The 57671-nt window shown below is 57.9% G+C and carries 39 protein-coding genes (2 of these 39 only partly in view); 37 read left to right on the forward strand and 2 right to left on the reverse strand.

Translation table 11 applies throughout. The annotated features are described in order from the left end of the window. The 9 genes from WMO45_RS06245 to WMO45_RS06285 all read left to right on the forward strand — a co-directional run. A protein-coding gene (locus tag WMO45_RS06245) for a pseudouridine synthase (RefSeq protein ID WP_349139700.1) crosses the window boundary here: on the forward strand, positions 1-110 show its end. Its footprint begins 595 nt before the window's first position; the window shows 110 of its 705 coding nt (coding positions 596-705); its start codon lies off the left edge, out of view; its stop codon occupies positions 108-110. A 271-nt stretch (positions 111-381) separates the two neighbouring features. Further along, positions 382-6534 carry a glycerophosphodiester phosphodiesterase family protein gene (locus tag WMO45_RS06250; protein WP_349139701.1) on the forward strand — a complete coding sequence of 2051 codons (6153 nt, stop codon included), beginning with the start codon at positions 382-384 and terminating at the stop codon, positions 6532-6534. Between the two features lie 266 nt (positions 6535-6800). Continuing rightward, positions 6801-10088 carry an S-layer homology domain-containing protein gene (locus WMO45_RS06255; protein ID WP_349139702.1) on the forward strand — a complete coding sequence of 1096 codons (3288 nt, stop codon included), beginning with the start codon at positions 6801-6803 and terminating at the stop codon, positions 10086-10088. Positions 10089-10284: 196 nt separating this feature from the next. Next, on the forward strand, positions 10285-11376 hold the full coding sequence (locus WMO45_RS06260; RefSeq protein WP_349139703.1) for a PucR family transcriptional regulator: 1092 nt from the start codon (positions 10285-10287) through the stop codon (positions 11374-11376). Between the two features lie 85 nt (positions 11377-11461). Continuing rightward, positions 11462-12154 (forward strand): cell division ATP-binding protein FtsE, encoded by a 693-nt coding sequence (ftsE, locus tag WMO45_RS06265; RefSeq protein WP_349139704.1) that lies wholly within the window; start codon positions 11462-11464, stop codon positions 12152-12154. After that, positions 12138-13028, forward strand: coding sequence for a permease-like cell division protein FtsX (ftsX, locus tag WMO45_RS06270; protein WP_349139705.1), 891 nt, complete (start codon positions 12138-12140; stop codon positions 13026-13028). Before ftsE ends, ftsX begins: the two co-directional genes overlap by 17 nt. 195 nt (positions 13029-13223) lie before the next feature. Next, positions 13224-14477 carry a murein hydrolase activator EnvC family protein gene (locus WMO45_RS06275; protein WP_349139706.1) on the forward strand — a complete coding sequence of 418 codons (1254 nt, stop codon included), beginning with the start codon at positions 13224-13226 and terminating at the stop codon, positions 14475-14477. A 71-nt stretch (positions 14478-14548) separates the two neighbouring features. Beyond that, entirely contained in the window at positions 14549-15676 is a 1128-nt protein-coding gene (locus WMO45_RS06280; RefSeq protein WP_349139707.1) for a S41 family peptidase, read from the forward strand. 66 nt (positions 15677-15742) lie between these two features. Then, positions 15743-17179 (forward strand): MerR family transcriptional regulator, encoded by a 1437-nt coding sequence (locus WMO45_RS06285; protein WP_349139708.1) that lies wholly within the window; start codon positions 15743-15745, stop codon positions 17177-17179. A gap of 19 nt (positions 17180-17198) precedes the next feature. On the opposite strand, the gene WMO45_RS06290 is transcribed toward WMO45_RS06285, so the two are convergent. Next, positions 17199-18368, reverse strand: coding sequence for a YibE/F family protein (locus WMO45_RS06290; protein WP_349139709.1), 1170 nt, complete (start codon positions 18366-18368; stop codon positions 17199-17201). 101 nt (positions 18369-18469) lie between these two features. Then, a complete protein-coding gene (locus WMO45_RS06295) occupies positions 18470-20032 on the reverse strand; it encodes an alkaline phosphatase (protein ID WP_349139710.1) in 1563 nt (520 codons plus the stop codon). Positions 20033-20238: 206 nt separating this feature from the next. On the opposite strand from WMO45_RS06295, the gene WMO45_RS06300 reads away from it, so the two are divergent. The 28 genes from WMO45_RS06300 to leuS all read left to right on the forward strand — a co-directional run. Beyond that, the gene (locus WMO45_RS06300) at positions 20239-20952 is read left to right on the forward strand and encodes a hypothetical protein (protein ID WP_349139711.1); all 714 of its coding nucleotides are present in this window, start codon (positions 20239-20241) and stop codon (positions 20950-20952) included. A gap of 138 nt (positions 20953-21090) precedes the next feature. Continuing rightward, a complete protein-coding gene (gene greA, locus WMO45_RS06305) occupies positions 21091-21564 on the forward strand; it encodes a transcription elongation factor GreA (RefSeq protein WP_349139712.1) in 474 nt (157 codons plus the stop codon). A gap of 12 nt (positions 21565-21576) precedes the next feature. After that, positions 21577-23082 (forward strand): lysine--tRNA ligase, encoded by a 1506-nt coding sequence (gene lysS / locus WMO45_RS06310; RefSeq protein ID WP_349139713.1) that lies wholly within the window; start codon positions 21577-21579, stop codon positions 23080-23082. Positions 23083-23266: 184 nt separating this feature from the next. Beyond that, a complete protein-coding gene (locus WMO45_RS06315; protein ID WP_349139714.1) occupies positions 23267-24649 on the forward strand; it encodes a TrkH family potassium uptake protein in 1383 nt (460 codons plus the stop codon). Positions 24650-24685: 36 nt separating this feature from the next. Further along, positions 24686-25345, forward strand: coding sequence for a potassium channel family protein (locus WMO45_RS06320; protein WP_349139715.1), 660 nt, complete (start codon positions 24686-24688; stop codon positions 25343-25345). Positions 25346-25356: 11 nt separating this feature from the next. Further along, a complete protein-coding gene (locus WMO45_RS06325; protein ID WP_349139716.1) occupies positions 25357-26121 on the forward strand; it encodes a TrmH family RNA methyltransferase in 765 nt (254 codons plus the stop codon). Beyond that, positions 26109-27332: a DNA-processing protein DprA gene (gene dprA, locus WMO45_RS06330; RefSeq protein WP_349139717.1), complete on the forward strand. Its 1224-nt coding sequence runs from the start codon at positions 26109-26111 to the stop codon at positions 27330-27332. Before WMO45_RS06325 ends, dprA begins: the two co-directional genes overlap by 13 nt. A gap of 14 nt (positions 27333-27346) precedes the next feature. Next, entirely contained in the window at positions 27347-29677 is a 2331-nt protein-coding gene (topA, locus tag WMO45_RS06335; protein WP_349139718.1) for a type I DNA topoisomerase, read from the forward strand. Positions 29678-29708: 31 nt separating this feature from the next. Further along, on the forward strand, positions 29709-30326 hold the full coding sequence (locus tag WMO45_RS06340; RefSeq protein ID WP_349139719.1) for a flavodoxin family protein: 618 nt from the start codon (positions 29709-29711) through the stop codon (positions 30324-30326). 21 nt (positions 30327-30347) lie between these two features. Next, complete coding sequence (trmFO, locus tag WMO45_RS06345; RefSeq protein WP_349139720.1) at positions 30348-31652, forward strand: methylenetetrahydrofolate--tRNA-(uracil(54)-C(5))-methyltransferase (FADH(2)-oxidizing) TrmFO; 1305 nt, start codon at positions 30348-30350, stop codon at positions 31650-31652. A gap of 45 nt (positions 31653-31697) precedes the next feature. Further along, a complete protein-coding gene (locus WMO45_RS06350; protein ID WP_349139721.1) occupies positions 31698-33635 on the forward strand; it encodes a WG repeat-containing protein in 1938 nt (645 codons plus the stop codon). Positions 33636-33658: 23 nt separating this feature from the next. Continuing rightward, complete coding sequence (plsX, locus tag WMO45_RS06355; protein ID WP_349139722.1) at positions 33659-34696, forward strand: phosphate acyltransferase PlsX; 1038 nt, start codon at positions 33659-33661, stop codon at positions 34694-34696. Positions 34697-34789: 93 nt separating this feature from the next. Next, positions 34790-35023 (forward strand): acyl carrier protein, encoded by a 234-nt coding sequence (gene acpP / locus WMO45_RS06360; protein ID WP_349139723.1) that lies wholly within the window; start codon positions 34790-34792, stop codon positions 35021-35023. A 68-nt stretch (positions 35024-35091) separates the two neighbouring features. Continuing rightward, positions 35092-35763 (forward strand): ribonuclease III, encoded by a 672-nt coding sequence (gene rnc, locus WMO45_RS06365; protein WP_349139724.1) that lies wholly within the window; start codon positions 35092-35094, stop codon positions 35761-35763. A 131-nt stretch (positions 35764-35894) separates the two neighbouring features. After that, entirely contained in the window at positions 35895-39473 is a 3579-nt protein-coding gene (gene smc, locus WMO45_RS06370; protein WP_349139725.1) for a chromosome segregation protein SMC, read from the forward strand. A 12-nt stretch (positions 39474-39485) separates the two neighbouring features. Continuing rightward, positions 39486-39719 carry a hypothetical protein gene (locus WMO45_RS06375; protein ID WP_349139726.1) on the forward strand — a complete coding sequence of 78 codons (234 nt, stop codon included), beginning with the start codon at positions 39486-39488 and terminating at the stop codon, positions 39717-39719. 18 nt (positions 39720-39737) lie between these two features. After that, entirely contained in the window at positions 39738-40637 is a 900-nt protein-coding gene (gene ftsY, locus WMO45_RS06380) for a signal recognition particle-docking protein FtsY (RefSeq protein WP_349139727.1), read from the forward strand. Positions 40638-40652: 15 nt separating this feature from the next. Continuing rightward, the gene (gene rph, locus WMO45_RS06385; RefSeq protein ID WP_349139728.1) at positions 40653-41354 is read left to right on the forward strand and encodes a ribonuclease PH; all 702 of its coding nucleotides are present in this window, start codon (positions 40653-40655) and stop codon (positions 41352-41354) included. Between the two features lie 4 nt (positions 41355-41358). Further along, a complete protein-coding gene (locus WMO45_RS06390) occupies positions 41359-41958 on the forward strand; it encodes an XTP/dITP diphosphatase (RefSeq protein WP_349139729.1) in 600 nt (199 codons plus the stop codon). Next, the gene (gene yhbY / locus WMO45_RS06395) at positions 41942-42262 is read left to right on the forward strand and encodes a ribosome assembly RNA-binding protein YhbY (protein ID WP_349139730.1); all 321 of its coding nucleotides are present in this window, start codon (positions 41942-41944) and stop codon (positions 42260-42262) included. The genes WMO45_RS06390 and yhbY overlap by 17 nt, the downstream gene beginning before the upstream one ends. A 21-nt stretch (positions 42263-42283) precedes the next feature. Further along, a complete protein-coding gene (gene yqeK, locus WMO45_RS06400; protein ID WP_349139731.1) occupies positions 42284-43489 on the forward strand; it encodes a bis(5'-nucleosyl)-tetraphosphatase (symmetrical) YqeK in 1206 nt (401 codons plus the stop codon). Positions 43490-43532: 43 nt separating this feature from the next. Continuing rightward, positions 43533-44996 carry an LCP family glycopolymer transferase gene (locus WMO45_RS06405; RefSeq protein ID WP_349139732.1) on the forward strand — a complete coding sequence of 488 codons (1464 nt, stop codon included), beginning with the start codon at positions 43533-43535 and terminating at the stop codon, positions 44994-44996. Between the two features lie 12 nt (positions 44997-45008). After that, a complete protein-coding gene (gene rsfS, locus WMO45_RS06410; protein ID WP_349139733.1) occupies positions 45009-45368 on the forward strand; it encodes a ribosome silencing factor in 360 nt (119 codons plus the stop codon). 609 nt (positions 45369-45977) lie between these two features. After that, positions 45978-52583 (forward strand): glycosyl hydrolase 115 family protein, encoded by a 6606-nt coding sequence (locus WMO45_RS06415; protein WP_349139734.1) that lies wholly within the window; start codon positions 45978-45980, stop codon positions 52581-52583. A 118-nt stretch (positions 52584-52701) separates the two neighbouring features. Next, on the forward strand, positions 52702-53184 hold the full coding sequence (locus tag WMO45_RS06420; protein ID WP_349139735.1) for an RNA polymerase sigma factor: 483 nt from the start codon (positions 52702-52704) through the stop codon (positions 53182-53184). Beyond that, a complete protein-coding gene (locus WMO45_RS06425; RefSeq protein WP_349139736.1) occupies positions 53177-54547 on the forward strand; it encodes a hypothetical protein in 1371 nt (456 codons plus the stop codon). The genes WMO45_RS06420 and WMO45_RS06425 overlap by 8 nt, the downstream gene beginning before the upstream one ends. A gap of 120 nt (positions 54548-54667) precedes the next feature. Beyond that, complete coding sequence (locus tag WMO45_RS06430; RefSeq protein ID WP_349139737.1) at positions 54668-55909, forward strand: amidohydrolase family protein; 1242 nt, start codon at positions 54668-54670, stop codon at positions 55907-55909. A 113-nt stretch (positions 55910-56022) separates the two neighbouring features. Next, on the forward strand, positions 56023-57671 hold the 5' portion of the coding sequence (gene leuS / locus WMO45_RS06435) for a leucine--tRNA ligase (protein WP_349139738.1). Its footprint extends 772 nt past the window's final position; 1649 of the gene's 2421 nt are visible here — the first part of the coding sequence; it begins with the start codon at positions 56023-56025; the stop codon falls past the right edge of the window.

The raw sequence follows: 57671 nt of genomic DNA on the forward strand, positions 1-57671 counted from the left end.
GTTATCTCAAGCGCCTGACGATGGGGCCGCTGACGCTGGATCCGGCGCTGAAAAAGGGAGAGTGGCGTCCGCTGACCGAGGAGGAGCTGGCTGCGCTGCGGGCGCTGTAAGCGAAGAATGTGTAAAATTTCAAGTGACTCGGAACGGACTGCCTGACAGAAAAGAGGACACCTTTCTGACAGATTTTTGCGCGCTGTCCCTGTAAAATACGGGGCAGCGCGTATTTTTTGTCTAGAAGAAGGCAAAACTGGACGGTTGAAGAAAAATTTACATGGACCGGATAGTGGTGTTTACATGGTTTTTTTAGAATAAAACAGTAAGGTTTTGGGCAGCTATGTCTCTCAAAGCCGGAAAACACCCAGAAAAGAAGGTTGCAAAGGTATGAGAAAAGGAGTTCAGCGCGCACTGGGACTGATCTGTTCCGGGGCACTGCTGCTGTCTGCACTCCCGGTTCCCGCCCTGGCTGCCGGAGGCTCCAGCCTTACGGTTACCGGGCAGGATGCCCTGGTGGTGAACAGTGCCAGTCCCCTGCGGATCGACCTGGGCGATGCCAGTTTCAGCGGCGAAAAAACCGTAACCCTGAGCGGTTATGTGGAAGAGATTCCTGAGGACTATGTAACAGACGGACTGGTGTTCCGTCTGGATGGTCTGGAAGGGGTAGATGCCGAGGCGGGTACCTGGACCAGCCAGGCCAGTGGCGGCGAAGTGATTCAGATCAACCGGGACGACAAGCTGGAGGGAGAAGGGACCAACTCATTTGGAGAGAATTACCTCCAGCTGGACCGGAGCAAGATCTATCTGCCCCAGTCCCTGAACGAAGTGATCAACAGTGACAGCTTTACCGTGGAGTACTTTGTGGACCAGGATGGCTACAATGGCTATGATGGCCCCTTTGCTCCCATCCTGACGGTAGATGAAGCAGGAGATTCCTTCAGCATCTTTACCCGGACAGGCGGCGAAGTAATGGAACTCAAGCAGGGCGGAAATCCTCGCCTGCAGACCAGCTTTGACAACGCAGTTGGATGCCCCAGTGCGATTGTGTTCCAGAATACAGCCGAGGTGAAAGACAGCAGCTGGTACGCCGATGGCGTGAAAGTCAGCTCCATTACGCCTAAGGACAATACCTTTGCTTCTGCTGAACAGCTTATTCTGGGCGGCCGGTTGGGCGGCAGCAGCTACGAGACCCAGGCGAAATACTACAGCATCCGCATCTATGACCGGGCTCTGAGCGCGGATGAGCTGAAAGCCAACGCCACCCTGGATCGCAGCCGTTTCCTGGGAGAGGAGGAGCCTCAGCTACCTGCGCTGAGCTTCAACGATACGGCACTGGAGCAGGACGGCACTACCGAGCTCACCCTCACTTTTGAAAACGGTGTGGCTACTCTGCCGGTGGTCAGCGGTGCACTGGGCAGCCAGGAGCTGACGCTGTCCGTGGACGGACAGCAGTGCCAGCTGGAACTGGTTACCCTCACTGCACTGGAGGCGGCTGTGAAGCAGCTGCCTCAGGATGCCATCTCTGTGACGGTGGCGGCCAGCGCGTCCGATCTGGACATCTGTGCCGCTGTGGCCGAGCAGCTGACTGCTGCGCTGGAGGGGACTCCCTTCCTGGAGCAGGGCGGCAGCCTGCGGGTGGATGGCAATGAGCGCGACGGCTTCCAGGCGGTGCTCTCCCAGAATGGGAACAGCCAGAGCGCCAAGGTGGAAGTGAATGTCCAGCGGGAGGAGAGCACGGACGCTGATGTGCTCAAGCCTGATTTTCAGAAGGTGCTGCAGGGTGCCTTTTCCTTTGACAGCGCCGAGAGCATTACCGCTCAGTCTATCCAGGAGCAGGCGGCAGCCCTGCTGGGCGACGCTGGGGTAACGCCTTCCGCCGCCTGGGATGAGGAAGCCGGCTGCTGGCAGCTGACTCTGACCCGGGACGGGAAAAGCGCTACCATGCCCCTGTACATCAACAGTGAGGTAGAATTGAGCTTTGATGACCCCGCGCTGATGAATTACACCACCACCCGCATGGCGGGGGGCGATACCGCCTACATCAGCGGCGGTGCGCTCCATGTGACGGGTACCGTGGGCAACACCTATGAAAACGTGGTTCTGCCGGTGTGGAACTTCGATCGGGACTTCTGCATTGAGGCAGAGGTACGCATGACTTCGGCAGTGGACAGCAGCCGTTGGATGGCCGTGTCCTACGGTGTGCGGCCCAACTCCGCGGTGGAAGGGGAATACACGTTCCGCCAGATGGCCGTGCGTCAGAACGCTACCGCTACCAACGGTGTGGAATTTGCCCTGATGACCGATGGGGAGAGCCATGGCTGGAACGTCACCCATACCGGCTCCTATCACGAGGCGATTGATCCTGCCAAGACCTATAAACTCACCGTGCTCTACAGGAATGGCAACATCTATGAGTACATCAACGAAGAATTGATCATTGTGGCCAAGAATATTCCCGCCGAGCAGGTCAACGGCAAGATCGCCTTTACCTTTGACCGTCTGACGGCCGAGATGCTGAGCCTACGTGTAAGCTCTGAGTTGCCCGACCTGCCCACTGAAAAGCCGGAAAAGCCCATGGCGGACAATGGCTACAATACTGAGATCTATGAGCCCACCACCGGACTGGTCATGTCTCCCACGGTGGTTTCCACCGAAGAAACCCCGGCGGCTGAGGCGGCCGCGGCGGAGCGCCGGCCCGCTACGCTGGTGCGCACCGTGACTTTGTCTGACGGTGTGCTGAGTGTGCAGGATGGGGAGGAGAGCATCTCCCTGAGCGAGTATATGACTCGCTTGGACAAGAAGATCCTGGCCGGCTTCCGCATCGAGGATACGGCTGCGGCCGAGGCATTTGGAAGCTATGTGGATGAAAACGGCATTGTGGATGTGAACGTCTTTTCCGCCGATCCCGCAGTGCTGGAGGCGGCCTGCGGCGGGCGCGCTGGTGTGCGCGGGGTGCTGGACTTTACCGGTGGCATGCCGGAGGAGCTCATCGACGTGGTGTCTGACACCAACCGCAGCGGCTCACGTATTGCCCTGATCCCCGCTGAGAGTGCCACCCGTGAGGCAGTGGCCTATATCCAGGCCCGTGCGGTGAACGTATGGGTGGCCGCTGAGAGCAACCAGGTGAATGCCGCCATTCTGGCGGGAGCCGACGGACTGGTGGTGTCGGATGCGGCTGCTGCGCTGGATGCCATCGAGGCCTTTGACCCGGATACGCCGGTGCTGACCCGCCAGACGGTCATCACGGCCCACCGGGGCCTGCACCAGACTGCGCCGGAGAACACGGAGCGGGCGGCAGTGGAGGCGGTGAAGGCCGGGGCCGACGCCATTGAGTGCGACGTACACATGACCAGCGACGGTTACATCGTGGTCAACCACGACGAGACCACCGGCCGGCTGATGAATGAGAATGTAGAGGTGGCCAAGACCACCCTGGCCGAGCTGCAGCAGCTGACCTTCAACGAAAATGCCCAGGAGGGCGACCGCATTCCCACCCTGGAGCAGCTGTTCCAGGCCGCCGATGAGGCCGACCCGGACGACGACATCATCCACGTCATTGAGATCAAGAGCACCGATCCCAACCTGATCAAACCTCTGGCAGAAGTCATACGCAAGTGCAATATGGAAGACCGGGTGATCTTCATCTCCTTCAGTGATGCACAGACTGCCCTGATTCGACAGGAGATGCCGGAGGTTTCGGTGGGCGAACTGAATACCCACAGCAGCACCAGCCAGGATAACGCCACCAACCTGAAAAATCTCTCGGATACGCTGGACAACCTGAATGCTTTTTACAACTGCAGCTATGGCACCCAAGATGCCTCTCTGGTCCGGGTGGCCCGTCACCGCGGCATCTATGTCCATCCCTGGACGGTGGATGACCAGTCGGTTTATGAGCAGGAGTTCTTCGACGGCTATCATGGTATCACCAGCAATCGGGTGGATTACAGCACCGGCTACCTCAGCGGTATGACCGCCTCGGCCAGCAGCCTCAGCGGGAATACCGGGGCCCAGAATGCCCTGAGTGTCACCGCCACTGCGCAGACCCGCGGCGGTGAGCAGGCCATCGCCGATCCCTCCTTCCTGCAGATCTCCGGCTCTGTCACCGTGCAGCGGGATGAAAACGGGGCATTCTGGTCGGACAAGGCTGGCACCGCTCAGATCGTACTGGGTACCAGCTATACCATGCCCACCAACGGGGATACGTACACCATGTATTCCATGCCCATTACCCTGACCTTTGTCAAACAGACCACCGGCTATGATACCCAGGTCTACGAGCCTGCCACCGGACTGGTCATGTCTCCCACGGTGGTTTCCACCGAAGAAACCCCGGCGGCTGAGGCGGCCGCGGCGGAGCGCCGGCCCGCTACGCTGGTACGCACCGTGACTCTGTCTGACGGTGTGCTGAGCGTGCAGGACGGGGAGGAGAGCATCTCCCTGAGCGAGTATATGACTCGCCTGGACAAGAAGATCCTGGCCGGCTTCCGTATCGAAGATACGGCTGCGGCTGAGGCCTTTGGAAGCTATGTGGATGAAAACGGCATTGTGGATGTGAACGTCTTTTCCACCGATCCCGCAGTGCTGGAGGCGGCCTGCGGCGGGCGGGCCGGTGTGCGCGGGGTGCTGGACTTTACCGGTGGCATGCCGGAGGAGCTCATCGACGTGGTATCGGATACCAACCGCAGCGGCTCCCGTATTGCCCTGATCCCCGCCGGGAGCGCCACCCGTGAGGCGGTGGCCTATATCCAGGCCCGTGCGGTGAACGTATGGGTGGCCGCTGAGAGCAGCCAGGTGAATGCCGCCATTCTGGCGGGAGCCGACGGACTGGTGGTGTCGGACGCGGCTGCCGCGCTGGATGCCATCGAGGCCTTTGACCCGGATACACCGGTACTGACCCGCCAGACGGTCATCACGGCCCACCGCGGCCTGCACCAGACTGCGCCGGAGAACACGGAGCGGGCGGCGGTGGAGGCAGTGAAGGCCGGAGCCGACGCCATTGAGTGCGACGTGCACATGACCAGCGATGGCTACATCGTGGTCAACCACGACGAGACCACCGGCCGGCTGATGAATGAGGATGTAGAGGTGGCCAAGACCACCCTGGCTGAGCTGCAGCAGCTGACCTTCAACGAAAACGCCCAGGAGGGCGACCGCATTCCCACCCTGGAGCAGCTGTTCCAGGCCGCCGATGAGGCCGACCCGGACGACGACATCATCCACGTCATTGAGATCAAGAGCACCGATCCTAACCTCATCAAGCCTCTGGCGGACGTGATACGCAAATGCCACATGGAGGACCGGGTGATCTTCATCTCCTTCAGCGAAGAGCAGCTCAAGCTTATCCGGGAGGAGATGCCCGAGGTGGCGGTAGGCGTGCTGTATCTGTATGCTTTCTCCGATGTGACGACCAACCTGGAGAAGTTTGCCAACACCCTGGACGACCTGAATGCCTTCTATAACTGTTATTCCATGTGCCAGACGCCTGAACTGGTGGCTGCAGCCCGTCACCGCGGCATCTACGTCCATCCCTGGACGGTGGATGACCAGTCGGTTTATGAGCAGGAGTTCTTCGACGGCTATCACGGCATCACCAGCAATCGGGTGGATTACAGCACCGGCTACCTCAGCGGTGTAACCGCTTCGGCCAGCAGCCTTAGCGGGAATATCGGGGCCCAGAATGCTATGAGCGTCACCGCCACCGCGCAGACCCGCGGCGGCGAGCAGACCATCGCCGAGCCCTCTTTCCTGCAGATCTCCGGCTCTGTCACCGTGCAGCGGGACGAAAACGGGGCGTTCTGGTCCGACAAGGCCGGCACCGCCCAGATCGTGCTGGGCACCAGCTATACCATGCCTACCAACGGGGATACGTACACCATGTATTCCATGCCCATTACCCTGACCTTTACCGAGGCATCTCAGGGAGGTAATACCGGTGATACCGATACCGGCGATACCGGTTCTACCACCCCGCCGGTGGTCATCGTGCGGCCGGCCTTCAACGACATTGCCAACCAGTGGTACACCGACGCGGCCAACTATGTGGGCCGCAACGGCATCATGAGCGGTGTGGGCGGCGGCCGGTTTGATCCCAACGGCTTCTCCAGCCGTGCCATGGTGGCTCAGGTCATCTACAACATGGAGGGCAGCCCCGCTACGGCCGGTGTGTCCGGCTTCACCGACGTGCTGGCCGGCCAGTGGTACACCGACGCGGTGACCTGGAATGTGTCTGCCAAGATCGTCAGCGGCTACGGCAACGGCCTGTTCGGCACCAACGACAACGTGACCCGCGAGCAGCTGGTGGTTCTGCTGTACCGCTACGCCCAGTATAAGGGCTACGGTACCTCCGCCTCCGGTAGCCTGGCCGCCTTTGTGGACAGCGCCAGTGTCTCCGATTGGGCTACCCAGGCCATGAGCTGGGCCGTGGCAAACGGCATCATCAATGGCAAGGACGGCGCCCGCCTGGATCCTCAGGGTACCGCTACCCGCGCTGAGATGGCCAAGATCCTGATGACGTTCTGCCAAACGATTGCAGAATAAAATATGAAATAAAAAAACAAGGGTACCATCTTCGGATGGTGCCCTTGTTTTTTGCAGATACTATTCTGCGAAATGGCAGAAAATAAAAAGTTGACTAAACGGTCACTTTGTGCTACATTGATAAAAACGTTTTATTTATATTACAAAATAAAACATAAGACCAATTCTACCCTACAAAAAGGAGGGATTGTGCAGCGACGAAGAGCATCTCCCAGGCGTTTGATTCTTAATTACCAAAAGAAAAAGCGGCAAGGAGGAAATGAGTTATGAGATGTTTTCGCGGTGTAAGGTTGCAACGGCTGCTTTCCGGTGTGTTGGCGGTATCCATGCTTTCCGGCTTAACGATGGTAAGGGCAGCTGAACCGGTCAAAGAGATGTCATTCTCTGCACCATCAGAGGAAGAATCCTTGGTGTTGGTTGATGAGAGTATGACAGCAGGGACAAAACGTGATATCGTACTGGAGTATACGCTTCCGGTAACTATGGAACAACGTATGTCGCTTTTTGGTACGTTTACGCTCACTTTGCCAGAAGGAATTACTGCAGATGAGCATGACCAGATCAACGTGGCGGGGCGGGGGGATGTCTCTCTTTCTCAGCAGGCCCTGGAGAACAGTGCGGATGGTGCATACGACTATTCAGGTGAAGACTACGGTTATGCACAGATTGATATCAGCGCGGATGGAAGAACCATTACATATGCAAATGCCGATTTTCGTCCTAATAATGGGGTAGATGTGGTTATTACACTAAAGGATAAGGAAGTACCGGCTCAATCAGTTCCCTTTGAGGTATCGTTTGAGAGTGGTGATCTTTTTTATACAGATACCTGTGAATTACAAGTAAAGGATGTTATTACAGACTTTGCACGAGATGTGGATGAGAATACGTACAGTGATTTTACCAGCGCAAGCTTCACTTACACTGCACAGGAGGGAATGGAACCTGTATTCTGGCTGCGCCGGGATGGCGGAGCATGGGAAGAGGCAGAAAATGCGGTTGTTGATAATGGTACTGCAACGATTTCGGGACTTGCTCCTGAGGTACACTATGAGTGTAAACTGGTGACCGATGCCGGGGACTCCAACATACTGCCATTTTACAGCGGAACGTTCAATGTTTTGGATTATGGAGCTGCTGGTGACGGAGTTACGGACGATTCTGATGCCATTGACGCGGCGATCCGTGCCGCAAATGCACAGGGCGGGGGCCTAGTGGCATTTCCTGCGGGGCATACTTATGCCAGTAATACCATTCATTTACTGAGCAATGTGCATCTCTATTTGGATGAAGGTGTAGTGCTCAAAGCGCTGGGTGAGTTGGATGAAGTGGAACCAATCAACGAGCCGTTTTCGAATGGACAGGATTTTGGTCACAGTCATTTTCATGCCGCACTTTTCTGGGCGGAACGACAGGAAAATATTGCGGTGGAATGTAACAATGCCACCATTACCGGAAACCAAAATTTAGTAACCGGGGATATTGAGCAGCCTGGCATGGGAGACAAGACCTTCTCGTTTAAGCTTTGCAAGGATATTACAGTTAAGGGTACCAGTAAAGAGGCGCCGTTGACCTTCCTGGATTATGGACACTTTGCTTTTATTGCCACTGGCTGCGACAATGTCACTGTTGAAAACATCTATGTGGGAGATTTGGAGAACCAGCGGGATGTGGTCAACTTTATGCAGTGCAACAACACCACTGCAAAAAATGTAAAAGTGCTTAAGTGCTCCAATGATATCATTAAGCTGGGCTCGGACTATTCTTTGGGATTTGTACGCAATGTGTCGGGCACTTACGTTGAGAATATCTATGCCGACTATATTGGCGGTGGAAATGTATTTCAGCTGGGTTCTGAAACCTTTGGAGATTTCAGTGATCTGACCATTAAAAATGTTACCATTACCCAGAATGCAGATAAGGCCGGTCTGGGATTTTGTGTCAACGACGGTGGTTCGGTGCGGAACGTCACCATTGAAAATGTGAATTTGGCTAATTGCTCCGGAGGTATTACATTGATGGCTTCCGACCGTCAGGGCCGTGTACCGGATGCAATGGTTAAGGCGGGGACAATCGACAATGTTACCATTAAAAATGCTACGCTGAAACATAATCAGGGAAATTCGGGCGCTATTCCGGTTATCATCAGTGGATTTCAGGCACACCGTACCATTAACGATATGGTAGAGGGCACGATTTATCCCTTGACCAACATCACATTTGAAAATGTCAGCATTGAGGCATCCGGAGACTATGCCCAGACGCTGGAACACGCCGACAGTGAAATTGCTAATGTCGGCGCCGGAGGATGCTATCGTCCTTCTTCCTATCCAAACGCAAAAACGTTACCCGCCTATGCACTTTTGATTACCAAAGTGGATGGAATGACGATTGATGGCGGTTCGTTGACGTATGAGGACACTCAGAATAACAATCGCTATGCCCTTGTATTGGATAATGCTCAGAACATTTCTGTGTCCAATATGAATATGATGCTTGGACAGGCCGTTGGAAATGTTATTGATGTACGGGGCGAAAGTTCCTATACGTTTAACCAAATTCGAATGCTTCCATTCACTGCTGACAGCATGCCGGAGCAGATCTTCAGCGTGGAGGCAGTTGCCACCCAGACGCGGACAGGCTATCCCAATCATTCTGAGCAGAATGATGTGAAACTGGCACGTACAAAGCTGGCTCCGGATACAACCAAACTGGACGACAATCAGCGTACCATTTCCGTATTGGAAGGTACGACGGGACAGCAACTGGCAGATCAGCTTACCAGTCTGAAGGGACGTTTCGTTTATAAAATACAAGATCAGCAGGGACAGGATAAAGAAGTGAATGATGTCCTTAAGATCGGTGATCAAATGGTAGTTACTGCGCCCGATGGCACAGAGAAGGTATACTCCATTGTGGAAAATGAGGAAAACGGCGGTGAAGGCTCGGGCGGTAGTGATACCGGCGATACCGATACCACCACCCCGCCGGTAGTCATCGTGCGGCCGGCCTTCAACGACATTGCCAACCAGTGGTACACCGACGCGGCCAACTATGTGGGCCGCAACGGCATCATGAGCGGCGTGGGCGGCGGCCGGTTTGATCCCAACGGCTTCTCCAGCCGGGCGATGGTGGCTCAGGTCATCTACAACATGGAGGGCAGCCCCGCTACGGCCGGTGTGTCTGGCTTCACCGACGTGCTGGCCGGCCAGTGGTACACCGACGCGGTGACCTGGAATGTGTCTGCCAAGATCGTCAGCGGCTACGGCAACGGTCTGTTCGGCACCAACGACAATGTGACCCGCGAGCAGCTGGTGGTTCTGCTGTACCGCTACGCCCAGTATAAGGGCTACGGTACCTCCGCCTCCGGTAGCCTGGCCGCCTTTGTGGACAGCGCCAGCGTCTCCGATTGGGCTACCCAGGCCATGAGCTGGGCCGTGGCAAACGGCATCATCAACGGCAAGGACGGCGCCCGCCTGGATCCTCAGGGTACCGCTACCCGCGCTGAGATGGCCAAGATCCTGATGACGTTCTGCCAGGATATCGCGCAGTAACCAGACACTTCCAGAACAACGGGCCCACGTCAACTGACGTGGGCCCGTTGCATTGCTGGTAAAATAAGTTTTCGGCGATTTCACCAAAAAAAATTAAAAAAGATATTGAAAAGGGCGAAAGGAGTCGGTATAATAGAAAAGAAAATCAGTTATATAAGGATCCTGAGAGAGGGAATCAATGAAGGAGGCTGTCACCATGTCCAGCAGAGTGTTTCAAAGCGTTGTCTTACAGATGAAAGACAGCACGGAAAGAGCCATCGGTGTGATCGATTCCGAGGGAACGGTGGTGGCATGCAATGAGCTCGCCTGCATTGGGGAGCACTGGCCCGGCGCCGTAGAAGCGGTCAATCGTGCAGAAGAGAATCTGGTTCGCTTTGAAGGGCGTACATTTAAGGCACTCGCAGGTTGGGGTGCCCAGTTTGATTATGCTGTTTTTGCCAAGGGAGAGGACAGCGAGGCCAGTATGGTCTGTTCCATGGCTGCGGTGGCCCTGAATGGCGCTAAGATCTATTATGAAGAAAAGCATGACAAGGCCACTTTTGTTAAGAACATTATCTCCGATAATATTCTGCTGGGGGACATCTATGTCCGGGCCAAGGAGCTGCACTTTGTCTCTGAGGTGCCCCGTGCCGTATTTTTGATCCGTCAGGTGGAGGCCACGGATCCTGCACTGATTGATGTGGTGCAGGCAATGTTCCCGGACAAGCAGACGGATTTCGTCCTGTCCATCAGTGAGAACGATGTGGCACTCATCAAGCAGCTGTCCGAGGGCTCCGAGACCCGGGACCTCTACAAGATCGCCAAGCAGATTGAGGAAAAGATCACGGAAGAGCTCCATCTGCGGGTGGTCATCGGCATCGGCACCATTGTAAACCATATCCGGGAGCTGGCCCGGGCCTACAAGGAAGCGGGGATTGCCATCGATGTGGGCCGGGTATTTGATACGGAGAAGAGCATTATCAACTATGAGAATCTGGGAATCGGGCGTCTGATCTACCAGTTGCCCACCACTCTGTGTGAGATGTTCCTGCAGGAAGTATTTAAAAAGAACCCCATTGACGCGCTGGATCAGGAGACCCTGTTTACCATCAATAAGTTCTTTGAAAATAACCTCAACGTATCTGAAACGGCCCGTAAGCTCTTTGTCCACCGCAATACCTTGGTGTATCGGCTGGAGAAGATCAAGAAGCTCACCGGCCTGGACCTGCGGGAATTTGACGATGCCATCACCTTCAAGGTGGCACTGATGGTCAAAAAGTATCTGATCTCCCGGGGAATCGATAACTAAACACAAAGATGCAAGGGACGCCGGAGACGGCGTCCCTTGCGGTAATGGGTATTTCTTTCGAATACGATAGATGAGGTAATCTGGTGTGATACGTCTAATCGACATCCAAAAGTCCTATGACAACGGGACCAAGGCCCTGAAAGGGATAAACCTGCGCATAGACGATGGGGAATTTGTCTTCTTGGTGGGACCGTCCGGATCTGGAAAATCCACAATTCTCAAGCTGATCACAGCGGAAATCGCGCCTTCGGGCGGGCGGCTCATGGTCAATGGCTATAACTTGAATAATATCCGTCCGCGGCAAGTGCCTTATATGCGCCGCACCTTGGGCGTGATCTTTCAGGATTTCCGCCTGATTGAGAAAAAAAGCGTACAGGACAACCTGATTTTTGCTATGCGCGCAGTTGGAGCCTCAAACCGGGAGATCCGCAAAAGAGTGCCTTATGTGCTGGATCTGGTGGGGCTGGATCAGAAGGGAGACCGGATGCCCAACCAACTTTCTGGTGGTGAGCAGCAGCGTGTAGCCATTGCCCGGGCACTGGTAAACAATCCTCAGATGATCATTGCCGACGAACCTACGGGCAATCTGGACCCTATGCGTTCGCTGGAGATCATGATGCTGTTGGAGCGCATCAACGAACTGGGGACCACAGTACTGGTGGTGACCCATGAAAAGGAACTGGTCAACCGCTTTTCCAAGCGGGTAGTGGCCATCGAAAACGGCAGGATTATCAGTGACGAAACGGGCGGGTATTACGACGATGAAACAACGATATGATTTTGGCTATTTTATCTCCGAAGGAGCCCGCAGCATCTTTACCCATGGTTTTATGTCATTTGCTGCAGTCTGTATGATCGTGTGTTGCCTGCTTATCATGGGTTCCTTTACCCTGGTGGCGGTGAATGCGGAAAACATGCTGGGCAACCTGGAGAAAGAAAACGAATTTACCGCTTTTATTGATGAGAGCTATACCCAGGAAGAGGCACGGGCGCTGCAGAGCGTGCTTGAGGCGGTGCCCAATGTGTCCTCGGCGGTGTTTGAGACCAAGGAGAGCGCTCAGGCGGACTTTTCTTCTGACAAAGCGGATAATGAGCTGTTTGAAGGACTTCCTTCCACTGTTTTTCGGGACCGGTTCCATATCTATATGGACGATATCAGCCAGATGGAGCAGACGGTGCAGGCGGTGGAACAGGTGCCTGGTGTGGCCAAGGTGACTGCCGCGCCCGAGGTAGCGGAGGGCTTTGTGGTGGTGCGAAACATCGCTGGAACGGTGGCGGTCATCCTGGTGGTGATTTTGTTGCTGGTCAGCCTGTTTATCATTGCCAATACCATCAAATTGGCCACCTTCAACCGCCGGGAGGAGATCGCCATCATGAAGATGTGCGGTGCCACCAATTCTTTTGTGCGCTGGCCCTTTGTGTTTGAAGGACTGATTCTGGGGCTGGTAGGTGCGGTGGTAGCCTTCTTTTTGGAATGGGGCGTATATACCTTGGTGGGAGAGGCAATCGCAACCTCCGATACCATTGCGCTGATTACGGTTTTGCCTTTCCAGCCCATGGCCCTGCGGGTACTGGGGGTATTTGCCCTGACCGGATTTCTGATCGGTACGGGCGGATCGCTTCTGGCCATTCGAAAGTTCCTGCAGGTCTGATGGAGAGAAGTACATATGATGAAGGAAGGCATGGCCTGTTGGAGTGGGGACTCCGGCCTTCTTTTGCAAGCAGTATTTCTGTGTGGAGCATTTGCAGATAGGGTTATCGCTATATACAGCATTTTCAACGGCGTGAGTCTGGTACCGTCGCAGATGATCTAAGCGATGTGCCGACGCGAAAAAAGGAGTTGCAACGTGGCAAAACATCGGAAAAAACAACCGGGGAAACAGCATATCGAGTGGCGGCGGGTCCTGATGGGCGTTTTGGCGGCAGTTATGGCCGTGCTGTTGTTGCTGCCTATGGTCAGTATGATCGCTACAGGGGCTGGCGCAGTGACGCAAAGTGAGATCGACGCGCTGAAAAAGGAACAGCAGGAGAGCCAGGCCAAGCAGGAGGAGCTGAAGGATCAGCTGGCCGCGGTGAAAGAGGATCAGGCGGCGGCCCAACAGAAGCGCCAGCTTCTGGTTCAGCAGCTGGACGCCATCAATGCCGAGATTGCCAACATTGATGCACAGATTTCCTATTACGATGGGGAGATCGCCCAAAAAGAAGTGGAACGGGCAGAGGCAGAAGCAAAAGAACAGGCCCAGTATGAGCTGTTTTGCCAGCGGGTGCGGGCCATGGAGGAAGACGGAAATGTCTCCTATTGGTCCATCCTGTTCAATGCCAATAGCTTTTCCGATATGCTGGATAAGTTGGCGGACATCGATGCTATCATGGAATACGACAACCAGGTAATGAATGAGCTGGTGGCCGCCCGGGAGGAGCTGGAGCGGCTCCAGGCGGAACTGGAGAGTGCCCGGGCAGAGGAGCAGGCGGCCAAGGAGCAGCAGGAAGCCAAGAAAGCCGAACAGCAGCAGAAGGTGGCCGAGGCTCAGGCTCTGCTGGAGCAGATCAACGCCAATGTGGAGGAGGTCAACCGCCAGCTGGATGAGGAGAGTGCAGCAGCCGCGGAGATCCAGTCGGAGATTACCAAAAAGCAGAAACAACTGGAGGAACAGCGCAAGCAGAACAACATCACCATCACTTCTGAGAGCGGGTACCTTTGGCCTCTGCCGGGCTGTTACCGATTGACATCCCAGTTTGGCTACCGCATTCATCCTATTACCGGCCAGGCCCACAGCCACACCGGTATCGATATTCCGGCATCCGCTGGCACGCCTATTCTGGCGGCCAAGAGCGGACAGGTAGTCACCTCGGCCTATCACTATTCCTACGGCAATTATGTTGTGATTGACCATGGAAATGGCAACTCTACCCTGTACGCTCACATGAGTTCCAGGGCGGTGAGTGAAGGGGAGATGGTGTCCCAGGGCCAGGTCATCGGCTATGTGGGTACCACCGGCAGCTCCACGGGTAACCACCTCCATCTGGAGGTGCGGGAAAACTACATCCGCGTGGACCCTGAGAGCAAATATACCAATCTGCCGTTGGTAGATCCCTGGTAAACGGATTCGGTACGCGGGCGGAGGCTGCAGCCTCCGCCCGCGTTTTGTTTAGAGAAAGGACTTGATGACCCATGCGAAACAAACGCTTTTCTGCCCTTCATCTGCTCCTGGCGGTGGTGGTTACTCTGGTGGTGACCGCCGGCGGCGGACTGTTGCTCCTGCGGGCTGTGCTGGGAGAGGAAGGTGCCTCACTGATTGAGGCCTTTGTACGCATCCGTACACAGTTTGTGGGAGAATATGATGAGACGGAGGTGGTGGATTCCGCGTTGGAGGGTATGGTAGACGGTCTGGGTGACCGGTGGAGCCACTATCTGACCCAGGAGGAGTATCAGGAGCAGAACCAGCGGCGGCAAAACCGGTATGTAGGTATCGGCGTGACTGTGAGCTATGAGCGGGAGGAAGGCCTGCTTATCACCGAGGTGACCGCCGGAGGTCCGGCGGAGGCGGCTGGATTACAGCCCGGTGAGCTTATTACCGCTGTGGACGGGAGCAGCCTGGCGGGAGAGGGACGCTATGACGGACCGGAACTCATCCAGGGCGAGGCGGGTACCACGGTGGAGCTTACCGTGCAGGATTCCGCCGGAAATGTGCGCACCGTGAAGGTAGAACGGGCTGACCTGGAGACCGATCCGGTGGAGAGCGAAATGCTGGAGGGAAATGTGGGCTATGTCCACCTGCTCAATTTTTATGATAACAGCGCTGACCGTCTGGAGGAGGCGGTGACTGAGCTGATGGACCAGGGAGCCGAAGCGCTGGTGTTCGATATGCGGGACAACGGCGGCGGTTATCTCCATGAGCTCACCGATATGCTGGACTTCCTGCTGCCGGAAGGACCTATCTTCATCACCCGGGACAAGGCAGGCCATGAGGAGATCACCAATTCCGATGCTTCCTGCGTGGAGCTGCCCATGGTGGTACTGGTCAACGCTGACACCTATTCCGCCGCCGAGTTCTTTGCCGCCGAACTCCAGGAGCAGGGTGTGGCTCAGATCGTGGGTGAGCCAACCAGCGGCAAGGGGTATTCTCAGCAGACCTTTGCCCTGCCGCACGGGGGAGCGATATCGATCTCCACCGCCGCTTACTTTACCGGCAACGGTACTTCCCTCATCGGTACCGGCCTGACGTTGGACCAGGAGGTCTATCAGACCGGCGAAGGCGACACCCAGTTGGAGGCTGCGTTGAAATTGCTGGAGCCTTGATGGAAAAAATGCTTGACTGTCAAGCAACTTTATGCCTTATATTTGAGGTATAAGGAGGCGAGTGGGATGACCGTCAAGGAACTGGAAGCCAGACTTGGTATGACCCGGGCCAACATCCGCTTTTACGAGCAGGAGGGTTTTTTGTCTCCGGAACGGGGCGCAAACAACTACCGCATCTACTCCGAGGCTGACATAGAGACGCTGAAAAAGATCAAGCTCCTGCGCCAGCTGGGCCTGTCTCTGGATACCATCAAAAAGGTGCAGCAGGGGGAGCTGGAGCTGGATACCGCCCTGGCCATGCAGCAGCGCGCTCTGGAGGAGCAGCGCGCTGAGCTGGAGTGGGCTGGTCGGGTGTGTGCCGCGATGCGGGATGATAAAGCGGAGTATACCACCCTGGATGCCCAAAAGTATCTGAATACGCTGGATCGTCCGGCGGAAGGGGAGGGATATTTCAGCCTGAAGAAGGACAGCGCGCCCATGGTGGCCTATCCTTGGCGCAGACTCTTTGCCCGGTGGCTGGATGTTTTCCTTTACAGCGTTTTGTGGTCAGCCTTCGGCACGCTGGTACTGCGGTTTAACCCACCGGACAACTTGATTTTTACTCTTTTGGGGATCTACCTGAATTACGTCACCATGTTGGTGGTGGAGCCTCTGCTGCTGTCTACCTGGGGCTATACCCCAGGCAAGTGGATCTTCGGCCTTCAGGTCAAGGACACGTACGGCGGGAAGATCTACTGGACCACCGCCATGACCCGCACCTGGCAGGTCTTTGCCAAAGGTATGGGATACGGCATTCCTTTTTATAATCTTTATCGTTATTATAAGAGCTACCGAGCCTGTTCCGATTGTGAGACTCTGCCCTGGGAGGAAGAATGTGGCTATGCCATTAAGGACACGAAAGCGCTGCGATGTGTGGGGTGTGCAGGGGCGGCGGCAGCCTTGTTTGGCCTGGCGGTTCTGACAATGGCCCAGGCGCAGATGCCGCGTCACCGTGGGATGCTTACTGCCGAGCAGTATGTAGCCAATGTAAACGACCTGTACCGCTACATCACCCGGAGCTCCGATCAGACTATGGATGAGAACGGTCACTGGGAGGAGCAGGGCAATGTATTCCATCTGGATGGGCTGGGATATGGCGACCCAGACCATCAGCTTACCCTGGACGAGAACGGGAAGGTTACCGCTGTGACCTTGGCCAAGGACCTGACGGGCGAGCCGATAATCGCAGACAGCATCTTTCAGAAGCAGCTGGCGGCGCTCTCCTTTGCAGCGGCAGTGGGGGACTACAACTGCATCAGTTGGCTGGAAAGCGGGGTGTTGACCGCCATCTCGGAGAGGGGCTTTGGGAACTACACCATCCAGGCCGGAGATGTGACCATTACACAGGCCGTACATCAGGAGGGGTATCAGGATGCGGGAGACTGGTTGTTTGCCGACGACAGCGTTCCGGAAGACCAGCTGCGGTATCAGATGGAATTCACCATGACCCTTCGATCAGAATAGAACAAGCAGAAGCGGCGGATCACTCCGCCGCTTCTTTTGCGTCCAGGGGGACAGTCTGCTTTCCCTTGGCCAGCAAAAATCCGCTGGTAAGGGCGGTAAAGGGGGCCACAGTAACCAGTCCGAAGGAACCTACCACGGTGTGGATGATTTCAGAGGCCACATATTTATAATTGAGAATATTGTCGATCGGCGTTCCCTGGGCCATAAACACCATAAGCAGGGCCACATAGCCGCCGGAATAGGCCAGTAGCAGGGTAGTGGTCATGGTTCCCATGGCGGCACGCCCCACGTTCATGCCCGAGCGGGCGGCTTCCCAGCGGGAGATATCCGGGCGTTTTTCCACCACCTCGTGGACAGCCGAGCAGATATCCACGCTCAGGTCCATCACCGCGCCGGAAGCACCAATAAAAATGGAGGCCATGAAGATCTGGGTCAGGTTCAGGTGCTGATAGCCGGCGTAGAGCAGGCTCTCGGAGTAAGACATTACGGCTCCGTGAATTTGAAACAGATCGGTAAAGAGAATGCCAAGTACACAGGTCACCAGTATACCCAGACAGGAGCCGGATACCGCCGCGGCACACCGCCGGTCAAACCCATACACCAGCGCAATGATAAGTACAGTGAGAAAGAGCGTGAGAATGAGCCCCACCCAGATGGGATTGTATCCCTTTAGATAGAGAGGAACCATGACCTTCCACAGCGTGAGCACCGTCAGTACGAAGGAGGCGATGGCCCGCACCCCGGTGCGTCCGGCGAAGAGAATCAGAAACAATGCAAAGAGCGCGGCCAACACCGCTTCCCAGCCCAGCCGGTAGTGGTCGGACATGGTGACATTGGTGATTGTGTCTCCGTTGTGGCTCACTACGACCAGAGCCTTATCGCCGGGGGTGAAAAGCTTGTCCTGTTCCAGGGAGCCGTTGAGCATATTGATACCGGTGACGGTCTGTCCGGCAAAGGCTCCGTCCAGCAGCTCCAGGGTGCAGCGCTGCTCGCCGGAGCGTACCAGACCGGTGTCGATAATGGAGGAATCATCGGTTTCCGTCACTAAGGCGGTACAGCGTTCCGCTTCCTGATAGACCAGCGCACCCTCAAATCCGGTGGGCAGCAGGAGCAGAGCGAGGATAGCCAGCAGACATACCGCCACCGGTGCATGGTAACGCAGAGCTGCGGGGGTCAGGTGTCGTTTCATGGTTGGGAACTCCTTTTGACAGAGATGAGATTTACATATGCCCGTACCCCGCCCAAAGGGGCGGGGTACGGGTGCGGATCCGATACAGGGGAGCGGGCCGATCAGGCCACATTCAGCATGGAGGCCAGTTTGTTGTAAACTTCGGTGTTATCGTAGTAGCCGTTGAACTGCTCGGCGTTGACACCGTGAGCCAGTACGGCAACAGGCAGTCCGGTGTGGCTGTAGGAGGTGAAGGAGATACCGGACTTGTTGTTGATGATATGGGTCAGGGTGACGCTCAGGGGTTCATAAGTACCATACATCACATACTCCTGCTGCTCATCCATGCCGGTAGCGGTCTCGTTGACGCTCTTTTCATAGGCGGTTTTGAGCAGGCTCAGTTCATAGGGGGTAAGCACCAGCTTGTCGTCCTCGGCACCTTCGGTCTTCAGGCCAAACAGTTCCGTGACGTCAGCCATCACATCTTCAAAGGAAGTTTTGTTCTCTTTATAGGCGGCCACATAATCGCTGTCAAACTTGGCGAAGGAGATCTTCTGGTTTTCCAACAGGTTCAGATAGGTGTCATAGTCAGTACCGGCAAAGCCGATAGTCAGACCGCCGGTCTCGTGGTCGCCGGTGACCAGGATCAGAGTCTCGTCAGCGTGCTCCTTGGCGAAGTCGATGGCCACCTGTACCGCGTCGGCCAGAGCCTGGGTGTCGTGAATGGTGGAGGCGGCGTCGTTGGCGTGGCAGGCCCAGTCGATCTTGCCACCCTCGCACATCATAAAGAAGCCATCTTCATCCTGCTCCAGGACCTCGATGCCTTTGGCCACGTGGTCGGCCAGGGACCACATCTCGTCGGTACGGTCCAGCTCATAGGCCATGGCATCGCCGTCGGCCAGGTGCTCGTCAATGATGATGACGGGACCTTCGGTGACCTGCTCGGCCTCAGCCTGAGTCTTGACCACGTTATAGCCGGCCTGTTCAGCCAGGGCGTACAGGTCCTCCTGGTCGCCATCGGGACCGGTGGGCTTGAGCAGACCACCACCGGAGAAATACTCAAAACCGGATTCCACCAGCTCCAGGCCAATCTCGTAGTAGTCGTTGCGGCTCGCCTGATGGGCGTAGAAGGCGGCGGGAGTGGCATGGTTGAGGTTAACGGAGGAGATGACGCCTACACTCATGCCCAGCTGTTCGTGGACTTTTTCGGCAATGGTCTCATAAGCGGTGGTGCCGGTTTCATCCATGTTGATGGTGCCGGAATAGGTCTTGTGGCCGGTGGACAGTGAAGTGGCGGTAGAGGCGGAATCAGGGCAGAAGCTGTTGGAGTCATAGGTAACAGCGGAGCCGGCTGCCTCGAAATTCATGAAGTTCAGATACTCGGGGCCATCCAGGATGGCGCCGCCGTTATCATCCAGACTGGGTTCGGCCTGCCAGTAATCCGCATCGTTCAGCGCGCCCAGGAAATCAGACGTGGACTGGATCTGCGGATAGCTCATACCGTCGCCGATGAAAAGAAACACATATTTGGGGGATTTCACCGTTTCGCTGGAGAGAGACTGGACTTCCGCAGCGGGAGTAGGGGTGGGGTCCGGGGTGGCCGCAGTGGATCCAGAGCAGGCTGCCAGAGTGCTGCCAAAGCTCAGTGCAGCCAGGGTGAGGGCCAGGGGACGCTTCCAATTCATGCTTAATTCCTCCAAAATTTTGTTGATAACGCGGTTGGACGGATACATGATATCCGACCAGCCGGATCGCCGCTATCAGGGATGTGTAAAAAATCGCAAAAGGCTGGTAAGCCTGTGTAAAGAAGCATGTTACTGGGAATTCCGGCGTGTTTGCAAGCATAACCGCCTGGGCGCGGCATATTCTGAGAGCGAGGTGATGGGGCTTGGTGGGAATTTTGGAGCTTGCGGAGCGCCGCGGACGCCGACCGTTGGCCATGCAGGAGCAGGTCATGGGGTTGTCCGCGCTGAGGGTGGAGGTCCCCGCGCCTAAAGAATGGAGACAGGCACGGTGTTTGCGGCGGATACAGAGGGGGGCCGAATGGCTGCGCAGAGCTGGAGTGCGCCGGGTACTGACGGCGGCGGATTTCCCATACTGGGAGGTGCTGCGCGCAGCCGGCCTGCGTCCGGTGGAAACCGATGCGTTCTGCCAGCACCTGGCCCCCCGCCTGGCCATGGCAGTATTGGAACGGACCGGGACGGCGGCAGAGCGCGCAATCGTCACGTTGGCCGGGCCGCGTGTGACCCGTCCGCTGTTTTATGCGGCCCAGACGCTGTGTCCCAGGGTACGCTATCTGTGTATTGATGTAGAGGAGGGGGGAGAAGAGCTGGCCGATTGGCTGCGGATGGAGTATGGGGCCGCGGTATTGGGACCGGGTGCGGGGGCTGGTGTAACGCTCTGCTTTGGACCGAGCAGCGGTTTGACGGCAGGGCCAGTGCTGCGTTTGTACGGGCCAAAACCGGAATTGGCGGGCTTGCGGATCGTGCCGCTGGAGGGGGCGATTCCCCGTGGATTGGACGAGCTTCCACTACTTGCGCTGCTTTGGGAAGAGGGGCGGATTGGAGAGGGAAAAATCCATTTGTGTCCTGCACTGCGGCAATAATTGACTTGACAGGAGAAAACAAACTACATATAATATCGTATTAACGTGGCGGATTTGTTCCATTCTGAATCATAGAGAGGCTATCGTTAGCCTGTTTTTATTATCTGCAAGCAATGAAGGAAAGGTGTGCGCAGCGAAATGGCGAAAGAATTCAAGCTCAGCGCGGAGCGTTTGGAGGAGCTCAAACAGGAGCTCAATTATCTGAAAACCGTCCGGGAAAAAGAGGTTGCCGATCAGATCAAAGAAGCCCGTTCCTTTGGTGATTTGTCCGAGAACAGTGAGTACGACGAGGCTAAGAACGAGCAGGGCAAGCTCTACTCCCGTATTGCCGAAGTGGAAAATATCCTGTCCAACTATGTGGTGATTGAGGAGCACGACACCGATCCCAACTCTGTGCGTCTGGGTTCCAGAGTAAAGGTGCTGGACCTGGAGTTTGAGGAGGAAGAGAGCTACCAGGTAGTAGGCTCTCAAGAGGCTGACCCCATGAACGGCCGCATTTCTGAGGATTCCCCCTTTGGCAAGGCCTTGCTGGGCAAGGCCATCGGCGAGGAGGTCCAGGTGGAGGCCCCCGCTGGAGTATTAAGGTATCGTATTTTAGAGATTCAAAAGTAAGGAGCCAGAACAATGAGTACTGAAGAGAGAAGCGTTAACCAGCCTGAGGAGCAGCAGACCCTGTCCGAACAGCGCCTGATCCGCCGTGCCAAGCTCAAGGAGCTTCAGGATGCGGGCCAGGACCCCTTCCAGATCACCAAGTATGTGGTGAAGCATCACTCTACTGATATTAAGGAGAACTTTGAGGCTCTGGAGGGCACTGAGACCTCCGTTGCCGGCCGTATCATGTCCAAGCGTGGCATGGGCAAGGCCATGTTCTGTGATCTGCAGGATGGGAAGGGCCGCATCCAGCTGTATGTCCGTATTGATGAGCTGGGCGAGGAGGCTTTCGCCAAGTTCAAGAAGATCGACATCGGCGATATCGTGGGTGTGGAAGGTGAGGTCTTTAAGACCAAGCGGGGTGAGATCTCCGTCAAAGCTCACAAGGTGACGCTCCTCTCCAAGTCCCTTCAGCCTCTGCCTGAAAAGTTCCATGGCCTGACCGACAAGGAGATGCGCTATCGTCAGCGGTATGTGGACCTCATCATGAATGAGGATGTGCGCCGTACCTTCCAGATCCGCACCGCTTTTATTAAGCATGTGCGCAAGTATCTGGACGACCGTGACTACCTGGAGGTAGAGACTCCGGTGCTCAACACCATCTCCGGCGGCGCCACTGCCCGGCCCTTTATCACCCATCACAATACCCTGGATATCGATATGTATATGCGCATCGCCACTGAGCTGAATCTGAAGCGGCTCACCGTGGGCGGTTTTGAACGGGTATATGAGATCGGACGTATCTTCCGCAACGAGGGCATGGATCCCAAGCACAACCCGGAGTTTACCACCATTGAGCTGTATGAGGCTTATGCTGATTTCCATGATATGATGGACATTGCCGAGGGCATCCTGTCTACTGCTGCCAAGGATATTCTGGGCTCCTATCAGGTAAATTGGCTGGGTGTAAACATTGATTTGACCCCCGGTTGGCCCCGTTTGACCATGATTGATGCGGTCAAGCAGTATGTGGGTGTGGACTTTGACGCCATCTCCGATGATGAGGAGGCCTGCAAGGCTGTGGAGGCCAAGGGCATCGATATGGATGGTTGTGAGCGCACCTGGGGCACCGCTCTGTATGAGGCTTTTGACCAGCGGGTGGAAGAGAAGCTGGTGCAGCCTACTTTTATCACGATGTATCCGGTGGAGGTATCCCCGCTCACCAAGCGTTCCCCTGCTGATCCCCGACTCACCGAGCGGTTTGAGTTGTTCATCAATCACTGCGAGTTTGCCAATGCCTTCTCTGAGCTCAACGACCCCATCGACCAGCGCGGCCGCTTTGAGCATGAGCTGGCTCTGCGGGATATGGGCAACGATGAGGCCGGTATGATGGATGAGGACTTCATCAACGCTCTGGAGTATGGTCTGCCTCCCACGGGCGGTATGGGCATCGGTATTGACCGGGCGGTCATGCTGCTGACCGATTCCGACTCCATCCGGGACGTCATTCTCTTCCCCACCATGAAGCCGCTGGACTGAGCTGAGTCCGGACGGCTCGCATCAAGACCGTTTCACCTGCGTTCCCGGTTGAACGGAACGTGACGGAAGAAAGGGCGAGTCCGCGCAATGCAGTGACTGTAATGCGGGCTCGCCCTTTTTCCCCTGCAACGATGGGGAAGATGGTGGGAACGGGAGTATAAAACACCATTTTGGGGGTACGTTTGTGATCAGAACGCTTGCGCGTTGGAGCAGGAATGTATTTATCCGCAACCGACACCTAAATGCGACCCGTGTGGTGGCCGGTTCATTTGCAATCATCATTCTGGTGGGAGCTCTGCTGCTGACCCTGCCTGTGGCATCACGGGATGGAGAAAGTGCCGGCTTTTTAACCGGGCTGTTTACCGCAACTTCAGCGACTTGTGTCACTGGCCTGATTCTGGTGGATACCTGGAGTCAGTGGACCCTTTTTGGACAGGCCGTCATTTTGGCCATGATTCAACTGGGTGGCCTGGGTTTTATGACGGTAATCACCGTGGTTTCCTTTGCACTGCACCGGCGGATTGGTCTGTCGGAGCGGCTTATTATGGTTTCTACCCTGAATCTCAATGACTTGGACGGTGTGGTGCGCATGGTGCGTCATGCCCTGATCGGGACCTTCTCAATAGAAGGGATCGGGGCCTTGATCCTTGCTACACGCTTTATCCCGGAGTTTGGCTGGGTGCGGGGAATCTGGTATTCCATCTTTCATTCGATCTCCGCTTTCTGCAATGCGGGATTTGATCTTTTGGGTGGACGATTTGGCCCTTTCAGCAGTGTGGCGGGTTACAGCAATTCTCCGCTGGTGCTATGCACCCTTGCCGCGCTTATCGGCATTGGCGGACTGGGCTTTTTTGTGTGGGAAGATATCATCACCAAGCGCAGCTGGCGCCGGCTTTCGGCGTACAGTAAAATGGTATTACTCATTACGGCAGGACTTATCCTGTTGGGCACCCTGTTTTTCTTTGTAGAGGAATTTTCCAATCCTGCCACCATGGGGGATATGCCCGTATGGCAGAAAGCGTTGAATGCTCTGTTTCAGTCCGTGACGCTGCGTACCGCCGGCTTTGACGCGCTGGGCCAGGGTGGACTGAGCGAGAGCAGCAAGGCTATGTCTGTGCTGCTGATGCTCATCGGCGGCTCTTCCGGTTCTACCGCTGGCGGCCTCAAGACCGCTACGGTAGGGGTGTTGTTGCTGGCCCTGCGCTCAGGACTTGCCGGACGGGAGCAGGTGACCTTCCGGGGGCGGGCCATCCCGTTTACCCGGGTGCTCAACGCAATGACGCTGGCGTTGGTGGTAATCTTCGTTTTCCTCACAAGTGCCATGGTGCTCTCCACCGTGGAGGGACTGCCCTATCTGAACTGTGCCTTTGAGATCGCTTCGGCCATGGCTACGGTGGGACTTACCACTGGTATCACACCGGACCTGAGTCCATTTTCCCAGGGATTTTTGATTCTGTTGATGTATTTGGGACGCGTGGGGATTTTGTCTTTCTCCATCGCATTTCTCACACGAGGCCGTAGTCCGGCCAAGATTCGTTATCCAGAAATGAACGTTATGATCGGCTGATGCCCGAACTGTGGCGCGCCGCAAAAAGGGAGTGCTTTGCACATGAAAACATTTGTCGTCATCGGTCTTGGGCGGTTTGGGAGCGCCGTGGCCACAGAGCTGAGTTCTCTGGGTCATGAGGTGTTGGCCGTGGATGAGAGGGAGGACAATGTGCAGAAGGTGGCCGATAAGGTCACCCACGCGGTAGCGGGGGACGCCAGGGACCCCGCTGTCCTGCGGGCGCTGGGAGTGCGCAATTACGACTGTGCCGTAGTGGCCGTGGGGGATGATGTGGGCAACTCCACGCTCATCACCCTGAATCTGAAGGAACTTGGGATGAAGCGAGTCATCTGCAAGGCGCAGAGCCATGTTCACCGCAAGGTACTGGAAAAAATTGGGGCTGACCGGGTGGTATTCCCGGAGCATGAGATGGGTGTCAAGCTGGCCCAGGGTTTGTCCAGCTCCAATGTACTCAACTTTATCGAACTGAGCGATGACTTTGGCATTGTGGAGACACAGATCCCCAAAGAGTGGCGGCACCGCACCATTCAGGAACTGAACGTGCGGGCCAACTACAAGGTGACCATCATTGCTGTGCGCCGGGGAGAGGAAGAACAGCTCAACATCTCCCCCGGAGGAGACTTCCTGCTGGAGCCGGGGGACAGCATCGTTGCCTTAGGGCGGACGGAGGATGTGAATCGCCTGCAGGATCTGTAAGGGAGGACGATATGGAACACATTACCAGCCGGAGTAATCCGCTGATGACCCATATCCGAAAGCTGGCCGCATCCCGTGCTTACCGGGTCAAGACAGGGGAGTATATTGGCGACGGCATCAAGCTGCTGGGGGAGGCCCTGCAGTGGCAGGCGGAGCTGAAGACTGTGGTACACACCCCCGATGTTCCACTTCCGCCCCTGCCTGATGGAGTGCGCGTGGTGGAGGTGCCCGAGGGACTGATGGCTTATATCAGTCCCATGGAGACGCCACAGGGCGTGCTCTTTCTCGGCAGACGGCCCGACTGCAGTTTACCCGAGACACTGGAGGGCAGGCGCTATCTGGCCCTGGAGGGAGTCCAGGACCCAGGCAATGTGGGGACCATCCTGCGCACCGCAGACGCCTTTGAGGCTGATGGACTCTTTCTACTGGAGGGGTGTGCCGACCTGTTCGGACCCAAGACCATCCGGGCCTCCATGGGAGCCGTGTTCCGCCGCCCGGTGTGGAGCTGTACCCTGGAGCAGATGCTCCCCCTGTTGCAGCAGGCGGGACTGCCTTTGCTGGGCACGGCCTTGCGGGAGGACACGGTGGATGTACGTCAGGCTGCGCTGGAGCGGGCCGTAGTGCTCATTGGCAGCGAAGGACGAGGCCTAAGTCAGGCGGCATTGGACGCCTGTGATCAGACGGTGCGCATTCCTATGAGCAGTCGGTGCGAATCGCTCAACGCCGCAGTGGCGGCGGCAGTGGTGCTGTGGGAGGGCGCGCGGTGTCTGGACTGAATGAACTTCTGTGGCTGACCACCCGGGAGGGAATGCGGCCGGAGACGGCGACGGCCCTGTTGAACGCTTTCGGAACGGCTGAAGCAGTCTATTTTGCCGATCCTGCGGAGTATGACAGTCTTCCGCTGTCCCAGACCTTGAAACGGTCGCTGCAGGACAAGTCGCTGGAGGGCGTACGCCGGATTTTGGAGTGCTGTGACCGAAAGGGTATCTGGATCATGACCTATCGGGATGGGGCCTATCCCGAACGGCTGCAGCAGTTGAAGGACTATCCTCTGGTGCTCTACGGACTTGGCCGGCGGCTGCGGTTTGACGAGGAACTGGCCATCGGTATGGTAGGAGCCAGAAAATGTACCCCTTATGGTTTGTCTATGGCGGGGCGCCTGGGATTGGAGTTGGCACGCTCCGGGGCCGTGGTGATCTCCGGACTGGCTCAGGGAATCGACGGCGCCTCCCTGCGGGCCGCTCTGAAGGGCGGCGGGACGGTAGCATCGGTGCTGGCCTGCGGGGTGGATGTGGTCTACCCCAGGTGCAACCGGGACCTCTATGAGGACGTGGCCGCCTCTGGTGTGCTGCTGTCTGAGTCGCCGCCCGGCACTCCGCCGGACGGGTGGCGTTTTCCCATCCGCAACCGCATCATCAGCGGGTTGTCGGTGGGTGTGGTAGCGGTAGAGGGGGAGGAGCACAGCGGCACCCTCACCACCGCCCGTCGGGCTTTGGACCAGGACCGGGAGGTCTTTGCCGTGCCTGGTCCGGCGGATGCGCCCATGAGCGCGGGCACCAATGCCCTCATTGCCCGGGGCGAGGCCAAGCTGGTGCGCTGCGCAGGGGATATCCTGGTGGAATATATGAGCCGCTTTCCCCACAAGTTCCGGCCCGTGCAGCCTCTGAGTGAAGCGGCGGTCAACCAGAGGCTGGAGAAGGGGCAGCCGCCTGCAGCGCCGGAGAACCCCGTCGCTGCATCGGAAGAGCCTGAACCTGTGCTGCCTGTACGCCCTGTCGGCGAGTGGGAGGGGTTGGGAGACGAGCAACGTGAGATCTTCCGCCTGACCCAAGTGCAGCCCATGACCGCCGATGAACTGGTGGGCGAGACCGAGATACCTGCTCGGCGGGTCAATACCGCCCTGACCCTGTTGCAGGCCCAGGGCTATCTGAATGAGCTTCCCGGCCGGCGCTTTACCGCCGCCGTCCGTTTTGAGCAACGAGAATAAAGGAGTATCGTGCTGTGGCAAAATCAAATCTGGTGATCGTCGAGTCTCCGGCGAAGGCCAAGACCATAGGAAAATATCTGGGCCCCGGCTATGAGGTAAAGGCATCCATGGGCCATGTGCGGGATCTGCCCAAGAGCAAGATCGGCGTGGATGTGGAGCACGGCTTTGCTCTGGACTACCAGCCCATCAAGGGCAAGGAAGAGGTCATCGATGAGCTGACCAAATCCGCCCAGAAGAGTGACAAAGTATTCCTGGCCACCGACCCCGACCGGGAGGGGGAGGCCATCTCCTGGCACCTGAAGGAGATGCTGGGTATCCCGGACGATAAGACCTACCGGGTGACCTTCAACGAGATCACCAAGAAGGTGGTCAACGACTCCATCGCCCACCCCCGGGCCATTGATATGGATCTGGTGAATGCCCAGCAGGCCCGCCGGGTGCTGGACCGCATCGTGGGCTATCAGATCTCGCCCCTGCTGTGGAAGAAAATCCGCCGGGGCCTGTCCGCCGGACGTGTGCAGTCGGTGGCTACCCGTCTGGTGTGTGAGAGGGAGGCCGATATCAAGGCCTTTGTGCCCCAGGAGTACTGGTCCCTGGACGCAGACCTGGCCCGTATTCTGCCCAATCAGGGACAGTTCAAGGCCAGCTTCTACGGCCGGGAAAAGAAGGTGGAGCTGAACAGCGAGGCAGAGGTCAATGCTGTTATGCAGGCGGTGCAGAATGCGCCCTTCACCGTCACCGGGGTGAAACGCCAGGATAAGAGCCGCAATCCTGCGCCCCCCTTTATCACCTCCACCCTCCAGCAGGAGGCCAGCCGTAAGCTGAACATGACGCCCCGGCGTACCATGTCCATCGCCCAGCAGCTCTATGAGGGCGTGGACATCGAGGGTGAGGGCACTGTGGGCCTTATCACCTATATGCGTACCGACTCACTGCGCCTGTCCGATGAGGCCACCGCCGCCGCCCGGGAGTTCATTCTCTCCCGTTACGGCGCGGATTACTACCCCGGTAAGCCCCGGGTGTACAAGACCAAGTCCGGCGCCCAGGATGCCCACGAGGCCATCCGGCCCTCCAATGTGGCCCTCACTCCGGAGGATGTGAAAAAGTCTCTTACCGCCGAGCAGTACAAGCTCTATAAGTTGATCTGGAGCCGTTTTCTGGCTTGCCAGATGGCCTCGGCGGTGTATGACAGCGTGTCTATCGAGGTGGCGTCGGCCGGCTACACCTTCCGGGCCACCCACTCCTCTCTGAAGTTCTCCGGTTATACCGCCGTATATGTAGAGGGAAAAGACGAGGAGGAGGAGACCTTCCAGTCGCCGCTGCCCGACCTGAAGGAGGGGGAGCAGGTGGAGCTGAAAGGCCTCAAGCCAGACCAGCACTTTACTCAGCCGCCGAGCCGGTATACCGAAGCCACCCTCATCAAGGCTCTGGAGGAGAAGGGAATTGGCCGACCCTCCACCTATGCCCCCACCATTTCCACCATTCTGGATCGGGAGTATGTGGTGAAGGAGGGCAAGAACCTGCGTCCCACGCCTCTGGGCGAGGTGGTCACGGGCCTGATGAAGGACAAGTTCAGCGACATTGTGGATACCGCCTTTACCGCCAACATGGAGGAGCAGCTGGACGAAGTAGAGACTGGTAAAGTAGACTGGAAGAGCCTGCTCGGCCAGTTCTACGGCGGTTTTGAAAAGGAACTGCAGCAGGCCGAACAGGACCTGGACGGAGAGCGCATCAAGGTGCCCGACGAGGTGTCGGACGTGATCTGCCCCAAGTGCGGGCGAAACCTGGTGTATAAATCCGGGCGGTTCGGACGATTCCTGGCCTGCCCCGGCTGGCCGGAGTGCGACCATACCCAGCCTATCGTCATCGAGATGCCGGGCCGGTGTCCCAAGTGCGGAGGCAAGATCCTGAAGAAGACCTCCAAGCGTGGCTACGCTTACTACGGCTGTGAAAACAACACCAATAAGGATGAAACGCGCCGCTGCGACTTTATGACCTGGGACGTGCCGGTGAAGGAGAATTGCCCTTCTTGTGGCCATACCCTATTCAAAAAGTCGGGCAGGGGCTTTAAGAAGCCCTTCTGCATCAACCCGGAGTGCCCCAACTTCCTGCCGGAGGACCAGCGGGGGTATAAGAAAAAGACCACCGCTGCGGCGGAGACTCCGGCGGAGGGAACGCCCCCGGAGGAGGAGAAGAAGCCGGCCAAGAAGGGGGCCGCCAAGAAGACAACGGCCAAGAAGACCACCGCCAAAAAGACCGCGGCCAAGAAGCCTGCGGCGAAAAAAGCGGCAGCCAAGAAACCTGCTGCTAAGAAGTCGGCCAAAGTGAACACGGACGAGACCTGACGCTCCATGCGCCGGGAGAAAGGAGAACACCATGAAGATCCTGCTGCTCAATGGAAGTCCCCGCTCTAACGGCAATACCGCCGCAGCGCTGGGGGAAATGGAGAAGATCTTTGCCGCCGAAGGCATGGATACCGAGTGCATCCAGGTGGGCAACCAGGCCATCCGGGGGTGTATCGCCTGCGGAAAATGTGCTGGGACGGGGCGGTGTGTGTTTGATGACCTGGTGAATGAGACGGCACCCAAGTTTGAGGCATGCGACGGCCTGGTGGTGGGCAGTCCTGTCTACTACGCTTCGGCCAACGCCACACTGGTGGCCTTTCTGACCCGGCTGTTTTACAGCACCCAGTTTGACAAGCGCATGAAGGTGGGGGCCTGTGTGACAGCGGCCCGCCGGGGCGGTCTGTCCTCCACCTTTGACGAGCTGAACAAATTTTTTACCATCAGCGGTATGCCGGTGGCCTCCAGCCAGTACTGGAACAGCGTCCACGGCCGGGCGGCCGGTGAGGCCCTCCAGGACGCGGAGGGGATGCAGACCATGCGCACCCTGGCCAGGAACATGGCGTTTTTGGTGAAGAGCATTGCCCTGGGACGGCAGCAGTACGGTCTGCCCGAACAGGAAGCGCCCCAGCGGACCAACTTTATCCGCTGATACCCTGACAAGGAGGAACCCATGGAACCTGTGATTGTGATCGGCGCGGGCCTGGCCGGGTCGGAGGCTGCCTGGCAGCTGGCCCGGCGGGGAATCCCCGTGACCCTGCACGAGATGAAGCCGCAGAAGATGACCCCCGCCCACCACTCGGAGTGGTTTGCCGAACTGGTGTGCTCCAACTCCCTGCGCTCCAACCAACTGGAAAACGCGGTGGGTCTGCTCAAGGAAGAACTGCGGCGGATGGACTCGCTCATTCTTGCCTGCGCCGATGAGCACCGGGTGGAGGCCGGGGGCGCGCTGGCGGTGGACCGCCACAGCTTTGCCCGGGCGGTGACCGAGCGTATCCGCAGCCACCCTCTGATTACCGTGGTGGAGGGGGAGGTCACCGCCATCCCGCCGGAGGGGAACGTGATCGTGGCTTCCGGCCCGCTGACCTCCGACGCGCTGGCCGGAGCCATCGGGGAGCTGTTCCCTGAGAGCCACTATCTCAACTTTTTCGATGCGGCGGCTCCGCTGGTGACCTTTGAGAGTGTGGATATGGACAGCGCCTTTTTTGCCTCACGCTACGACAAGGGCACTCCGGACTACATCAACTGTCCTCTGAGCGAAGAGGAATACGATGCCTTCTGGAGCGAGTTGTGCACGGCACAGGAGGCGGAGGTCCACGGCTTTGAGGACAAGCAGGTCTTTGAGGGCTGTATGCCGGTGGAGGTCATGGCACGCCGGGGCAAGCAGACCCTGTGCTATGGCCCGCTGAAGCCCCGCGGGCTCACCGACCCCAAAACAGGGAAAGAACCTTTTGCGGTGGTGCAGCTGCGCCGGGACAACGCTGAGGGCAGCATCTACAATCTGGTGGGCTTTCAGACTCACCTGAAGTGGCCGGAGCAGAAGCGGGTGTTCTCCATGATCCCCGCTCTGCGTCAGGCGGAGTTCGTCCGCTATGGGGTCATGCACCGCAATACCTATCTGGACTCCCCACGTCTGCTGGACCGCTACTACCGGGTCAAGGGACAGGAGCGCATCTGTTTTGCCGGACAGATCACCGGTGTGGAGGGCTATGTGGAATCCACCGCTTCGGGCTTTTTAGCGGCGGTGGAGCTGGCCCGCCGTCTGGAGGGAAAACCGGCCGTGGATTTCCCGCGGGAGACCGCCGTGGGGGCGCTGGCCCTCTATATCAGCGATGAGAGCGTTACCGACTTCCAGCCCATGAACGTGAACTTCGGCATTATCCCGCCCCTGGGCTACCGGGTCAAGGGCAAGCGGAACAAAAATGCAGAGCTGTCCAAACGGGCGCTGGAATATCTGGAGCATCTGGACCTGTCATAAAGGGCAGCCCACAGGCTGTCCGCCGGTGTGAAAGGAGCGCAACGCATGAAACGTCTGAGCAGGATTCTCTTGACCCTGGCGCTGAGCGCCGTACTTTTGCCTGCGGCGCAGGCGGTGGATGGGAGTGAGCCGGCCTGGCTGGCCGAGGGTGAGCGCTATGTACGCGCGCTCAGCGACGAGCTTATTCTGACCGTCCAGACCGGCAGTCAGTTCAACGATCCCAAGCAGCCCGGGATCACTCCGGGCTACGGCGTGACAGACCGCATGGGCAACGAGGTGCTGCCCTGCACCTACCAGAAGATCAGCGACTTTGAAGGGGATGTGGCCCGCATCCAGCAGAAGTGGACAGGCCGATGGAGCCTGCTGCGCAGCGACGGGACGGTGCTCTGCCCCGATGGCTTTGAGACCATCTCCCCCTTTTCCGAGGGGCTGGCAGCGGCGGAACAGAACGGACTTTGGGGTTACATCGACACTGCGGGCAATTGGGTCATTCCGCCCCAATACGGCAGCGCCGGGGACTTCAGCCAGGGGCTGGCCCCGGTCAAGACCAGTACGGGGACCTACAGCGAGATGACGCCGGGGGACTATTGCTACATCAATATGGCCGGGCAGGTGGTCATCCACGGTCCCTTTGCTTACGCCTATGCCTTTCAGCACGGTGTGGCCCTCTTCAGCCAGGGGGACGACACCAACGGCTATCAGGACGGACTTGTGGACACCAAGGGCAACCAGGTAGCCTCCGCCTTGTATGACGACATCGACTGGCAGAAGAGCTGGACGGGCGGGCTGATCCCCGTGCAGCAGGGGGAGTACTGGGGCGTACTGAACGCGGACACCGGAGCACTGGTACTGCCCTGCCAGTACGATGCGGTAACCATCTTTGCCGAAGAGGGCCGGATTGCGGTGTGCAGCGCGGAGAGCGGCCTGTGGGGAGTCTGTGATGAGCAGGGGACCCTGGTAGTACCCATGACCTATGACCGGGTCGGCAAGGAAGGGGACGCCCTGCAGGTATGGCAGGGAGATGACTGCGGCCTTCTGGACTGGAATGGCCGGCAGATCCTGCCCATGGCCCCCTATGACCGGCTGGCCTGGGTGGGCAGCGGACTTTATTACGCCGACGGGCAGCTGTTTGACCAACAGGGCGAGAGCGTTGCATCTTGGAGCTATGATGCGCCGATCAGCGAAACCTTCCAGGAGGGGCGCCTGCTGGTGCGGCAGAACGGCCGGTGCGGCTATCTGGATGAGAGCGGCACTCTGATGATTCCCTGTACCTATGAGTCCGCCGGGGCGTTTTCCGACGGCCTGGCCCCGGTACAGCAGAACGGGAAATGGGGCTATATCGACCGGACGGGGGCACTGGTGGTGCCCTGCCAATATGACAGCGCGGAGACCGGCAGCCGCTTCCTCTATGTGACCAGCGGGGACCGCGGCGGGCTGCTCTGCCATCCGCTCCTGGCGGATACGGTCAGCGACTGGGCCGCACAGGAAGTGGAGCAGGCGCGGCAGTCCGGGCTGCTCACCGCCCGGACGGAGGGGTATTTCACCTATGATATCACCCGCCTGCAGTTTGCCGAACTGGCGGTAAACCTGGTGGAGCAAACCACGGGGCAGGAGATCGTACCCGCGCCCGCAGACCGCTTTACCGACACATCGGATGAAGCCGCCCGCAAGGCTGCAGCGGCGGGCATCGTTAACGGCACGGGAGATGGGAGCACTTTCTCACCCAATGCCCTTATTACCCGGGAGGAGCTGGCTGCCATGCTTTGCCGGGCGTGGGCTGCAGCGGGTGGCCAGGTGGCTGCCACAGCGGACCTGAGCGGCTACAGCGATGCCGGTGCGGTGTCCGACTGGGCGGTGGAACCGGTGTCGGCGCTGGTGGGAGCCGGTGTGCTCCAGGGTGCCGGCGGTACTATACTGCCTGGAGATAAGACCACAGTGGAGCAGGCCATCCTGCTGGTGCTGCGGGTATATCAGCAAAGCTGAGAAAAGAAAGAAGAGGGAAGCAAATGAAGATCATCGTAGACGCCATGGGCGGCGACAACGCGCCCGTATCCAATGTCCGGGGTGCGTTGGCTGCAGTTCGGGAGTTGGGAGTGGAGGTCCTGCTGGTAGGCCGTGGGGAGGAAATCCTCAAGGTCCTGAAGGAGGACGGCATTGACCAACTCCCCCAGGGGTTGGAGATCGTCCATGCCTCCGAGGTGGTGGAGATGTGCGACAACCCCGCCACAGCTTTTCGGGAAAAGAAGGATTCCTCTCTCACGGTGGGACTCAACCTGTTGAAAAATGGAGACGGCGACGCCTTTGTTTCGGCGGGAAGCACCGGAGCTCTGCTTTCAGCAGCCACGCTGATGGTCAAGCGAGTGCGGGGAATCCGCCGGGCTGCTCTGGCTCCTGTGGTTCCCACCGGCGCGGGCGGCGCGGTGCTCATCGACTGCGGCGCCACCGCTGAGTGTACGCCGGAGTATCTGCTGCAGTTTGCCTTCATGGGCTCTTATTACGCCGAGCGGGTGCTCAAGCGGCCGGAACCCAAAGTGGGGCTGCTGAACATCGGAGCCGAGCCCTCTAAGGGCACGGACCTGCAGCGTGAGGCACATGCTCTGCTTACTGCCGCGGACAAAGCCGGGCGCATCCGTTTTGTAGGCAATGTGGAGGCCAGAGAGGCGGTCTACGGTGAAGTGGATGTCATTGTCTCAGACGGTTATTCGGGGAACATTTTCCTCAAGACCATGGAGGGAACCGGCGGATTTATGGCCAAACAGCTCAAGGCCATGTTCAAGAAAAATGCGCTTACCAAGCTGGCAGCCGTGTTGGTTTCCGGTGGTCTCAAACAGTTTAAGAAGATGATGGATGCCGGTGAGGTGGGAGGTACGGCCCTGCTTGGCATTTCCCGCCCGGTCATCAAGGCCCATGGTTCTTCCGACGATTTTGCCATCAAAAACGCCATCCGTCAGGCACAGAGTTTTGCCTCTTCCGGTATCATTGAAGACATCGTTGAAAATATCGAACATATGCGCCTGTCCACGGAGAAGGTGGAAAAAATTTGAGTCAACCTATTGACAGCCGCCCTAATCTTGCCTATTATCATAGTGCAAATAGACGCCGTTCCCGGACGGTATGAGCGATAGGAGTAGATGAACATGATTTTCGAAAAGATTGCCGCCCTGCTGGCCGAGCAGTTCAGCGTGGATGCCGATTCCATCACGATGGAGACGACCTTCGAGGATCTGGGGGCCGATTCCCTGGATATCGTGGAACTGACCATGGCGGTAGAGGAAGAGTTTGGTCTGGAGGATATGGACGAGGATGATCTGTCCGGTATTGCTACCGTGGCTGATCTGGTCCGTTATCTCAAGGGCAAGCTGGACGACTGAGCACAGCGTAAGATACGGGAGGAGCCCCGCCATCGGCGGGGCTCCCGCTTTGAAAGGGAGGAACGGCCGTGGAAGCCTTGGAAGAGAAGCTGGGGTACCGGTTCAAGGACCGGGCTCTGCTGGAAAACGCGCTGACCCACAGCTCTTATGCCAACGAGAACAAATCCCGGGGCGTGCAGAGCAATGAGCGGCTGGAGTTTCTGGGAGATTCGGTGCTGGGGATGGTAGTGGCCGACTACCTGTTTCGTACGCATCCCGACCTGCCGGAAGGGGATCTGACCCGTACCCGCGCGGCCCTGGTGTGTGAAGGCAGCCTGGTGGAAGTAGCCCAGTGCCTGTCTTTGGGGTCCTATCTGAAGCTGGGAAAAGGCGAGGAGGCCGGCGGCGGCCGGGAGCGGCCCTCCATTGTGGCCGACGCGGTGGAAGCCGTGCTGGCTGCGGTATATCTGGACGGGGGCATCGGCTCAGCCCGAAAGATCATTCAGACGTTTATTTTGGATCGGGAGGAAGAGAAGAGCGCAAGCCGGGACTATAAGACCGCCCTGCAGGAGCTGGTCCAGCGGGAGAGCGGCCAGGTACTGGGCTATCAGCTCATCGGCAGCGAGGGACCCGACCATGCCAAGACGTTCACTGTGGAGGTGGACCTCAACGGCAACCCCATCGGCCGGGGTAAGGGCCGCAGCAAGAAAGAGGCGGAGCAAAATGCCGCCAAGGCGGCCATTGAGAAGCTCAACGGCTGAATAGTGGACGGAAGTAAGGGCGGCGCGCCCGGCAAGGTTGCCGGCGCGCCGCCTGGTTTGTGTACAAAAGAATTTGCATTGAAGTAAAATCCTTGATATAATATCTCAATTCAGAATGTTATGCTTGCGAGGTGCGCCCCTTGTACTTAAAAGCATTAGAGATCCAGGGCTTCAAATCCTTTCCCGATAAGACGGTACTGAGCTTTGATGAGGACATTACCGCTATCGTAGGGCCCAACGGGAGCGGAAAATCAAATATCTCCGATGCCATCCGCTGGGTCATGGGAGAGCAGTCCACCAAGGCGCTGCGGGGCGGCAAAATGGAGGACGTGATTTTCGGCGGCACCCAGCGACGCAAGCAGCTGGGGTATGCCGAGGTCTCCCTGATTTTGGATAACAGCGGGCATGTCTTTGATCTGGAGGAGAGCGAGGTCATGGTCACCCGGCGGTATTACCGCTCGGGGGAGAGCGAGTATTATATCAATCGACGCTCGGTTCGCCTGAAGGACGTCAATGAGCTGTTTATGGATACCGGTCTGGGCCGGGAGGGCTACTCCATCATTGGCCAGGGCAAGATCGATGAGATCCTCTCGGTAAAGAGCGCTGACCGGCGTGAGGTCTTTGAGGAAGCCGCTGGTATCTCCCGTTTCCGCCACCGCAAGGAGGAGAGCGAGCGCAAGCTGGAGCGCACCGAGGAAAATCTGGTGCGCATTACCGACAAGATTGACGAGCTGGAGCTGCAGGTGGAACCCTTGCGCCAGCAGAGTGAGAAAGCGCGGAAATTCCTGGTTCTGCGGGATGAGTTGCGGGGACTGGAGATCTCCCTGTGGCTGGACCAGCTGGAGAAGATCCGGGCGGGGGCCATCAAGACCCTGTCTGACTATGAGCACGCGGTAGACCAGAAGCAGACTGCCCAGCGGGAGGTGGAGGCGCTCTATGCCGCGGCTGAGGAGCGTGCCGCCCAAATGCGGGAGAAGGACGTGCAGGCCGAAGGGGTACGCTTCCAGATGATGCAGCGCCAGGCCGACGCCAACAGCCTGGACAGCGCGGTGGCGGTACTCAAGGCCGACATGCGCAACAATCAGGAGAACACCGGCCGCTTGCAGCGGGAGCTGGAGCAGCAGCAGGGCCGGGCGGGAGCCATCAGCGGACAGATCGAACAGCGCCGGGCCCGATTGGAAGAGCTGGCGGCCGAGGCCGCCCAGGTCAATGGGGAGCTGGACCAGCGGCGGGCGGAGGCCGAACAGGCGGCCCATTCCGCCGGGGGGCTGGCGCAGGAGCTGGACGAACTGCGCCGGCAGGCGGCAGTGGAGAGCGCTTCCGCTTCCGAGGCCCGGGCGCTGCTCTCGGCTCTGGCCGCCGCGGCTCAGGAACTGCTGGACCGGGACGAGGCCGTACACCAGGAACTGGCTGTGGGCGAGGAGCGGCTGAGCCAGGCCAGGGAGAGTCAGGCAGCCGCCCGGACCGAGCTGGAGCAGGCACGGGAGGACCGGGACAGCCTGCGCAATATCATCAGTGGTTATAACCTGCGGGTGGAGTCCCGCCGGAGTAAGGCCAAGCAGGCGGAAGAGCGGCATATGAAGCTCCAGATGGAGGAGAATGCGCTTAAATCCCGCATCCACATGCTCTCTGAGATGGAGAAGATGTACGAGGGCTATTCCAAAGCCGTCAAGCTGGTGATGGGGGAGTCCAAGCGGGGACAGCTGCGGGGGATACACGGCCCGGTGGCCGGACTGATCCACGTGCCGGATGCCTGTGCGGTGGCCATCGAGATCGCCCTGGGGGGCGCCATGCAGCACATCGTGGTGGAGTCCGAGGAGGACGGCAAGGCCGCCATCCAGTTCCTCAAACGCCGGGACGGCGGGCGGAGCACCTTTTTGCCGCTGAACGCCATCCGGCCCTCCGAGTTTCGGGACCAGGGGGTCCGGCAGGAGCCGGGCTTTGTGGGGCTGGGCAATGAGCTCATCCGATTTGATGAGCGCTATGCGCGTATTTTTTCCAATCTGCTGGGCCGAACTGTGGTAGCCGAAGATATGGACCGGGCCATTGCCATGGCCCGCAAATATGGTCACCGGTTCAAGATCGTTACCCTGGATGGGCAGGTGCTCAATCCAGGCGGTTCCATGACCGGTGGCTCGGTATCCCGCAGTGCGGGCATTCTGAGCCGGGCCAACGAGCTGGAACGGCTCAATCAGCAGCGTACCGGCCTGGAGCAGCAGCTTTCCCAGGCTGCCCAGGCCATGGAGGAGGCCCGGCGGGAAGCAACCGCCGCCGCCTATGAGCTGGAGACCGCCCAGGCCCAGCAGCGCCAGCACGAGGATGCCATCCTCAAGCTGGAGGAGCGGCTGGCCCGCTTTACGGATCAGGCGGAAGAGTGCCTGCGCCAGCGGGACGAGCTGAAGGCTGAGCTGGAGCAGATCCAGGCCCGTTCGGCCCAGACGGAGACCGATACCGCCGCCGCCCGTGCGCGGATCGAGAAACTGGAAGGGGCGGCTGCCGCCCTGCAGGCTGAGGCCGAGGGCAAAGCCAGGGGGGAGCAGCAGCTGCGGGAGCGCACCAGCGCTCTGCAGCAGGCTATGACAGAACTGAGCCTTCGTCTGGCGGCGCTGGACGCCGAGCGGCAGTCTTCCCAGGCGGCCCTGACGGAGCTGGAGGATCTGCGCCGGGACCTGACCGGCGACCGGGCCGAGCGGGAGCGCATGGTGGAGGAGTACCAGGCAAAGAACCAGGTGCTGGAGGCCGAAATCAAGGCCAAGGAGGCCGAGCTGGAGGCCATCCGTCAGGAAAACGAGCTTCGGCAGGCCGATATTGCCCGCCTCAACGAGGAGAAACTGGCTTTGGAGGCCCAGCGCAACCAAGCGGATAAACAGGCCCGGGATAAAAACAGTGAGCTGCTGAATCTGGAGCGAGAGGTCTCGGTACTGGAGCAGAAGAAGGCCGCCTCCGCCATGGAGGAAAAGCAGCTGCTGGACAAATTGTGGGAGACCTATGAACTCTCCCATGAGGCCGCACGGGCCCAGCGGGTGGAGCTGGAGAGCGTCCCCAAGGCCCAGCGCCGGGTAGGGGAGCTGAAAAAGAGCATTGCTGGACTGGGCAACATCAACTTGGATGCTATTGAGGAATTCCAGCGCATCAATGAGCGCTATACCTATCTGACCGATCAGCGGGACGACGTGCGCCGCTCCAAAAAGGAGTTGGAGGGCATCATCGCTGGGATCACCGAAGAGATGAAGCGCATCTTCTCTCAGCAATTCGAGATCCTTAACCAGGCCTTCCAACAGACCTTTCAAGAGCTGTTCGGCGGCGGCCGGGCCACACTGGAGCTGGAGGACCCGCAGGACATCCTCAACTGCGGCATCGAGATCCGGGTGCAGCCACCGGGCAAAGCGCTCAAGGTACTCTCTCTGCTCTCCGGTGGGGAGAAGGCCTTCGTGGCCATTGCCCTCTATTTTGCTATTTTGAAGGTGCGGCCCACCCCCTTCTGCGTTATGGATGAGATCGAAGCCGCGCTGGATGACGCCAATGTAGTGCGTTTTGCCCACTACATGCGCCAGATGGCGGATAAGACTCAGTTCGTGGTCATCACCCACCGCCGCGGCACCATGGAGGAGGCCGACGTGCTCTACGGTGTGACCATGCAGGAGCAGGGAGTCAGCCGGATCCTGACCATCAATCTGAACGATGTGGAAAAAGAACTGAACATCAAGTAAGGAGCGTTGGATATGGAGCGTGCGTATAAGGGACGCAGGGCCATGGAAGGGTTATCGACCGTCGGGGTGGTGCTGGTGTGCGCGGCACTGGTGACCCAGTTTATCCTGCTGTTTGTGGCAGGTCTGGTGCTCATCGCTGTATCTGTGGCTATTTTGCACCTGTATTGGCGCTGCCCGGACTGTGGGGCTTTTCTGGGTGTCAGTAAGACAGAAACATGTCCCAGCTGCGGACGGCCTATTGCATAAGAAAGGAATTTTGACCACATGGGCTTTTTTGAAAAAATCAAAGCGGGCCTGACCCGCACCAAGGAGAACATCGGCCACTCCTTTGACCAGCTGTTTGCCGGGGAGTTGAATGACGACTTCTACGACGAACTGGAAGAAACGCTGATTCTGGGCGATATGGGTGTGGATACCACCTTGAAAGCGGTGGAAGAGCTGCGCAGTCGGGTGAAGGCGGAGAAGATTCGGGATATGGAAGGTGCCCGGGCCTGCCTGCGCCGGGTGCTCGTCGAAATGCTCCAGGTGGGAGAGCCTGGGCTCCAACTAACCACCACGCCGTCGGTGGCCCTGTTCATCGGGGTCAACGGTGTGGGCAAAACCACTACCATCGGCAAGCTGGCGGCCAAAATGAAGGGGGATGGCAAGCGGGTGCTCATGGCTGCCGCCGATACCTTCCGGGCCGCTGCCGCCGACCAGCTGGAGATCTGGAGCCAGCGCAGCGGAGTGGATATCGTCCGCCAGTACGAAGGGGCGGATCCCGCTGCCGTGGTGTTTGACGCCTTGACTGCGGCCAAGGCCCGCAAGATGGATGTGGTGCTCATCGACACGGCCGGCCGGCTGCACAACAAGCAGAATTTGATGAACGAGCTGAACAAGATCAGCCGCGTGGTGGACCGGGAGCTGCCCGGCTGTGACCGGGAAACGCTGCTGGTGCTGGACGCTACCACTGGTCAAAACGGACTGATCCAGGCCAAGCAGTTTAAAGAGGCCGCAGGCATCACCGGCATCGTTCTTACCAAGCTGGATGGTTCCGCCAAGGGCGGCATTGTGATCGCCATTGCCCAGGAGCTGCAGGTACCGGTGAAGTATATCGGCGTGGGCGAAGGCATTGATGATCTGATGCCCTTTGAGGCCGAGGCTTTTGTGGAAGCATTGATTTGATGGAGGCGATCTGATATGGCAAGAATAGACGGACGGGCCAACGATCAGCTGCGGCCCATTGAGATTATTCCGAATTTTAACCGGTTTGCGGAGGGATCCTGCCTGATCCGCTGCGGGAACACACAGGTGCTGTGCTGTGCCAGTGTGGAAGAGCGTACTCCGCCTCATGTCCCCGAGGGGGAAGGCTGGGTGACGGCAGAGTACTCCATGCTCCCCCGGGCCAACCGGGAGCGTTCCAAGCGGGATATTTCCAAGCTGAAGCTGTCCCCCCGTTCCGCTGAGATCCAGCGCCTGGTGGGCCGATCTCTGCGGGCCTGTGTGGATATGACCAAGCTGGGAGAGCGCACCATCACCGTGGACTGCGATGTGCTTCAGGGGGACGGCGGTACCCGTACGGCCAGTGTGACGGGCGGTTATGTGGCTTTGGCTCTGGCCCTGAAGAAGATTGGGGCGGAGGATGCTCTGAAGACCTCGGTGGCGGCGGTGTCCGCCGGCATCGTGGAGGAGCAGCCTATGCTGGATTTGTGCTATGAGGAGGACTCCTGCGCTCAGGTGGACCTCAACTGTGTCATGACGGCAGAAGGGGAACTGGTGGAGATCCAGGGTACCGGCGAGGGCCGGAGTTTCACCATTGCTGAGCAGCGGGAGCTGGTGGATCTGTGCGCCAAGGGGATTGAGGCTCTGCGCACCATCCAAAAGCAGGTGCTGGAGGGCTGAGTGTATGAAAATGGTACTGGCCAGCAAGAACGCCCACAAACTGGTGGAAATGAAGGACATCCTCTCCCAGCTGGGCGTGGACGTGGTGCTGGAATCCGAAGTGGGTGTAGATGTGGATGTGGAAGAGACAGGTACCACATTTGAAGAAAATGCTTTTCTGAAAGCCCATGCGGTGATGGAGGCGTCCGGTCTGCCCGCTATCGCCGATGACTCGGGGCTGTGTGTGGATGCGCTGAACGGCGCGCCGGGAGTGTATTCCGCCCGATACGGCGGTCCGGAGCTGGATGACGTGGGGCGGTACCGGCTGCTGCTGGAGAACCTGCGGGGCCAGCTGGACCGGCGGGGCAAATTCGTCTCGTGTATCTGCTGCTGTTTCCCCAACGGGGACAGGGTGGAGGCAAGAGGGGAATGCCCCGGTACCATCGCCTATGCCCCCAAGGGCGAGGGCGGGTTCGGCTATGACCCGATTTTTTTCCTGCCGGGTCTGAAAAAGACCTTTGCTGAGCTGACGGCAGAGGAGAAGAACGCGGTTTCCCACCGGGGAAATGCCTTGAATAAATTTAAAACGGAATTGGAGAAGTATTTGCATGGAACTAACCAGTAAACAGCGTGCCCAGTTGCGGGGCTTGGCCAACAGCATCGATACCATCATCCACGTCGGCAAGGACGGCATCGGGGAGAATCTGGTGAAGCAGGCCGACAATGCCCTGGAAGCAAGGGAACTCATCAAAGGCAAGGTACTGGAGAACTGCATGCTCACCAGCCGGGAAGCGGCAGAGGAGCTGGCCGTTGCGACTCGCAGCGAGGTGGTGCAGGTCATCGGAACCAAATTCGTGCTCTATCGTCCAACTCACAAGAAGGACAAGAAGGATAAGATCGTTTTGGTGGCGGATAAAAAGCGCAAATAAGGTGAAAAAGGGGGCAACACCATGAAGCTGGGCATTTACGGCGGCACCTTCAATCCACCCCATCTGGGTCATCTGGCAGCGGCCCGGTTTGCGCTGGACGCGCTGGAGCTGGACGAACTGTGGTTTGTTCCAGCGGCCACACCGCCCCATAAGGTACTCCCGGCGGACGGGCCTACACCGGAGCAGCGGATGGCAATGGTGGAGCTGGCGGCCGACGGTTTGCTGCTGCCCGGACGGGTAAAAGTGAGTGATCTGGAACTCTCCCGCCCAGGCAAGAGCTATACCGCTGATACATTGGAGCAGCTTCACGCCCGCTATCCTGATGCAGAACTCTGGTTTTTGATGGGCACAGACATGTTTCTTACGCTTCAGAACTGGCGTGAGCCGGAGGTGATTACCCGTTTAGCGGGGATCTGTACCTTCGCGCGTACTCAGTCTGACAGTGGTGAGATGCTGTCCATACAGGCGGAGTATCTCCAAAAGACCTTCGGAGCGCGTACTTGTGTCCTTCAACTGCCCCATATTGTAGATGTCTCCTCCACCCGTCTGCGGGAGCTGCTTGCCAAAGGGGAGGGAAGAGAATATCTTTCCCCGGCGGTATACGGCCATATCATCCGCAACCGTCTTTATGGTGTGGACTACGATCTGCGGCATCTGCCCGACCGGGAGCTGCGGGCCTGTTCGTATTCCATGATCCGGGCCAAGCGGATTGCTCACATTCAGGGGACGGAGCAGGAGGCGGTGCAGCTGGCCCGCCGCTGGGGCGCCGACGAGGAGAGCGCCCGCCGGGCGGCTATCCTCCACGATTGCACCAAGTATTTGGATATGGACGAACAGTTGCAATTGTGCGCGAAATATGGTATCGTACTGGACGAATTGGAACAGCAGGCGGTGAAGCTTCTCCACTCAAAAACGGGTGCGTGTGTGGCCCGGGATGTGTATGGGGTGAGCGACGCGGTCTATGAAGCAATTTTCTGGCACACGACGGGAAAGGCGGATATGACCCTGCTGGAAAAGATTCTGTATATTGCCGACTACATGGAACCAACCCGGGATTTCCCGGGTGTGGAACGCCTGCGGGAGCTGGCATACCAAGATCTGGATGCGGCAGTATGCCTGGGATGCGAAATGAGCATCCAGGAAATGAAAGAGAGAGGTCTTCCGGTGCACCCAAACACTGTGAAGGCAAGAGATTGGCTGCGGAAATCCAACGGAAAGGAACCATGAGATGAACCCGGAAAATAAAAAAAATCCCCGGGGTGGAGCCCGTGTGCAGAAACCGGAGAAGCCCCCGCGCACCAAACGGCCTAAGCCTCAGCGGACCCGGCAGCAAAAAATTCTGCATATTGCTTTTATTACTTTGACGGTAATAGCGGCCGTCATCGTGGCTGGCTTTCTGATTTTTAATCTGGTTATTTCCCCGCCGGATGTGAGCAGTCTGTCCACACCAAAGCCCAAAACCACCACGGTGATCGATGAAGATGGCAACGAGGTGGAGATCGAGATTCCAGGTTTGGCTGCCAATCGAAAAGAGCAGTTTTATACCTTCCTGTTGGTGGGCCAGGACACCTATGGTGGTGGTAATACCGACACCATGATGCTGGCGGCCTATGATGTGCCCAACCAGACCCTGAATGTGATGAGCCTGCCCCGGGATACCTATGTAAACTACAATGGGCGCAAGGTGCTGCTCAACTCGGTATATAACCGTGGAGGAGGCACGGACGGCGGAATTGAAGTGCTGAAAAAGGAAGTAGGCGAACTGACCGGCGTTACACCGGACTTCCATGTGATTGTTCAGTGGGAGGCGGTTGGTGAATTGGTGGATGCCATTGGCGGCGTCTATTTCGATGTTCCTCGCCGGATGTACTATAATGATTTGTCGCAGAACTTCAAGATCGACCTGCAGCCTGGCTATCAGCATCTGGATGGCGACCAGGCCATGCAGCTGATTCGCTGGCGGCATAACAGCGATGACAGTGGACATATTCTCAACAGCGGCTATGCAACCGGCGATATTGGCCGTATTGAAACCCAACAGGATTTTATGAAGGCCATTATCGAAAAGTGCCTGAAGCCGGAGGTGCTGCTGACCAACCTCATGGAGTACATCCAGATTTTCAATGACAATGTGGTGACCGATCTGAGTATTCCGGAGATGGCCTATTTTGGCAAGTCTGCTGTCGGTAAGCTGGATATCAACAATGTGGAATTTATCACCATGCCTTATAAATCTGCTGGGGATGGCGCCCATCTTTTGCCGGTAGGCAGTGAGATTGTGGAAGTCATCAACGATGGGTTTAACCCCTATGAGGAGGAGATAACACTCCGAGACCTGGATTTGGTTACCAGTATTTCTGGGTCCAGTAGTTCCAGTAGTTCCAGCAGCTCTGGTTCCAGCAATTCTGGTTCTGGCAGCTCCAGCAGTTCTTCGTCTACCACGGTGAGTACATCTACACCGGAGGTAACGTCCACACCGACGCCTACCCCGGACAGTAGTACCAGCCAGCCTACCTCTACCCCGGGTAGTGGAACATCGACACCACCCTCCACTCCTGCGGTGACATCTACACCGGAAGCGGTTCCGACTCCGGCGGCAACTCCGACTCCGGCAGCAACTCCTACGCCTGCGGCGACCCCTGCTCCGGAAAGCACGCCTGCTCCGGTAAACACTCCGGCTCCGGAGCCTACGCCCGGTACGGACTACGGCCCCGGAATGGAACCCATCGAATAAAGGAGGATATCCATGACTTCCAAAGAGATTGCCCTGTTGGCAGCCAAAGCGCTGGACAGCAAAAAGGGACAGAATATCAAATGCCTGGAGACTGGGCATCTGACTACACTGGCGGATTACTTCGTATTGTGTACCGCCACGTCTACCACGCAGATTAAGGCCTTGGCTGATGTTTGTGAGAAAATGCTTAAAGACGCGGGAGAGCCGCCTCACCATGTGGAGGGACACCGGGGCGGGATTTGGGTCCTGCTGGACTTTTCCTCGGTAGTGGTCCACATCTTCAATGAAGAGGCCCGCCAGTTTTACGATCTGGAGCGGCTGTGGAGCGATGCCACACCGGTGGACCTGAGCGAAGTACTGACGGAAAATTGAATCGTAAAAAGGACGCCCGGTGAAAGCCGGGCGTCCTTTTACAATTTGTCTGAGTTTCTGCCCCAGCGATGGTGGAACTGCGAAATCCAGGCAAAGGAAACACGGTGCTTACCGCAGCTCTATCGGGTGATCAATACGGTTGACGTTCTGGAAAATCTGCAATAATCTTATCTTTCAAGCGCCGCAGTGGCGGCCGTGTAAATCGCGGCCGCCACTGCGTTTTTTAATCGTTCCAGAGTGGAGAATACATAAAAATTTAGAAACTATCCATGTAGCAGGAAGAAGCACAGCGCCAGCTCCATAGGAGACCACACGGTTTCTGGTACAACGGGTTATAAATAGACAACCGTGAGCATAGCATTGTCTTCTATTATCTGGGATGTGATGCGCTGAATAAACAAAAGACATAAAATGTTGAACGAAAAAATAGTTAAAAATATTGACGAAATATATTACGGATGCTAGAATGTTACACAAAGCAAAAAATATCCATGTCCAGTTGGGATGCTTGCAAAAGAGTAAATGGTCCGGAGCAAGCGTAAGAGGTGATGCCTGGAAGTAGCGGTTTAAAAATAGGTAGGATGAATTTATAAGGAAGGGATGGAGTAAATGAAAACAATTTTTCAAAGAACGGTTGCACTGTTGCTGGCGGCGTCCATGACAGCATCTTTTGTCGGCACAGCCTCTGCAGTTCAACCGGCAGAGTTGGATGAAACGCCGTTGGTGACGTCAGAGCAGACGCCTGTGTTTCCGGATATCTCCGGCCACTGGGGGGAGCAGGCAATCCTGCGCTGGGCTGCAGCTGACGTATTGCACGGAGACCAGCTGGGCAGAGCCAATCCGGATGCCGCCATGTCCAGAGCGGAATTTGCCCAGGTGCTGGTAAATCTGCTTGGCCTGACGGAACGGGCGGAGAATACATTTGCCGATGTGGCAGAAGATGCCTGGTATGCGGATGCAGTACTTAAGGCGGCGGCGGCTGGGATTCTGAACGGCGACGGTCAGAATGCCAATCCGGAGCAGTCCGTCAGCCGTCAGGAAACGGCGGTCATGCTCTGCCGGGCCTGTGGATTGACGGGGAGCAAGAACGCCACTGGTTTTGCTGATGCCGGTGAGATTGCAGACTGGGCACTGGACGCGGTATCTGCCCTGGTGGAGCGCGGCGTACTGGAGGGCGTGGGGGAAAACCGTTTTGCACCCACTGAACCGGTTACCAGAGCCTCGGTGGCGGCGATGTTGGATCGGATGATCTCAACCTACGCCGACACAGACGGTCAGATTATTACCGGTGAGCAGAATGGTGTGGTTATCGTAGCGGCCAATGGAGTTACCATCTCAGGGGCCACGCTTTCCGATACCCTGTTGCTGGCACCCAAAGCTGGCGGGGATACCGTTACGCTGGGGAGCAATACAAAAGCAGAGTATGTGAACGTACTGGCGCCGGACAGCACGGTGACGGTCAGCAGTGGTGCCGAGGTGGCGGAAATGTCCATCTCTGCGGAAAATGTGGATCTTGTGGTAGAGGGAACTGTGGACCGCCTTACCAGTGCAGCGGACGGCTTGACGGTGTCCGGATCGGGCAGCGTGGGAACGATTACCGTTGAGGCAGGAGAACAGGTGACGATCAGCGGTGACACCAGAGTGGAAACGATTGTGAACCAAGGAACGGCCAATGTCACCGTGGGCGGAAAGACCCTTGCACCGGGTGAGTCTGTTTCCAGCGGTTCTGCCAGTTCCGGCGGCAGCACCTCGAGTGGGAATGATGATTCCTCCGACGAAGACGATTCCGAGCCCACACCGGAACCGACACCGGAGCCGACTCCTGAACCCGGTGACGAGCTGGCAGCGATCTATGACGGCGTCTCCGCTGCACCCATTGTGATGGATGCGGCGTATGAGGATTCGGAAGCTGACGCCTATGCCGAACGCACCTATGCCCAGATCGCCCGGGCGGTGAGCGACCTGCGGCAGGACGTGGCCATGGTCACCGGCGCCATTGATTTTGAAGAGATTCAGCAGATCATGGAAGATACCGACGAGGAACAGGCCCAGCGTCTGGCCGAGGCCGATCCGGACAAGGTGCCGGAGCTGCTCACCGATCCTTCCGGTCTGGATACGGACTACGCCATTCTGGTGGGGTCTATCAGTGACAGCGAGATGATCCAGACACTGATGGAGGACGGCAAGCTGGATGAAGCCAAGACCATCGAGGGGAACTGGGAGGCCTACGTCATCAAAGAAGTGGAAGATCCTCTGCCCGGTGTGGATCAGGCCCTGGTCATTGCCGGCAGTGACGCTCGCGGTACCATCTACGGCATCTATAGCGTTTCTGAGATGATCGGCGTCTCTCCCTGGTACTGGTGGAGTGATGTGCCGGTGGATGTGTCTGACACCATTGTACTGGAGGGGCTGGATACCGCGCCCATTGTGGACGATGGCCCTGACGTGAAGTACCGCGGTATCTTCATCAACGACGAGGAGCAGCTGCGGGAGTGGGCATACCAGAAAGAGGATTTCGGCTGGCCCAATCAGCTGGCCGATCCTGGCGTGTACCGGCACGTGTTTGAGCTGCTGCTGCGGCTCAAGGCCAACACTCTCTGGCCGGCCATGCATGAGGGAACGGTAGCATTTAACTCCATTGTGGATGAAAACGGTGTGCCCATCAATGCGCAGAATGCCGCGGAGTATGGCATCATCATGAGCTCCTCTCACTGCGAAATGATGCTGCGCGACAATGTGGGTGAGTGGGAGAGCTGGTACGAAGAAAACAAAGAAAAGTACAACATCCAGGGCAGCAATTCCTCCAAAGCGTGGGACTACACCATCAACAAGCCTGCCATTCTAGCCTATTGGGAGGAGCGCATCGCGACCAACCAGGATTACGAGAGCATCTTCACCGTCGGCCTGCGCGGTGTGCATGACGGCGGACCAACCCTGGGCGATCTGAATGGGTTTATTAACCGCCGTGGTCAGGCCAACGGCATCGGGGAGGATATTGTGGTCAACGGTACCTCCACCGAGGCCAAGCAGGCAGCTTTGATGAAGGATGTCATCAATGAGCAGCGCAAACTCATTGCCAAGTACTTCGGTTCCGAGGACGGCGCGCCCCAGGTATTCATTCCCTATAAGGAAATGAACACCTATTACAATATGAACAACCGGGATCTGGCCGACTGGCTGGAGGAGAATGCACCGGATGTCATCCTGATGTGGGCCAACGATAACCATCAGTACCTCCGTCAGGTCCCCAATGAGCAGGAGCGGGCCGAGGGTCGTTCCGGTGGTATCTATTACCATAACTCTTACTGGGGTGTACCTAAGAGCTGGCTGTGGCTCAACTCTGCCTCGGTTGCACTGATGAATTCCGAGATGCACCGGGCCTATAACACCGGGGCGGATGATTATTGGATCCTCAACGTGGGCGACATCAAGCCTGGTGAGATTTCTGCTGAGTATTTCCTGAAGATGGCCTGGGACATTGAGGCCAGTGACGACGCCGTGATGGAAGAGTCGTTTGCCCAGCAGGCTCAGCGGGACTTCAATGTTTCCGATGAGGTGGCCGCGCAGATCGGCGATTGTCTGGCGCGCTACTACCACTACAATGGCACCAAGCGTACCGAGTATTACGGCAGCGGAAGCTTTGACTTCAGCGTGTTCTCCAACGGTGACGAAGGAATGCTCTGGCTCAACCAGTGGGATGAACTGGAGGCGGAGCTGGAGGACATTTATAACGAGCTGGACGAAAACGCGAAGGACGCCTTCTATGAGCAGATTCTCCACGCGGTCAAATCCGCCCGTGCAGTGGCCGCAGAGTACATTTATTACGAGAAAAACCAGCTGGCGGTGGAGCAGGGACGCTACGGCAGCGCCCAAATCTACCGGGAACTGGGCCTGGAAGCCATCCAGGATATCAAGGATTACCAGGATTATTTCTGGAGCCTGAACGACGGTAAGTGGGCCTATGTTATCAATTATTCCCACCAGGCCCGCTACCGCGTGGACGGCGACGGCAACTGGAGTGCTGACTATCAGGGCAATCAAGGCATCATTCTCAAGAGCGAGAGCGACTACACACTGCCTGCCATCGGGACAGGCGTGGGCGCGGCGGCGGAGAACAGCCAGACGGCCGGCAGCGGTGCGCTGTATTTCTCCTCGCTCCAGCCGGAGACCCAGCGTTACTTTGACGTGTTCAGCAAGGCCGCCTCTGCTCAGGAGTGGAGCGCTACGGCACCGGAGTGGGTCGTCCTCTCGGAAGTCTCTGGTTCCACTTCTACCGAGCAGCGGGTACTGGTCTCGGTGGACTGGAGCAAGGTAAGCGAGACGACCACTGGAGAAATCAAGGTATACAATGGTACCGCCGGGGAAGGCGAGCCCGTGGCCATCTTTACCGTCACGGCTACCGTGGAGGAGAGCCAACTCACCGGTTCCACCAAGGGCTACCAGGAGGCCAACGGCTATGTCATGATCGAGGCCGAGCACTGGTCCCGCAATACCGCCGGTGAGGACGGCACCATGTGGCAGGTCGTCCATGACCTTGGCCAGCGGGGCGATTCCATCCGGGTGATGAGCGCCGACGGCAAGGTGGACCAGACCAAGGGCGACATTGCCGAATATCAGGACGATTATACCAAGGGCGCCTGCGCGGAGTATGACGTGTACTTCCAGGAGGCGGGTACCTATCAGCTGATTGCCTACCGCATTCCCACCCTGGACGAGGGTACCACCCTGTGCCGGACCTACCTCGGCGTCAATGACGACGAGCCCGAACTGCTGAAGGGCAATGCGGGCACCAGCGGCGCCTGGAGCAACAATGTGCTGCGGATGATCGAGCCCCTGAGCATCAATATTACGGTAAATCAGGGGTGGAACACCATCAAACTCAGCCGTGCGTCTACCTCCATGGCGTTTGACCGGATTCTGATCATCACCGATGCGAGCATCGCGCCGCCCATCAGCGGTATTGCTATCGGTGCGCCCATGAGCCCCAACAACATCGCGGACCCCGATGAACTCTCCGAGTTCCAGACCCAGCGGGTGGGCCAACTGCCGGAAGAGCTGGTCAACATGGTGCAGGTCATGAACGAAAGCCGCACCCTGAGCGTGGGCGACAGCTTCCAAATTGAACTTCCCGAGGAATATCAGGACTTCCGGATCACCAGCGCAGAGAACAGCAATTCCATTGCGGTTTCCCTGCATTCCGACGGACAAGGGACTTACACTGTTACCGCAAACCGTGTGGGTACTGCGGAGATCAAGCTGGAGCTGGCCTCCGGCGAGCTCATTGGCCGCGGTACCATCCAGGTTGCGGTCCAGGCGGAGCCCGCCAATGTCGGCCCCTATCAGTTTGTAGACGGTCAGATGGTCATTGATGTGGCTGATGCGCTGGAGAACAGCGACTTTGCCTATCCCACCGCCCGCGATGAGCATACATGGGAACTCAGCCGCAACGGCCTGCAGTGTGCGCCCGATACGGGCAACACCGGGAAATGGACCGATACCAACACCGCTGCCGCCACGGCTCCTATGCTGAGTTATGTGCTGGATGTGGAGACCGCCGGCAGCTATCGGATCTATGTCAACCGCACCACGCCCAACACCAAGGGAGACGGCGACTCCTTCTATGTACAGCTGGACGACGGCGCACTGACCCAGATTGCCGGCGACTGTGTGGATGCATGGGTCCTGGTGGGCGACTGGACGCTGAGCGAAGGGGAGCACACCATTCACCTGTATGCCCGTGAGGATGGCATCATGGTCAACCAGCTCTTCCTCACGGAGGATCTGGAAGGCCGCATTCCCGGCGACGGTACCCTCCTGGCACCCACCCAGCGTGGGGAGGCCGCGGCATATCTCTATCTGGACCCGGTGGAAGATCAGTCCTTGAGGACGGATGACGCCGACCTGGAGATTGCGGTGGATACCGGGGTCCGCTATGGGACTGGAGAGGTGACTCTGTCTGCGGTTTCCGATGCACCCGAGGTAGTGGATGTGACCGTATCGGGACACACCCTTACCCTTGTCCCGGTGGGTGCGGGCGAAGCTACCATCACCGTAACGGCACAGGCCGATGGTTTTGAACGCGTACAAAGCACGTTTGCCGTATCGGTCTGGGAGCCTGCGGTGGATGAGGACTATGCCTATGTCATCACGGATGGTCAGGTGGTCATCAATGCCGCCGACGCCCTTGAGGGACACTCCTACGCTTCCTGCACCAATCTGGACGCTGTGTCCTGGCAGGCAGCTGAGAACGGGGTACAGTTGCTGCCGGATACCGGTAAAACCTGGACGAACACCAGTGCATCCAGCCTTGCGGATACTCCCAGCATCCAGTTTAACGTATATGCGCCGGAAGCGGGAGACTACTATCTGAGCATCTATTCCAATCATCCCGATGTGAGTGCGGATTCCTTCCATGTGGGTGTGAACGGCGTCTATGCCTTTAGTGGCCGGCAGAGTGTGCTGCGCAACCCGGTGGATGGCGGTAGCTCGGGTTCGGATGCCGCCAACGGCGATCAGTGGTTCTACTATGATGGGGATGGTACGGTTGTCTCGCTGGAGGCTGGAATGAACACCATCACCATCTGGGCCCGTGAGGACGGCGCCTACTTCAAGCAGATCATGCTCTCCTCCGAGCAGCAGAACGATCTGGAGGGTATGCAGGAGAGCACGGAGGCCGTGGACACCAAGCAGGAGGCACCTGTAGAAGGTTATCAGCCGGTAGACGGTAAGGTGATTATCAACGCCACCGATGTTTTGGCCGGACTGGACTATGCCCAGTGCGACAACCGGGGCGAGTTTGTCTGGACGGCCGTCGAGAACGGCGTGCAGCTGCTCCCCGACGAGAAAAATGAATGGAAAACGGAGGAGGTTCTGACCGACGCCCCCGCCCTGCGCTTTAAGATCGTTGTTCCGGAGGACGGAGACTATTACCTGAGCGCCTATTCCAACCATCCCAGCAATGGTTCCGACTCCTTCCACGTGGGTGTGGACGGCAGCCGCATCTTTGTAGCCAACAGCGATACGCTGCGCAATCCCTCGGGCAGCGGCGATACCGCCACCGGCGAGCAGTGGTTCTACTACGACAAAGACGGCGCCTGCCTGCATCTGACCGAGGGCGAGCACTGGCTCACCATCTGGGCCCGTGAGGACGGCGTGTGCTTTGAGCAGTTCCTGCTCTCCACTCAGCAGCAGGACGGGCTGGAAGGCCTGCAGTAATTCCATATTCCAAGCACCGCAGGGGCGGCCGCGATTTACGCGGCCGCCCCTGCGGCTTTTTGTAACCTTTTTGGTGTGGATACCGTGTATTTGGTAGAAGAAAAAAGGAGGGAATGCCATGCAACAGGAGGAGGCGGCACGGCTGGTGGAACGCCACAGCCAGGCGGTTTACCGTCTGGCCTATGCCCGGACAGGCAACCGGGAAGACGCGGAGGATGTGACACAGGAGACCTTTCTGCGTCTGGTGCGGTCCGGCCCCAGATTCCGGGATGAGGCGCATTGCCGGGCCTGGCTGTTGCGGGTGGCGGCCAACTGCGCGGGAGATCTGCACCGCACGTTCTGGAAGAAGCACACCCGCCCACTGGAGGAAGCCGACCATCTCCCCGCGCCGGAACAGACGGAGGAGGACGGTGTGCTGGCGCAGGTGTTGTCTCTGCCTGGGGAGTACCGGACGGTAGTGCATCTCTATTACTATGAGGGACTGAGTGTGGCCGAAATTGCCGGGATTTTGGGTAAGCGGGAGGGTGCAATACGTACCCGGCTGTGCCGGGCCAGGGCAATGCTGCGCCAACGGCTGGAGGAGGGAGAAGAGTATGTTTAAAGACGACTATTGCAGACAGATGGACGCGCTTTCTTTGGACAAGGACCGGCAGAGGATGATGATAGAAGCCATGTGTGTTTCCACGCCCAAATGGACACGGCACACGGTCCGTGCTGTAACGGTGGCGGCAGTGGTATGCGTCCTGCTAATGGTCACGGCGGCAGCCTACTGCATGGGGGCCTTTGCATTCCTCACAGGACAGAGCGAGTATGCCATGCTGGGTCTTAATGAGGTGTATGAGACCTGTGCCAGCCCGGTGGGAAAATCAGTAACAGCGGACAACGGCGACATATTTACAGTGGAACGGGTGGCTATGGATGAGACGTTCTGCACGGTGTTTTACTCGCTGCACTTTCAGCAGGCGGTGGCTGCGGAGGAAGAACTGGTGGACAGCCACCGGATGGCCCGGCGTTACACTCCCTATCTTACCCTATATGCGGATGGGGAAGAGATATCCGCCGAAGGTTATGGGAACAGCTTTGAGCGGCAGGAATACCTGGCGGACGGACAGACCCTGTACGGTGCCTGGCGTTTTCTGCTCCGCCGTCCGCTGAAGGCGGGGGAGACGGTGCAGCTGCAGATTGCCCGATACAGGGAGTACCAGGGCAACTGGGCCGGCAAACTCATCTGGGAGAGCGTCCTAGAATTTGATGCAGATCCCATCCAGGGTGAACATTTTGACCTGGATGCCATTGTTTCTGCCAGAATAGGGGGAAAAACAGTCCAGGTGCAGGTCCGCTCGCTGGACCGCTCCCCTCTGGGCACCCTGCTCAAACTGCGCTGGCCGGAGACGGACACAAGCGCAAGCGACTGGTATGACTTTGTTCTGCGGGACGGGGAGACCGGGGCGTATATCCCATATGACGAGGTGGTCGTCAACCACTACTGGGACCCGGAGGGTTATGTGGAGAGCATGTATGAACTCTATGGGGACGTGAGTGAGCTGAAAGAGCTGGAGATCATTCCAAACACACCGGTGGGTGGAATTTCTCCCAGGCAAGTGGTAGATCTGAAAGACCTGCCCTCTACAGATTCAGGAAATCCAGACGGGGGGTATGCTCCGGCCAGCTATGAGGCGGTGGACGGACAGCTCATTGTGAAGATGCACCCGGTGGGGGCGGTAAACGCCTGGTACACCAGGTTGAGTAACGGTGTGTATTTCCGGGATGCGCAGGGTGAGGAGCTCTTTGAGGATGTGTGGGTGAAGAAAATCAAAAATCGGAGCGACGGTACGATTACCGTCATTTCCACCCCAAGCGCCGAGTCCTATGCCCGGGATGTGGATAAAGTGGCGCAGATTTGGTTTTTCGTTCAGCAGTACGAACTGGAGATGGAAAAAGCGGTAAAGATCTCTTTGCGGTAAAAGGTTTCCACCAGAAATGGGACCGCAGATCAGTCTGACGCGTGCAGATAGTAGACATGCTACAGGTGGATTGATAAAATGAGAGTACCCCGATCTTATGGAAAAAGGAGGCTCTCGACTATGGAACGACTGTGTATTCACAATGCCCACCTGCGTGGGCGCGGTGCACCGGCGGACATTCTGGTGGAAGATGGGCGCATTGCCCGGATCGCAGACCGGCTGGAAGAGACCGGCCTTCCCACACTGGATGCGGAGGGAGGGCTGGTCTGTCCTGCATTTCTGGATGCGCACATTCATCTGGACAAAGTGAATGTGTGCGATGTGGTCCGGCCCAATGAAAGCGGCACACTGCGGGAGGCCATCGAGATCCTGTGGGAAAAAAAGCGGTCCTACACTGTGGAGGACATCGTGAGCCGAGGGGAGGAGGTGGTACGCCGGGCGGTGGTCAACGGCACGCTGGGTATGCGCAGCCACGTGGATGTGGATACCATCGGCAGGCTGATGCCGCTGGAAGGGGTGCTGGCCCTGCGGGAAAAATACCGGGAAATGCTGGATCTGCAGATTGTGGCCTTCCCTCAGGAGGGAATCCTGCGGGACCCGGGGTGCCAGACCCTCATGCAGCAGGCCATGGAGCGTGGGGCCGACATAGTGGGCGGTATGCCGGCCAACGAGGAGACCCCTGCGGACAGTCTGGCCCACGTCAAATTCTGCTTTGATCTGGCGGAGGCATTCGGAGCCGAAATTGATATGCACGTGGACGAGACGGACGATCCCTTTTACCGCACTCTGGAAATGGTGGCGGACGAGGCCATGTCCCGGAATTTTGCACCCGGCCGGGTAACGGCGGGACACACCTGTGCCCTGGCGGCCTATGATGACCACTATGCCCGCTATGTGATTGACAAGGTGCGGGAGGCAGGGATCCAGATCATTACCAATCCGGCCACCAATCTGATGCTTCAGGGCCGGGGAGACCGGCAGCCCATCCGGCGGGGAATTACCCGGGTCAAGCAGCTGCTGGAGGCCGGGGTGAATGTCACCTTTGGACAGGACTGTGTGCGGGATACCTTTTATCCTTACGGCAGCGCGGACATGCTGCAGGTGGCCAACCTCCTGGCCCACGCCGCTCAGATGAGCTTACCGGGCGAGACCGAGCAGGTGCTGGACATGATCACTACCGGGGCCAACCGGATCCTGAAGCTGCCGGGTTACGGGCTGGAGCCGGGCTGCCGGGCGGATCTGGTGGTGCTGCCTGTGGCTGCTGCGGGCGAAGCGATCCGCCTGTGTCCACCCCGGCGGTGGGTGCTGCGGGGAGGCCGGGTGGTGGCCGAGACCCGGACAGAGAGCCGGATATACCGGTAAATGGCTCTGCATAGCCTGCAAAGCACTTGCAAAGCACGTGTTTTTCGATTATAATATTCCAGATTATATGCCCTCTGGGGCGGAATGATAGATCGAAGGAAAGCGTGAGAGATTTGAAGTACGATTTTGCCGCCATTGAGCCCAAATGGCAGAAAAAATGGGTGGAGGAGAAGACCTTCCACTGCGAAAATCACAGCGACAAGCCCAAGTTTTACGCCTTGGTGGAGTTCCCCTATCCCTCCGGTCAGGGCCTGCATGTGGGCCATACCCGTCCCTATACCGCCATGGATGTGGTAGCCCGCAAGCGCCGGATGGACGGGTATAATGTGCTCTTCCCCATGGGTTATGACGCCTTCGGCCTGCCCACCGAGAACTACGCCATCAAAAACCACATTCACCCCGCCAAGGTGACCCACGACAACATTGCGAATTTCACCAAGCAGCTGCATATGCTCGGCTATTCCTTCGATTGGGACCGGGTGATCAATACCACTGACCCGGAGTACTATAAGTGGACCCAGTGGATCTTCCTGCAGCTCTATAAGCACGGCCTGGCCTATAAGACCACCATGCCGGTAAACTGGTGCACCTCCTGCAAGTGCGTGCTGGCCAACGAGGAAGTGGTGGAGGGCGTGTGTGAGCGCTGCGGCTCCCCCGTCATCCGCAAGGAGAAGAGCCAGTGGATGCTGAAGATCACGGAGTACGCCCAGCGGCTCATTGACGATTTGGACGATCTGGACTTTATCGAGCGGGTCAAGACCCAGCAGAAGAACTGGATCGGTCGCTCCACCGGCGCTGAAGTCACCTTCAAGGCCACCACCGGCGAGGACATCGTGGTGTTCACCACCCGGCCCGATACCCTGTTCGGCGCCACCTATATGGTTCTCTCTCCCGAGCACGCCCTGGTAAAGGGCTGGCTGGAGAGCGGCAAGCTCCGGAATGCCGAGGACGTGAAGGCCTATCAGGCCGCCGCCGCCTCCAAGTCCGATCTGGAGCGCACCGAGCTGAACAAGGAAAAGACCGGCGTGTGCCTGGACGGCGTGAAGGGCATCAACCCGGTCAACGGCAAGGAGATCCCCATCTTTATCTCCGACTACGTGCTCTCCACCTACGGCACCGGCGCTATCATGGCCGTGCCCGCTCACGACGACCGCGACTGGGAATTTGCCAAGAAGTTCGGCTGTGAGATCATCGAGGTGGTCTCCGGCGGCGAGGATGTGCAGAAGGCCGCCTTTACCGCCAAGGATGAGACCGGCATCCTGGTCAACTCTGAGTTCCTCAACGGCCTGACGGTGAAGGACGCCATCCCCGCCATCACCAAGTGGCTGGAGGAGAAGGGCATCGGCAAGGCCAAGGTCAACTACAAGCTCCGCGACTGGGTGTTCTCCCGTCAGCGCTACTGGGGCGAGCCCATCCCCATGGTGTACTGTGAGAAGTGCGGCTGGCAGCCTCTGAGTGAGGATCAGCTGCCCCTGCTGCTGCCCGACGTGGACTCTTACGAGCCCACCGATGACGGTGAGAGCCCCCTGTCCAAGATGACCGACTGGGTCAACACCACCTGCCCCCACTGCGGCGGCCCCGCCAAGCGGGAGACCGATACCATGCCCCAGTGGGCCGGCTCCTCCTGGTATTTCCTGCGCTATATGGACCCCCACAACGACAAGGCGCTGGCCTCTGCCGAGGCGCTGAAGTACTGGAGCCCTGTGGACTGGTACAACGGCGGCATGGAGCACACCACCCTCCACCTGCTCTACAGCCGGTT

The sequence above is a fragment of the Flavonifractor hominis genome (assembly GCF_040095835.1).
GTDB lineage: Bacteria > Bacillota > Clostridia > Oscillospirales > Oscillospiraceae > Flavonifractor > Flavonifractor hominis.

What these genes read in the sequence shown, in the direction of transcription:
- yhbY (WP_349139730.1), top strand. Translation starts at nt 41,942, where the DNA reads ATGGAACTAACCAGTAAACAGCGTGCCCAGTTGCGGGGCTTGGCCAAC.
- WMO45_RS06390 (WP_349139729.1), top strand. Translation starts at nt 41,359, where the DNA reads ATGAAAATGGTACTGGCCAGCAAGAACGCCCACAAACTGGTGGAAATG.
- greA (WP_349139712.1), top strand. Translation starts at nt 21,091, where the DNA reads ATGGCGAAAGAATTCAAGCTCAGCGCGGAGCGTTTGGAGGAGCTCAAA.
- lysS (WP_349139713.1), top strand. Translation starts at nt 21,577, where the DNA reads ATGAGTACTGAAGAGAGAAGCGTTAACCAGCCTGAGGAGCAGCAGACC.
- WMO45_RS06425 (WP_349139736.1), top strand. Translation starts at nt 53,177, where the DNA reads ATGTTTAAAGACGACTATTGCAGACAGATGGACGCGCTTTCTTTGGAC.
- ftsX (WP_349139705.1), top strand. Translation starts at nt 12,138, where the DNA reads ATGAAACAACGATATGATTTTGGCTATTTTATCTCCGAAGGAGCCCGC.
- WMO45_RS06250 (WP_349139701.1), top strand. Translation starts at nt 382, where the DNA reads ATGAGAAAAGGAGTTCAGCGCGCACTGGGACTGATCTGTTCCGGGGCA.
- WMO45_RS06285 (WP_349139708.1), top strand. Translation starts at nt 15,743, where the DNA reads ATGACCGTCAAGGAACTGGAAGCCAGACTTGGTATGACCCGGGCCAAC.
- ftsY (WP_349139727.1), top strand. Translation starts at nt 39,738, where the DNA reads ATGGGCTTTTTTGAAAAAATCAAAGCGGGCCTGACCCGCACCAAGGAG.
- WMO45_RS06340 (WP_349139719.1), top strand. Translation starts at nt 29,709, where the DNA reads ATGAAGATCCTGCTGCTCAATGGAAGTCCCCGCTCTAACGGCAATACC.
- trmFO (WP_349139720.1), top strand. Translation starts at nt 30,348, where the DNA reads ATGGAACCTGTGATTGTGATCGGCGCGGGCCTGGCCGGGTCGGAGGCT.
- yqeK (WP_349139731.1), top strand. Translation starts at nt 42,284, where the DNA reads ATGAAGCTGGGCATTTACGGCGGCACCTTCAATCCACCCCATCTGGGT.
- WMO45_RS06375 (WP_349139726.1), top strand. Translation starts at nt 39,486, where the DNA reads ATGGAGCGTGCGTATAAGGGACGCAGGGCCATGGAAGGGTTATCGACC.
- rsfS (WP_349139733.1), top strand. Translation starts at nt 45,009, where the DNA reads ATGACTTCCAAAGAGATTGCCCTGTTGGCAGCCAAAGCGCTGGACAGC.
- WMO45_RS06420 (WP_349139735.1), top strand. Translation starts at nt 52,702, where the DNA reads ATGCAACAGGAGGAGGCGGCACGGCTGGTGGAACGCCACAGCCAGGCG.
- WMO45_RS06430 (WP_349139737.1), top strand. Translation starts at nt 54,668, where the DNA reads ATGGAACGACTGTGTATTCACAATGCCCACCTGCGTGGGCGCGGTGCA.
- WMO45_RS06260 (WP_349139703.1), top strand. Translation starts at nt 10,285, where the DNA reads ATGTCCAGCAGAGTGTTTCAAAGCGTTGTCTTACAGATGAAAGACAGC.
- WMO45_RS06350 (WP_349139721.1), top strand. Translation starts at nt 31,698, where the DNA reads ATGAAACGTCTGAGCAGGATTCTCTTGACCCTGGCGCTGAGCGCCGTA.
- plsX (WP_349139722.1), top strand. Translation starts at nt 33,659, where the DNA reads ATGAAGATCATCGTAGACGCCATGGGCGGCGACAACGCGCCCGTATCC.
- WMO45_RS06290 (WP_349139709.1), bottom strand. Translation starts at nt 18,368, where the DNA reads ATGAAACGACACCTGACCCCCGCAGCTCTGCGTTACCATGCACCGGTG.
- WMO45_RS06295 (WP_349139710.1), bottom strand. Translation starts at nt 20,032, where the DNA reads ATGAATTGGAAGCGTCCCCTGGCCCTCACCCTGGCTGCACTGAGCTTT.
- acpP (WP_349139723.1), top strand. Translation starts at nt 34,790, where the DNA reads ATGATTTTCGAAAAGATTGCCGCCCTGCTGGCCGAGCAGTTCAGCGTG.
- rph (WP_349139728.1), top strand. Translation starts at nt 40,653, where the DNA reads ATGGCAAGAATAGACGGACGGGCCAACGATCAGCTGCGGCCCATTGAG.
- WMO45_RS06255 (WP_349139702.1), top strand. Translation starts at nt 6,801, where the DNA reads ATGAGATGTTTTCGCGGTGTAAGGTTGCAACGGCTGCTTTCCGGTGTG.
- WMO45_RS06325 (WP_349139716.1), top strand. Translation starts at nt 25,357, where the DNA reads ATGGAACACATTACCAGCCGGAGTAATCCGCTGATGACCCATATCCGA.
- WMO45_RS06280 (WP_349139707.1), top strand. Translation starts at nt 14,549, where the DNA reads ATGCGAAACAAACGCTTTTCTGCCCTTCATCTGCTCCTGGCGGTGGTG.
- WMO45_RS06415 (WP_349139734.1), top strand. Translation starts at nt 45,978, where the DNA reads ATGAAAACAATTTTTCAAAGAACGGTTGCACTGTTGCTGGCGGCGTCC.